The organism is Pseudomonas sp. Y3 TE3536 (genome assembly GCF_053629175.1).
The window spans coordinates 1,373,594-1,429,541 of sequence record NZ_JBRJHU010000001.1 but is presented as its reverse complement, the minus strand read 5'-3'; the positions used below and the strand labels follow the sequence as shown (position 1 = coordinate 1,429,541).

Sequence of the window (55,948 nt, the reverse complement as noted above, 5' to 3'; positions counted from 1 at the left end):
CAGCCGGGCGACAAGATGGCAGGCCGTCACGGTAACAAAGGTGTGGTCTCGGTGATCATGCCGGTCGAAGACATGCCGCACGACGCCAACGGTACTCCGGTCGACGTCGTACTGAACCCACTGGGCGTACCTTCGCGTATGAACGTTGGTCAGATCCTTGAAACCCACCTGGGCCTCGCGGCCAAAGGCCTGGGCGAGAAGATCGACCGGATGCTCGAAGAGCAGCGCAAAGCCGCTGAGCTGCGCGTGTTCCTGACCGAGATCTACAACGAGATCGGTGGTCGTCAGGAAAGCCTGGAAGAGTTCACCGACGCAGAGATCCTTGCCCTGGCGAACAACCTGAAGAAGGGCGTGCCTATGGCTACCCCAGTCTTCGACGGTGCCAAGGAAAGCGAGATCAAGGCCATGCTGAAACTGGCAGACATGCCAGAAAGCGGCCAGATGGTGCTGTTCGATGGCCGTACCGGCAACAAGTTCGAGCGTCCTGTGACCGTTGGTTACATGTACATGCTCAAGCTGAACCACTTGGTGGACGACAAGATGCACGCGCGTTCCACTGGTTCCTATAGCCTGGTTACCCAGCAGCCGCTGGGTGGTAAGGCGCAGTTCGGTGGTCAGCGTTTCGGGGAGATGGAAGTGTGGGCGCTGGAAGCATACGGCGCGGCATACACCCTGCAAGAAATGCTCACAGTGAAGTCGGACGACGTGAACGGCCGTACCAAGATGTACAAGAACATCGTGGATGGCGATCACCGTATGGAGCCGGGCATGCCCGAGTCCTTCAACGTGTTGATCAAAGAGATCCGTTCGCTCGGTATCGATATCGATCTGGAAACCGAATAACACGTGACGCGAAGGGGAGCGGGGCAGGTAATGCCCGCTTCCTGCTCCGCCAGGAGGAAAGGCCTTGAAAGACCTACTGAATTTGCTGAAAAACCAGGGTCAAGTCGAAGAGTTCGACGCCATCCGCATCGGTCTGGCGTCGCCTGAAATGATCCGTTCGTGGTCGTTCGGTGAAGTTAAGAAGCCGGAAACCATCAACTACCGTACGTTCAAACCTGAGCGTGACGGCCTGTTCTGCGCCAAGATCTTTGGCCCAGTCAAGGACTACGAGTGCCTGTGCGGCAAGTACAAGCGCCTCAAGCACCGCGGTGTGATCTGCGAGAAGTGCGGCGTTGAAGTTGCCCTGGCCAAGGTTCGTCGTGAGCGCATGGCGCACATCGAACTGGCCTCGCCGGTTGCCCACATCTGGTTCCTGAAGTCGCTGCCGTCCCGTATCGGCCTGCTGATGGACATGACCCTGCGTGATATCGAGCGCGTTCTCTACTTCGAGAGCTACGTCGTTATCGACCCAGGCATGACCACCCTTGAAAAAGGCCAGCTGCTGAACGACGAGCAGTACTTCGAAGCGCTGGAAGAGTTCGGTGACGACTTCGACGCCCGCATGGGTGCCGAGGCTGTCCGCGAGCTGCTGCACGCTATCGACCTGGAGCACGAGATCGGTCGCCTGCGTGAAGAGATTCCGCAGACCAACTCGGAAACCAAGATCAAGAAGCTGTCCAAGCGCCTGAAGCTGATGGAAGCTTTCCAGGGCTCGGGCAACCTGCCTGAGTGGATGGTCCTGACCGTCCTGCCAGTACTGCCGCCGGACCTGCGTCCGCTGGTACCGCTGGATGGCGGCCGCTTCGCGACCTCCGACCTGAACGACCTGTATCGTCGGGTGATCAACCGTAACAACCGTCTGAAGCGCCTGCTCGATCTGTCGGCGCCGGACATCATCGTGCGCAACGAAAAGCGCATGCTGCAGGAAGCGGTCGACGCCCTGCTGGACAACGGCCGTCGCGGTCGCGCCATCACTGGCTCGAACAAGCGTCCGCTGAAGTCCCTGGCTGACATGATCAAAGGTAAGCAAGGTCGTTTCCGTCAGAACTTGCTCGGTAAGCGCGTGGACTACTCCGGCCGTTCGGTAATTACCGTAGGCCCGACCCTGCGTCTGCACCAGTGCGGTCTGCCGAAGAAAATGGCCCTCGAGCTGTTCAAGCCGTTCATTTTCGGCAAGCTGGAAATGCGTGGTCTGGCGACCACCATCAAGGCTGCCAAGAAGATGGTCGAGCGCGAGCTGCCAGAGGTGTGGGACGTTCTCGCCGAGGTCATCCGCGAACACCCCGTACTGCTTAACCGTGCACCGACCCTTCACCGTCTGGGTATCCAGGCGTTCGAGCCTGTGCTCATCGAAGGTAAGGCGATCCAGCTGCACCCGTTGGTCTGTGCGGCGTACAACGCCGACTTCGACGGTGACCAGATGGCCGTTCACGTGCCGCTGACGCTGGAAGCCCAGCTCGAAGCGCGCGCGCTGATGATGTCGACCAACAACATTCTGTCGCCAGCCAACGGTGAGCCAATCATCGTTCCGTCGCAGGACGTTGTACTGGGTCTGTACTACATGACCCGTGAAGCCATCAACGCCAAGGGCGAAGGTCGCGTATTCGCAGACCTGCAAGAAGTCGACCGCGTATTCCGCGCCGGCGAAGCTGCCCTGCACGCGAAAATCAAGGTCCGTATCAACGAGACCGTGAATGACCGTGATGGCTCCGTCACCAAGAACACCCGCATCGTCGACACCACCGTCGGCCGTGCGCTGTTGTTCCAGGTTGTACCGGCAGGTCTGCCGTACGACGTGGTCAACCAGCCGATGAAGAAGAAAGCGATCTCCAAGCTGATCAACCAGTGCTACCGCGTGGTTGGTCTGAAAGAGACCGTCATCTTCGCTGACCAGCTGATGTACACCGGTTTTGCCTACTCGACCATTTCCGGCGTTTCGATCGGTGTTAACGACTTCGTTATCCCGGACGAAAAAGCCCGCATCATCGGTACTGCTACCGACGAAGTGAAGGAAATCGAGAGCCAGTACGCCTCCGGCCTGGTAACCCAGGGCGAGAAGTACAACAAGGTCATCGACTTGTGGTCGAAGGCGAACGACGAAGTGTCCAAGGCGATGATGGCCAACCTCTCGAAAGAGAAGGTCATCGACCGCGAGGGCAAGGAAGTCGAGCAAGAGTCCTTCAACTCGATGTATATGATGGCTGACTCGGGTGCGCGGGGTTCCGCAGCACAGATCCGTCAGCTGGCCGGTATGCGTGGTCTGATGGCCAAGCCGGACGGCTCGATCATCGAGACGCCGATCACCGCGAACTTCCGTGAAGGTCTGAGCGTACTCCAGTACTTCATCTCGACTCACGGTGCTCGTAAGGGTCTGGCGGATACCGCACTGAAAACTGCGAACTCCGGTTACCTGACGCGTCGTCTGGTAGACGTAGCGCAAGATCTGGTCGTGACCGAGATCGACTGTGGCACCGACCACGGCCTGCTGATGACTCCGCACATCGAAGGCGGTGACGTTGTCGAGCCGCTGGGTGAGCGCGTACTGGGCCGTGTCATTGCCCGTGACGTGTTCAAGCCAGGCACCGAGGACGTCATCGTCCCAGCCGGTACCCTGGTTGACGAGCAGTGGGTCGAGTTCATCGAGCTGAACAGCATCGACGAAGTTATCGTGCGTTCGCCGATCAACTGCGAAACCCGCTACGGTATCTGCGCCAAGTGCTACGGTCGTGACCTGGCTCGTGGTCACCAGGTGAACATCGGTGAAGCTGTCGGCGTTATCGCTGCACAGTCGATCGGTGAGCCGGGTACCCAGCTGACCATGCGTACGTTCCACATCGGTGGTGCTGCAAGCCGGACCTCGGCTGCCGACAGCGTCCAGGTGAAGAACGGCGGTATGGTTCGTCTGCACAACCTGAAGCAGGTCGTGCGCGCCGATGGCAACCTGGTTGCCGTATCGCGTTCCGGCGAGCTGGCCATTGCCGATGAATTCGGTCGTGAGCGTGAGCGTTACAAGCTGCCTTACGGTGCGGTCATTTCGGTCAAGGAAGGTGACAAGGTCGAAGCTGGCGCCATCGTCGCCAAGTGGGACCCGCACACCCACCCGATCGTTACCGAGCTGAAAGGTACCGTGACCTTCGTGGGCATGGAAGAAAACATCACCATCAAGCGTCAGACCGACGAACTGACTGGTTTGACCAACATCGAAGTTCTGGACGTCAAGGATCGCCCTGCCGCAGGCAAGGAAATCCGTCCGGCAATCAAGATGGTCGATGCCAACGGCAAGGACCTGTACCTGCCAGGTACCGACGTACCGGCTCAGTACTTCCTGCCGGCCAACGCCCTTGTCGGTGTGGCTGACGGTGCACAGATTGGTGTTGGTGACGTTATCGCGCGTATCCCGCAAGAAACGTCGAAGACCCGTGACATCACCGGTGGTCTGCCGCGCGTTGCCGACTTGTTCGAAGCGCGTCGTCCGAAAGAAGCCTCGATTCTGGCTGAAGTCAGCGGCACCATCGCGTTCGGTAAAGAGACCAAAGGCAAGCGCCGTCTGGTCATTACGCCGACCGACGGTAGCGATCCGTACGAAGAGCTGATTCCGAAGTGGCGCCACCTGAACGTCTTCGAAGGCGAACAGGTAAACCGCGGCGAAGTTATCTCCGACGGCCCGAGCGATCCGCACGACATCCTGCGTCTGCTGGGTGTGAGCGCGCTGGCCAAGTACATCGTCAACGAGATCCAGGACGTTTACCGCCTGCAAGGCGTTAAGATCAACGACAAGCACATCGAGACCATCCTGCGTCAGATGCTGCGTAAGGTCGAGATCGCCGAGTCGGGTGATTCCAGCTTCATCAAGGGCGACCAGATGGAACTGACTCACGTACTGGTCGAGAACGAGCGTCTCGCTAGCGAAGACAAGTTCATCTCGAAGTTCTCGCGTGTGCTGCTGGGTATCACTAAGGCGTCGCTGTCGACCGAATCGTTCATCTCCGCGGCTTCCTTCCAGGAAACCACCCGCGTACTGACCGAAGCGGCCGTCACCGGCAAGCGCGATTACCTGCGCGGCCTGAAAGAGAACGTGGTCGTGGGTCGTCTGATCCCGGCCGGTACTGGTCTGGCTTACCACAGCGAGCGCAAGCGCCGCCGTGATGCCGACAAACCGCTGCGTGTGAGCGCCAGTGAGGTGGAAGCCGCACTGACCGAAGCGCTGAATTCCAGCGGTAACTAAGTACAGGGCAGGGCCCCGGCAAGCCCCGAACGGCCATCGTCGACATGAATTGTTGCCGATGACCGGGCGGGGAGGGCCGGGGCCTCGTCTTGACTGGGTGCAAGATCCTCCGTAGACTTTTGTACCCTTAAATTTGGTGAGGCTCCGTCTCGCCAATTTTTGGCTTTCTTGCAAGACAATAGAGTCGCAAGACAATCAGTGGAGCTAGTAGATGGCAACTATCAACCAGCTGGTACGTCAGCCGCGTAAGCGTTCGGTCGAGAAGTCCGACGTTCCTGCGCTGCAGAACTGCCCGCAACGTCGTGGCGTGTGCACCCGCGTGTACACCACCACGCCGAAAAAACCTAACTCGGCACTGCGTAAAGTTTGCCGTGTGCGTCTGACCAACGGTTTCGAGGTTTCCTCGTACATCGGCGGTGAAGGCCACAACCTGCAAGAGCACAGCGTCGTCCTGATCCGTGGCGGCCGTGTAAAAGACTTGCCAGGTGTTCGTTACCACACCGTTCGCGGCTCTCTGGATACTTCGGGCGTTAAAGGCCGTAACCAGGGTCGTTCGAAGTACGGTACCAAGCGTCCGAAGTAATCGGTCGTTTGCACCCATCCATTTTTTTGAGTCGATAAGAGTAAGGTCGGGCAGGGGTCGAAGACCCACGTCCCGGGCTAACCTGAAGACCGTTTGAGGGCTTATCATGCCAAGACGTCGTGTAGCAGCAAAACGTGAGATTCTGGACGATCCTAAATACGGATCCCAAATCCTCGCCAAGTTCATGAACCACGTGATGGAAAGCGGCAAGAAGGCCGTGGCCGAGCGCATCGTTTACGGTGCACTGGACAAGGTCAAAGAGCGCAAGAACAGCGACCCCCTGGAAATCTTCGAGAAAGCTCTCGACGCCATCGCTCCGCTGGTCGAAGTAAAGTCCCGTCGTGTCGGCGGTGCCACTTACCAGGTTCCGGTTGAAGTTCGTCCATCCCGTCGTAATGCTCTGGCAATGCGCTGGCTCGTAGACTACGCCCGCAAGCGCGGCGAGAAGTCGATGGCTCTGCGCCTGGCTGGCGAGCTGCTGGATGCTGCTGAAGGCAAGGGTGCTGCAGTCAAGAAGCGTGAAGACGTTCACCGTATGGCTGAAGCCAACAAAGCGTTCTCGCACTACCGCTTCTAATTCAAGCATCAATCATTTTGCGAGGGCTTTATGGCTCGTACTACAGCAATTAACCGCTACCGTAACATTGGTATCTGTGCCCACGTTGACGCGGGCAAGACCACCACTACCGAGCGGATCCTGTTCTACACAGGCCTGAGCCACAAGATGGGCGAGGTGCACGACGGCGCCGCGACCACCGACTGGATGGTTCAGGAGCAGGAGCGGGGTATTACCATTACCTCCGCTGCCGTAACTACCTTCTGGAAGGGCTCTGTTGGTCAGTACGACAACTACCGCGTAAACGTCATCGATACCCCCGGCCACGTTGACTTCACCATTGAAGTAGAGCGTTCGCTGCGCGTACTCGACGGCGCGGTCGTTGTGTTCTGCGGTACCTCCGGCGTTGAGCCTCAGTCCGAAACCGTATGGCGTCAGGCCAACAAATACGGCGTTCCACGTGTTGTTTACGTGAACAAGATGGACCGTGCCGGTGCAAACTTCCTGCGCGTCGTAGGTCAGATCAAGAACCGTCTGGGTCACACCCCGGTTCCTGTTCAGCTGGCCATCGGTTCGGAAGATAACTTCCAGGGTCAGGTCGACCTGATCAAGATGAAGGCTATCTACTGGAACGACGACGACAAAGGCACCACCTATCGCGAGGAAGAAATTCCTGCCGATATGCTGGAGCTGGCTGAAGAGTGGCGCTCCAACATGGTTGAGGCGGCTGCCGAGGCCAGTGAAGAGCTGATGAACAAGTACCTGGAAGGCGAAGAGCTGACCGTCGAAGAGATCAAAGCCGGTCTGCGCGCGCGCACCCTGGCCAGCGAAATCGTACCGGCCGTCTGCGGTTCGTCGTTCAAGAACAAGGGCGTTCCCCTGGTTCTCGACGCCGTCATCGACTACCTGCCTGCTCCGACCGAGATTCCTGCAATCCAGGGTATCAACCCGGATGACAAGGATCTGGACAAAGACGATCCGGCTGTTCGTAAAGACGAGCGTCACGCTGACGACGACGAGCCGTTCTCGGCTCTGGCGTTCAAGATCGCGACTGACCCGTTCGTGGGTACTCTGACCTTCGTTCGCGTCTACTCGGGTGTTCTGACCTCCGGTGACTCCGTCATCAACTCGGTCAAGGGCAAGAAAGAGCGCGTTGGTCGTATGGTGCAGATGCACGCCAACCAGCGTGAAGAGATCAAGGAAGTGCGCGCTGGCGACATCGCGGCCCTGATCGGCATGAAGGACGTGACCACAGGCGAAACCCTGTGCAACGCCGACAAGCCAATCATCCTTGAGCGTATGGACTTCCCTGAGCCGGTTATTTCGCTCTCCGTAGAGCCGAAAACCAAGGCTGACCAGGAGAAGATGGGTATCGCTCTGGGCAAACTGGCCCAGGAAGACCCGTCGTTCCGCGTCAAGACCGACGAAGAGACTGGTCAGACCATCATCTCGGGCATGGGTGAGCTGCACCTGGACATCCTCGTTGACCGCATGAAGCGCGAGTTCAACGTCGAAGCCAACATCGGTAAGCCTCAGGTTTCGTACCGCGAGAAGATCACCAAGTCCAACGTCGAGATCGAAGGCAAGTTCGTTCGTCAGTCGGGCGGTCGTGGTCAGTTCGGTCACTGCTGGATCCGTTTCTCGGAGCCGGACGTCGACGAGAAGGGCAACATCACCGAAGGTCTGGTCTTCACCAACGAAGTCGTTGGTGGTGTGATTCCTAAGGAATTCATCGCCCCGATCCAGAAGGGTATCGAAGAGCAGATGAAAAACGGCGTTGTTGCCGGCTATCCGCTGCTCGGCCTGAAGGCCACGGTATTCGACGGTTCGTACCACGACGTCGACTCCAACGAAATGGCGTTCAAAATCGCTGCTTCGATGGCGACCAAGCAACTGGCCCAGAAGGGCGGTGGCGTGGTGCTTGAGCCGATCATGAAGGTCGAAGTTGTAACCCCGGAAGACTACCTGGGTGACGTGATGGGTGACCTGAGCCGTCGTCGCGGGATGATCCAGGGTAATGAAGACTCGGTGTCCGGCAAGGTAATCACTGCTGAGGTACCGCTCGGAGAAATGTTCGGTTATGCGACCGACGTTCGTTCCATGTCTCAGGGTCGCGCAAGCTACTCCATGGAATTCTCCAAATACGCCGAAGCTCCGTCGAACATCGTCGAAGCACTCGTTAAAAAACAAGGCTAATCCCCTTTAGGCAAGAGGTTCACTGTCGTGGCTAAAGAAAAATTTGATCGTTCCCTTCCCCACGTTAACGTCGGCACCATCGGCCACGTTGACCACGGTAAGACCACTCTGACCGCAGCTCTGACTCGCGTCTGCTCCGAAGTTTTCGGTTCGGCAGTCGTTGAGTTCGACAAGATCGACTCGGCTCCGGAAGAAAAAGCGCGCGGTATCACCATCAACACCGCTCACGTCGAGTACAACTCGAACATTCGTCACTACGCTCACGTCGACTGCCCAGGTCACGCTGACTACGTGAAGAACATGATCACCGGTGCTGCCCAGATGGACGGCGCGATCCTGGTTTGCTCGGCCGCCGATGGTCCGATGCCACAAACCCGTGAGCACATCCTGCTGTCCCGTCAGGTTGGCGTTCCGTACATCGTGGTCTTCCTGAACAAGGCTGACCTGGTAGACGACGCTGAGCTGCTGGAACTGGTCGAGATGGAAGTTCGCGACCTGCTGTCCACCTACGACTTCCCAGGCGACGACACCCCGATCATCATCGGTTCGGCTCGTATGGCGCTGGAAGGCAAAGACGACAACGAAATGGGCACCAGCGCTGTCAAGAAGCTGGTTGAAACTCTGGACAGCTACATCCCAGAGCCAGAGCGTGCTATCGACAAGCCGTTCCTGATGCCAATCGAAGACGTATTCTCGATCTCGGGTCGTGGTACCGTTGTTACCGGTCGTATCGAGCGTGGTATCGTCCGCGTTCAAGATCCGCTGGAAATCGTTGGTCTGCGTGACACCACCACCACCACCTGCACCGGTGTTGAGATGTTCCGCAAGCTGCTGGACGAAGGTCGTGCTGGCGAGAACTGCGGCGTTCTGCTGCGTGGTACCAAGCGTGACGACGTTGAGCGTGGCCAGGTTCTGGTCAAGCCAGGTTCGGTCAAGCCGCACACCAAGTTCACCGCAGAAGTCTACGTCCTGTCGAAGGAAGAAGGCGGCCGTCACACTCCGTTCTTCAAAGGCTACCGTCCTCAGTTCTACTTCCGTACCACTGACGTGACCGGTAACTGCGAACTGCCGGAAGGCGTTGAAATGGTAATGCCAGGTGACAACATTCAGATGACTGTCACTCTGATCAAGACCATCGCAATGGAAGACGGTCTGCGCTTCGCTATCCGTGAAGGCGGTCGTACCGTCGGCGCCGGCGTCGTAGCCAAAATCATCGAGTAATCACTCGACCGATTGAAAAAACCCCCGCTCAGCGGGGGTTTTTTTTATTGGGTTGACACTAAATTGGGGCGTCTATAGAATCACGCCTCCTTTTAGCGGGCGTAGTGCGTCCGTTGGGAACAGCCTGGAGTCTGAAATCCAATGCAAAATCAGCAAATCCGTATCAGGTTGAAGGCTTTCGACCATCGCCTGATCGACCAATCCACCCAGGAAATCGTGGAAACCGCGAAACGTACTGGTGCACAAGTGCGTGGTCCAATTCCACTGCCTACCCGCAAAGAGCGTTTCACCGTTCTGGTCTCCCCGCACGTCAACAAAGACGCGCGTGACCAGTACGAGATTCGCACTCATAAGCGTGTTCTGGACATCGTCCAGCCAACGGATAAAACCGTTGACGCGCTGATGAAGCTTGATCTCGCGGCAGGTGTGGAAGTGCAGATCAGCCTCGGCTAAGACTTCGGTCTTGTCCGTGTAACGCTCTGAAATGGGCGGCCATAGCGGGTGAAAGCCCCGTACACTCATGAGGTTACAACATGACTATTGGTGTAGTCGGTCGTAAATGCGGTATGACCCGCGTTTTCACCGAAGAAGGTGTCTCCATTCCGGTCACGGTCATTGAGATCGAGCCGAATCGCGTCACCCAGTTCAAGACTGAAGAAACCGATGGCTACCGTGCAGTGCAAGTCACTGTCGGCGAGCGTCGTGCTTCGCGTGTGACTGCTGCTCAAGCAGGTCACTTCGCTAAAGCGAACGTTGCCGCTGGTCGCGGTGTCTGGGAGTTCCGCCTTGAAGAAGGCGAGTTCCAGGCTGGCGACTCGATCAAAGCTGAACTCTTCACTGCAGGCCAGCTGGTAGACGTTACTGGTCAGTCCAAAGGTAAAGGCTTCGCCGGTACCATCAAGCGCTGGAACTTCCGTGGTCAGGACAACACCCACGGTAACTCCGTGTCGCACCGCGTCCCAGGCTCCATCGGCCAGTGCCAGACTCCTGGTCGTGTGTTCAAGGGCAAAAAAATGTCCGGTCACATGGGCGCCGAGCGCGTGACTGTTCAGTCCCTGGAAGTAGTACGCGTAGACGCTGAACGCAACCTGCTGCTGATCAAGGGTGCCGTACCTGGCGCTACTGGCGGCGACGTGGTTGTACGTCCGGCTGTCAAGGCTCGCGGTTAAGGGGAAACTGACATGCAACTTAATGTAAATGACGCTCAGGCGATCGAAGTTTCCGAACTGACTTTCGGTGGCGAATTCAACGAGACGCTGGTTCACCAAGCAGTCGTGGCCTACATGGCCGGCGGCCGTCAGGGCACCAAGCAGCAAAAGACCCGTTCCGACGTGGCTGGTGGCGGTAAGCGCCCATGGCGTCAGAAGGGTACTGGCCGTGCTCGTGCTGGTACCACTCGTGGTCCGATCTGGCGTGGCGGTGGTGTTACCTTCGCAGCTCGCCCTCAAGATCACTCGCAAAAGCTCAACAAGAAGATGTACCGCGCAGCTCTGCGCTCCATCCTCGCTGAGCTGGTGCGTAGCGACCGTCTGGTCGTGGTTCAGGACTTCGCTGTTGAAGCACCGAAAACCAAAGATCTGCTGAACAAGCTGAACGGCATGGGTCTGAGCGACGTTCTGATCGTTTCGGACGCTGTTGATCAGAACCTGTACCTGGCTGCTCGCAACCTGCCACACGTCGATGTACGTGACGTGCAAGGTTCCGACCCGGTCAGTCTGATCGCATACGAGAAAGTGTTGATCACTGTCTCGGCCGTGAAGAAATTCGAGGAGCTGCTGGGATGAACCAGGAACGCGTATTCAAAGTCCTCCTTGGCCCGCACGTTTCCGAGAAGGCTACCGTTCTGGCTGAGAAAAAAGGCCAGTTCGTATTCAAGGTTGCTACTGACGCAACCAAGCTGGAAATCAAGAAAGCTGTCGAAGGCCTGTTCAACGTAAAAGTTGAAAACGTGTCGACCGTTAACGTTCTGGGTAAAACCAAGCGTACCGCACGTGGTCTGGGCAAGCGTAATGACTGGAAGAAGGCAATTGTCTCCCTTCAGCCAGGCCAAGATCTCGATTTCAGCAGCAGTGCTGAGTAAGGAAGGGGTGCATCATGGCAATCGTTAAATGCAAACCGACTTCCCCTGGCCGCCGTTTCGTGGTCAAGGTGGTCAACAAGGAGCTCCACAAGGGCGCTCCTCACGCACCGCTGCTCGAGAAGAAATCGAAGTCTGGTGGTCGTAACAACAATGGCCGCATTACCACTCGTCACGTTGGTGGTGGTCATAAGCAGCATTACCGTCTGGTCGACTTCCGTCGCAACGACAAAGATGGCATCCCAGCCACTGTCGAGCGTATCGAATACGATCCAAACCGTACTGCTCACATCGCCCTGCTGTGCTATGCAGACGGTGAGCGTCGCTACATCATCGCCCCTAAAGGCGTGAGCGCTGGCGACCAGCTGATCGCAGGTTCCCTGGCCCCAATCAAGGCCGGTAACTCCCTGCAGCTGCGTAACATCCCAGTAGGTAGCACTATTCACGGCATCGAACTGAAGCCGGGTAAAGGTGCACAGATCGCTCGTTCCGCTGGTGCTTCGGCTCAGCTGATCGCTCGCGAAGGTGTCTACGTGACCCTGCGTCTGCGCTCTGGTGAAATGCGTAAAGTACTGGCTGAGTGCCGTGCGACCCTGGGCGAAGTCTCGAACTCCGAGCACAGCCTGCGTTCGCTGGGTAAAGCAGGTGCCAAACGCTGGCGCGGCGTTCGCCCAACCGTTCGTGGCGTTGCCATGAACCCGGTTGACCACCCGCATGGTGGTGGTGAAGGTCGTACCTCCGGTGGTCGTCATCCGGTATCGCCATGGGGCTTCCCAACCAAGGGTGCTAAAACCCGTGGTAATAAGCGTACCGACAACATGATCGTCCGTCGTCGCAAGTAACTAGAGGGATACGACAGTGCCACGTTCTCTGAAAAAAGGTCCTTTTATCGATCTTCACCTGTTGAAGAAGGTCGAAGTGGCGGTGGAGAAGAACGATCGCAAGCCAGTTAAAACCTGGTCGCGTCGCTCGATGATCCTGCCACAAATGGTCGGTCTGACCATCGCGGTTCACAACGGTCGCCAACATGTCCCAGTTCTCGTGAACGAAGACATGGTCGGCCACAAACTGGGCGAGTTCGCCGGTACCCGCACCTATCGCGGGCACGTGGCTGACAAGAAAGCCAAGCGTTAAGGGGTAAGGAAATGGAAGTAGCCGCTAAGTTGTCGGGCGCTCGCATCTCCGCCCAGAAAGCCCGCTTGGTCGCCGACCAGATCCGCGGGAAGAAGGTGGGCGAAGCGCTCAACCTGTTGGCCTTCAGCAGCAAAAAAGCCGCTGAAATCATGAAGAAAGTCCTCGAGTCGGCCGTTGCCAACGCCGAACACAACGAAGGCGCAGACGTTGATGACCTGAAGGTCTCCACCGTCTTCGTCAACGAAGGGCGTTCGCTGAAGCGCATCATGCCACGTGCCAAAGGCCGTGCTGATCGCATCGTCAAGCGGTCTTGCCATATCACTGTCAAGGTTGCGGACAAGTAACGGAGTCGATCAGATGGGTCAGAAAGTACATCCCACTGGCATTCGCCTGGGAATCGTCAAGGAGCACACCTCCGTCTGGTACGCAGACGGTGCTACTTACGCAGATTACCTGTTGAAGGATCTGAAAACACGTGAGTACCTCCAAGACAAACTAAAAAGCGCGTCCGTAAGCCGTATCGATATTCATCGTCCGGCTCAAACTGCACGCATCACCATCCACACCGCTCGTCCCGGTATCGTTATCGGTAAGAAAGGTGAGGATGTCGAGAAGCTGCGTCAGGACCTGACCAAGCAGATGGGTGTGCCTGTGCACATCAACATCGAAGAGATCCGCAAGCCGGAACTCGACGCTATGCTGGTTGCGCAGAGCGTAGCTCAGCAGCTGGAACGCCGCGTAATGTTCCGTCGCGCCATGAAGCGCGCCGTACAGAACGCCATGCGTATTGGTGCCAAGGGCATCAAGATCCAGGTGAGCGGTCGTCTCGGCGGCGCCGAGATTGCTCGTACCGAGTGGTATCGCGAAGGTCGTGTGCCTCTGCACACCCTGCGTGCCGATATCGACTACAACACCTACGAAGCTCACACCACTTACGGTGTGATCGGTGTGAAGGTTTGGATCTTCAAAGGCGAAGTTATTGGTGGTCGCCAAGAAGAACTGAAACCACAAGCACCAGCGCCTCGTAAAAAAGCTGCTAAGTAAGGGGTACGCCAAATGTTGCAACCAAAGCGTACAAAATTCCGCAAGCAGATGACTGGCCACAACCGTGGTCTGGCACTGCGCGGTAGCAAAGTCAGCTTCGGCGAATTCGCCCTGAAAGCTGTTGCTCGCGGTCGCCTCACCGCTCGCCAGATCGAGTCGGCACGTCGTGCTCTGACTCGTCACGTGAAACGTGGCGGTAAGATCTGGATCCGTGTCTTCCCGGACAAGCCGATCTCCAAGAAACCTCTCGAGGTTCGTATGGGTAAAGGTAAGGGTTCCGTGGAATACTGGGTTGCCCAGATCCAGCCAGGCAAAGTCCTGTACGAGATCGAGGGTGTTTCTGAAGAGCTGGCGCGCGAAGCTTTCGCCCTGGCTGCTGCAAAGCTGCCTCTCGCCACCTCCTTTGTTAAGCGGACGGTGATGTGATGAAAGCGAATGAACTTCGTGAAAAATCGGCACAGCAGCTGAACGAGCAACTGCTCGGCTTGCTGCGCGACCAGTTCAATCTGCGTATGCAGAAAGCAACTGGCCAGTTGGGGCAGTCGCACCTGCTCTCGCAAGTTAAGCGTGACATCGCTCGCGTGAAAACTGTGCTCAACCAGCAGGCAGGTAAGTGATCATGGCTGAAGCTGAAAAAACCGTCCGTACGCTGACTGGCCGTGTCGTCAGCGACAAAATGGACAAGACCATCACCGTTCTGATCGAGCGTCGCGTAAAGCACCCGATCTACGGTAAATACGTTAAGCGTTCGACTAAGCTGCACGCGCACGACGAAGCCAACCAGTGCAAGATCGGCGACAAGGTTTCCATCCGTGAAACCCGTCCGCTGGCCAAGACCAAGTCCTGGGCACTGGTTGAAGTCCTCGAACGCGCTGTTGAAGTCTAAGGGCTAGGGGTCGGAGAAATTTTATGATTCAGACTCAATCCATGCTCGATGTGGCCGATAACAGCGGCGCTCGTCGCGTCATGTGCATCAAGGTACTCGGCGGTTCGCACCGCCGTTACGCCGGCATCGGTGACATCATCAAAGTAACCGTCAAGGAAGCAATTCCGCGCGGTAAGGTCAAAAAAGGCCAAGTGATGACCGCTGTTGTCGTCCGTACCCGTCACGGTGTACGTCGCGCTGACGGTTCCATCATTCGTTTCGACGGCAACGCTGCTGTTCTGCTGAACAACAAGCAAGAGCCGATCGGCACTCGCATCTTCGGGCCAGTGACCCGTGAACTTCGTACTGAGAAGTTCATGAAGATCGTCTCGCTCGCCCCTGAAGTGCTGTAAGGAGATCCGACATGCAAAAGATTCGTCGTGACGACGAGATCATCGTGATCGCCGGCAAAGACAAAGGTAAGCGCGGTAAGGTGCTGAAGGTTCTCGCTGATGACCGTCTGGTCATCGGTGGCGTGAACCTGGTCAAGCGTCATACCAAGCCTAACCCGATGGCGGGCGTTCAGGGCGGTATCGTCGAGAAAGAAGCGCCTCTGCACGCTTCCAACGTTGCCATCTTCAACGGCGAAACCAACAAGGCTGACCGCGTTGGTTTCAAAGTAGAAGACGGTAAGAAAATTCGTGTCTTCAAGTCGACCCAAAAAGCGGTTGATGCTTGAACACTGCTAGGTAGAAGACCATGGCACGACTGAAAGAGATTTACCGGAACGAAATCGCTCCCAAGCTTAAGGAAGAACTTAAGCTGTCGAACGTGATGGAAGTTCCGCGCGTTACCAAAATCACCCTGAACATGGGTCTGGGCGAAGCGATCGGCGACAAAAAAGTCATCGAGCACGCTGTTGCCGACCTGGAAAAGATCACCGGTCAAAAGCCGGTCGTGACTTTCGCTCGTAAATCCATCGCGGGCTTCAAAGTCCGTGAAGGATGGCCGATCGGCGTCAAGGTGACCCTGCGTAGCGACAAGATGTACGAATTCCTGGACCGCCTGCTGGCGATCTCCCTGCCTCGGGTTCGCGACTTCCGCGGCCTGAATGCCAAGTCCTTCGATGGCCGTGGCAACTACAGCATGGGCGTGAAAGAGCAGATCATCTTCCCGGAAATCGATTACGACAAGATCGATGCTCTGCGCGGTTTGGACATCACCCTGACCACCACTGCTCGTTCGGATGACGAAGGCCGCGCTCTGCTGCGTGCTTTCAAATTCCCGTTCCGCAACTGATTGGAGTAGGAAAATGGCCAAGAAGAGCATGAAAAACCGCGAGCTGAAGCGTCAGCTCACGGTAGCCAAGTTCGCCAAAAAGCGTGCTGAGCTGAAAGCGACCATCGTCAACCTGAACGCCTCTCCAGAAGAGCGTTTCGCTGCCGTTGTCGCTCTGCAGAAGCAGCCACGTGATGCCAGCGCTGCGCGTCTGCGCAACCGTTGCCGCCTGACCGGTCGTCCTCACGGTGTATACCGTAAGTTCGGCCTGGGCCGTAACATGCTGCGTCAAGCGGCAATGCGCGGTGACGTACCAGGTCTGGTCAAGGCCTCCTGGTAATCGCTGCAGGTGTGATCCCGGTGGAAGGGGAGTAATCTTCCGACCGCCGGTGACCTCGCCAACAAACAAGCCCCTATATGGGGCTTGTTTCGTTTCTACCTTGTGTCTAGAATGACCGGCTCACCTGAGCCTGGGTTTTTTGCCCAATCCGCTCGGGTGGTTGTGATAGCCGCAAGGCTAATAATTCTTGTATCAGGAGCATCTAGCCCATGAGTATGCAGGACCCGTTAGCGGACATGCTAACTCGCATCCGTAATGCCCAGATGGCTGAAAAGTCCGTCGTAAGCATGCCTTCCTCTACGCTGAAGGTCGCGGTTGCCAAAGTTCTGAAGGATGAAGGTTACATCGCTGGCTACCAAGTCAGTGGCGAAGCCAAGCCCTCCCTGTCGATCGAACTGAAGTACTTCGAAGGCCGTCCGGTCATCGAGGAACTGAAGCGCTCCAGCCGTCCAGGCCTGCGCCAGTACAAGGCCGTTACCGATCTGCCGAAAGTACGTGGCGGTTTGGGCGTGTCTATTGTCTCCACCAACAAAGGTGTGATGACTGATCGCGCTGCGCGCGCTGCCGGTGTCGGCGGCGAAGTTCTCTGCACAGTGTTCTAAGGGGGGATAGACATGTCTCGCGTCGCTAAGAACCCCGTTAAGCTGCCATCTGGTGTCGAAGTCAAATTCGCCGGCCAGCAGCTTTCGGTGAAGGGTGCCAAAGGCACTCTCGAACTGAACGTTCACTCGTCTGTTGAAGTTACCGAAGAGTCTGGTGAGCTGCGTTTCGTCGCTCGCAATGGTGACCAGCAAGCTCGCGCCATGGCCGGTACTACCCGCGCTCTGGTCAACAACATGGTCCAGGGCGTAAGCCAAGGCTTCGAGCGCAAGCTCCAGCTGGTCGGTGTTGGTTACAAGGCACAGGCCAAGGGCACTATCCTGAACCTGGCCCTGGGCTTCTCGCACCCAGTGGACTACGAACTGCCAGCCGGTATCACCGCTGAAACGCCTAGCCAGACCGACATCCTGATCAAGGGTATCGACAAGCAGCTGGTAGGTCAGGTGGCCGCTGAAATCCGCGACTTCCGTCCACCAGAGCCTTACAAAGGTAAAGGTGTGCGTTACGCGGACGAAGTAGTCCGTCGTAAAGAAGCCAAGAAGAAGTAGGGCCTAGCAAATGACCGACAAAAAAGTTACTCGACTGCGTCGCGCTCGCAAAGCACGCCTCAAGATGCACGAACTCGAAGTCGTGCGCCTGTGCGTGTTCCGCTCCTCGCAGCACATCTACGCCCAGGTCATTTCGGCCGACGGCAGCAAGGTTCTGGCAAGCGCCTCGACCTTGGACAAAGACCTGCGTGATGGCGCCACTGGCAACATCGACGCGGCCACTAAGGTTGGCAAGCTGGTAGCTGAGCGTGCGAAAGCCGCCGGTGTATCTCAAGTTGCCTTTGACCGTTCCGGCTTCAAGTACCATGGCCGCGTCAAAGCGCTGGCTGATGCTGCTCGTGAAGGCGGGCTGGAGTTCTAAGTTATGGCAAATAACGATCAAAAGCGCGACGAAGGCTACATCGAGAAGCTGGTTCAAGTTAACCGCGTTGCCAAGACCGTAAAAGGCGGCCGTATCTTCACCTTCACCGCGTTGACCGTGGTTGGTGATGGTAAAGGTCGTGTCGGCTTCGGCCGTGGCAAATCGCGCGAAGTACCTGCTGCGATCCAGAAAGCCATGGAAGCTGCTCGTCGCAACATGATCCAGGTTGACCTGAAGGGCACCACCCTGCAGTACGCCACCAAGGCTGCCCACGGCGCCTCGAAGGTTTACATGCAGCCTGCCTCGGAAGGTACCGGTATCATCGCCGGCGGTGCAATGCGTGCTGTCCTGGAAGTTGCTGGCGTTCAGAACGTTCTGGCCAAGTGCTACGGTTCGACCAACCCAGTGAACGTGGTTTACGCCACCTTCAAGGGTCTGAAAGCCATGCAATCTCCTGAATCCATTGCTGCCAAGCGCGGCAAGAGCGTCGAGGAGATCTTCTGATCATGGCAACCGTTAAAGTAACGCTGATCAAGAGCGTCTCGGGCCGTATCCCTAACCACAAACTGTGCGTTAAGGGTCTGGGTCTGCGTCGCATCGGTCACACTGTAGAAGTCCAGGATACTCCCGAGAATCGCGGGATGATCAACAAGGCTTACTACATGCTGCGCGTCGAGGGTTAATCGATGAAACTCAATGATCTGAGTCCAGCGCCGGGTTCCCGTCGCGAAAAGCATCGTCCGGGTCGTGGTATCGGTAGCGGTCTGGGTAAGACCGGCGGCCGTGGCCACAAAGGTCAGACCTCCCGTTCGGGTGGTTCGATCGCTCCGGGCTTCGAAGGCGGTCAACAGCCGCTGCACCGTCGTCTGCCGAAATTCGGCTTCGTTTCCCTGAAAGCCATGGACCGCGCAGAAGTGCGTCTGTCCGAGCTGGCCAAAGTGGAAGGCGACGTGATCTCCGTGCAATCCCTGAAGGATGCCAACGTGATCAACCAGCACATTCAGCGTGTGAAAATCATGCTGTCTGGCGAAGTTACTCGCGCAGTCACCATCAAGGGCATCGCAGCCACCAAGGGTGCGCGTGCGGCTATCGAAGCAGCTGGCGGCAAATTCGAGGAATAAATGGCTAAGCAAGGTGCTCTCTCTTCGCTCGGTAAGGGCGGGATGTCGGAACTCTGGGCTCGTCTGCGCTTTCTGTTCATGGCGATCATCGTCTATCGGATAGGTGCGCATATCCCGGTTCCAGGCATCAATCCGGACCGTCTGGCGGATCTGTTTCGGCAGAATGAGGGGACCATTCTTAGCTTGTTCAACATGTTTTCCGGTGGCGCGCTTGAGCGCATGAGCATCTTTGCACTGGGGATCATGCCGTATATTTCGGCATCGATCATCATGCAGCTGATGACGGCGGTCAGCCCGCAACTGGAGCAGTTGAAGAAGGAAGGTGAAGCTGGCCGTCGCAAGATCAGCCAGTACACCCGCTACGGCACCGTTATCCTGGCGCTGGTCCAAGCCATTGGCATGTCCATTGGCCTGGCCAACCAGGGCGTGGCGTTTTCTGCAGGTCTTGGCTTCCATGTGGTCGCCGTCTCCACGTTCGTGGCAGGCGCGATGTTCATGATGTGGCTGGGCGAGCAGATCACCGAGCGCGGTGTGGGCAACGGTATCTCGATGTTGATCTTCGCAGGTATCGTTGCCGGTCTTCCGAGAGCAATCGGGCAGTCTTTCGAGTCTGCGCGCACAGGCGATATCAACATTTTCGCCCTGGTCGCTATCGGTTTGCTGGCAGTAGCGATTATCGGTTTCGTGGTGTTCATTGAGCGTGGTCAGCGTCGTATCGCCGTTCACTACGCCAAGCGTCAGCAGGGCCGCAAGGTCTTCGCTGCGCAGACCAGCCACTTGCCGCTGAAGGTGAACATGGCGGGGGTTATCCCGGCCATTTTCGCGAGCAGCATTCTGCTGTTCCCGGCTTCGTTGGGTGCCTGGTTCGGTCAGTCCGAAGGTATGGGCTGGCTGCAGGACATCTCGCAGTCGATCGCTCCTGGTCAGCCGTTGAACATTCTGCTGTTTAGTGCAGGGATCATTTTCTTCTGCTTCTTCTACACAGCGTTGATGTTCAACCCGAAAGACGTAGCGGAAAACCTGAAGAAGTCCGGTGCCTTTATTCCGGGTATCCGTCCTGGTGAGCAGTCGGCACGCTACATTGATGGCGTTCTGACCCGTTTGACCATGTTCGGTGCTCTATACATGATGGCCGTCTGCCTTCTGCCCCAGTTCCTGGTGGTGGCAGCAAATGTGCCGTTCTACCTTGGCGGGACCTCGTTGCTGATTGTGGTAGTGGTTGTGATGGACTTCATGTCCCAAGTACAATCGCACCTCGTTTCGCACCAGTACGAATCCCTGATGAAGAAAGCCAACCTGAAAGGCTACGGCGGCAGCGGTCTGCTGCGCTGATACGCCCCTAAGGTTCGAGGAGTCGGTAATGAAAGTTCGTGCATCGGTGAAAAAGCTGTGCCGTAACTGCAAGATCATCCGTCGCGAAGGCGTCGTACGAGTGATCTGCAGCGCAGAACCGCGTCACAAACAGCGCCAAGGCTGAGTGTGATCGTTGCTTCAAACCCAGCAGCTAGTGTGCTGCTGGGTTGATTATTCGTTTCTACAGCGATATTATCTCGCGCCCTATTTCTTGGCTTCCGGGGCGTAGGTAGCTGTCAATTGGAGTCCCACTGAATGGCCCGTATTGCAGGCGTCAACATTCCAGATAACAAGCATACTGTTATCTCGCTGACCTACATCTATGGTGTCGGTCGCACAACTGCGCAGAAGATCTGTGCAGACGCTGGTGTAAACCCAGCCGCTAAGATCAAGGATCTGAGCGACGAGCAAATCGAAACCCTGCGTGGCGAAGTCGCGAAGTTCACCACCGAAGGTGACCTGCGTCGTGACATCAACATGAAGATCAAGCGCTTGATGGACCTGGGTTGCTACCGCGGCCTGCGTCATCGTAAAGGTCTGCCGGTTCGCGGTCAGCGCACCAAGACCAACGCACGCACCCGTAAGGGCCCGCGTAAGCCGATCCGCAAGTAACCGCCCAGGAATATAGACATGGCAAAACCTGCTGCTCGTCCTCGTAAGAAAGTCAAAAAGACAGTGGTTGATGGCATCGCCCACATCCATGCGTCTTTCAACAACACCATCGTGACCATCACCGACCGTCAGGGCAATGCTTTGTCCTGGGCGACCTCCGGTGGTTCGGGTTTCCGTGGTTCGCGCAAATCCACCCCGTTCGCAGCACAGATCGCTGCTGAGCGTGCTGGTCAAGCTGCGCTGGAATACGGTCTGAAGAACCTCGACGTTAACGTCAAGGGTCCAGGTCCAGGTCGTGAGTCCGCCGTTCGTGCATTGAACAGCTGCGGCTACAAGATCGCCAGCATCACCGACGTGACGCCAATCCCGCACAACGGGTGCCGTCCGCCGAAGAAGCGTCGCGTGTAATCAGGAGACAGAAGAATGGCACGTTACATTGGTCCAAAATGCAAACTGTCTCGTCGTGAAGGCACCGATCTGTTCCTGAAGAGCGGCGTTCGCGCTCTGGAATCGAAGTGCAACATCGAAGCAGCCCCAGGTATCCACGGCCAGCGCCGTGGCCGTCAGTCCGACTACGGTACCCAGCTGCGCGAGAAACAAAAAGTCCGTCGTATCTACGGTGTTCTGGAGCGTCAGTTCCGCGGTTACTACCAAGCTGCTGCCTCGAAAAAAGGCGCAACCGGTGAGAACCTGCTGCAACTGCTCGAGTGCCGTCTGGATAACGTCGTCTACCGTATGGGCTTCGGCTCGACTCGTTCCGAGTCCCGTCAGCTGGTTTCGCACAAAGCGATCAGCGTCAACGGTAAGACTGTAAACATTCCATCCTACCAAGTTCGTCCGGGTGACGTGGTCGCGGTTCGCGAGAAGTCGCTGAGCCAGCTGCGCATTGTTCAAGCCCTTGAACTGTGCGCCCAGCGTGGCCGCGTTGAGTGGGTTGACGTGGATGCTGCTAAAAAGTCGGGCGTTTTCAAGAACGTTCCTGCTCGCAGCGACCTGTCTGCCGACATCAACGAGAACCTGATTGTCGAGCTCTACTCCAAGTAAGGGCTAGAAAATAGGTGCATCCATGCAGATTTCGGTAAATGAGTTCCTGACTCCCCGCCACATTGATGTGCAGGTAGTCAGTCCGACCCGCGCCAAGATCACGCTCGAGCCTCTCGAGCGTGGCTTCGGCCATACCCTGGGCAACGCGCTGCGCCGCATCCTGTTGTCCTCCATGCCTGGCTGTGCAGTAGTCGAGGCCGAGATCGATGGCGTACTCCATGAGTACTCCGCGATCGAAGGTGTTCAGGAAGACGTAATTGAAATCCTGTTGAACCTGAAAGGCCTGGCTATCAAACTGCACGGTCGTGACGAAGTTACGCTGACCTTGTCGAAAAAGGGTTCGGGGGTGGTTACCGCTGCCGATATTCAGCTGGATCACGATGTCGAGATCGTCAACCCCGATCACGTAATCGCGAACCTGGCGTCGAACGGCGCCCTGAACATGAAGCTCACCGTAGCTCGTGGTCGTGGTTACGAGCCGGCCGACTCCCGTCAAACCGACGAAGACGAAAGCCGTAGCATTGGCCGTCTGCAGTTGGACGCTTCGTTCAGCCCGGTGCGTCGTATCGCCTATGTGGTCGAAAACGCCCGTGTTGAACAGCGTACCAACTTGGACAAGCTGGTCATTGATCTGGAAACCAACGGCACCCTGGATCCTGAAGAGGCAATCCGCCGCGCTGCGACCATCCTGCAACAGCAGCTGGCCGCGTTCGTCGACCTCAAAGGTGACAGTGAGCCTGTCGTAGTCGAGCAGGAAGACGAGATCGATCCGATCCTGCTGCGTCCGGTTGACGACCTGGAACTGACTGTGCGTTCGGCCAACTGCCTCAAGGCGGAGAACATCTACTACATCGGCGACCTGATTCAGCGTACCGAAGTAGAGCTGTTGAAGACTCCTAACCTGGGCAAGAAGTCCCTGACTGAAATCAAGGACGTCCTGGCCTCTCGTGGTCTGTCTCTCGGCATGCGCCTCGACAACTGGCCGCCTGCAAGTCTTAAGAAAGACGACAAGGCGACCGCCTGATCGTCGTAATCACCGAACGTAGTGTTTGGTAAGGAATGAATCATGCGTCATCGTAAAAGTGGACGTCACCTGAGCCGTACCAGCTCTCACCGCAAAGCTATGTTCCAGAACATGGCTGTGTCGCTGATCGAGCACGAGCTGATCAAAACCACCCTGCCGAAAGCCAAGGAACTGCGCCGCGTTGCCGAGCCGCTGATCACCCTGGCCAAGGAAGACAGCGTTGCTAACCGTCGTCTGGCCTTCGACCGTACCCGTTCGAAGTCCGCTGTTGGCAAACTGTTCAACGATCTGGGCAAGCGTTACGCCACCCGTCAGGGCGGCTACCTGCGCATCCTGAAGTGCGGTTTCCGCGCTGGCGACAACGCGCCTATGGCGTACGTCGAGCTGGTTGATCGTCCAGTCGGTGGTGCTGTAGAAGCTGCCGAGTAAGACGTTCTGTCTGCTACAAAGAACCGGGCCTTGTGCCCGGTTTTTTGTGCCTGCAAGTATTGTTAATTTCTATTGATACAAGTCATGTAATGAATTTGTCCTGAAGCGACCGCTCGTCAATACTCCTATCCAAGCCGATTAGCCGGCAGTTCTAGACCGATAAGGAGAGCCCATGAGCAAGATTCTCACCACCGCCAGCGGTGCACCCGTAGCTGACAACCAGAATTCCCGCTCTGCCGGCCCTCGCGGCCCGCTGCTGCTCGACGATTTCCACCTGATCGAGAAGCTCGCCCACTTCAACCGCGAGAACATCCCAGAACGTCGTGTTCACGCCAAGGGTTCGGGGGCGTACGGCACCTTTACCGTTACCCGCGACATCACCGGCTACACCAGCGCCAAGCTGTTCGAACAGATCGGCAAGCTGACCGAAACCTTCCTGCGCTTCTCCACGGTAGGTGGCGAACGTGGTTCGGCTGACACCGAGCGTGATCCGCGTGGTTTCGCCGTCAAGTTCTATACAGAGGAAGGCAACTGGGACATCGTGGGCAACAACACCCCGGTGTTCTTCATCCGTGACCCGCTTAAGTTCCCGGACTTTATCCACACCCAGAAGCGCCACCCGCAGTCCAACCTGAAGAACGCGCAAATGATGTGGGACTTCTGGTCACACTCGCCCGAGGCGCTGCACCAGGTCACCATCCTGTTCTCTGACCGCGGCATCCCGGACGGCTACCGTCACATGCACGGCTTTGGCAGCCACACCTATAGCCTGATCAGCGCCGCCGGTGAACGTACCTGGGTGAAGTGGCACTTCAAGACCCAGCAAGGCATCAAAAACCTCGCCCCTGCCGACGCTGCACGCTTGGCCGGTACAGACCCGGACTACGCCCAGCGCGACCTGTTCGAGGCCATCGAGCGCGGCGACTACCCGCGCTGGACCGTCTGCATCCAGGTGATGACTGAGGCCGAGGCCGCCAGCCGTGACGAGAACCCGTTCGATGTGACCAAGACCTGGTCGCAGAAGGACTATCCGCTGATTGAGGTGGGCGTACTGGAGCTCAACCGTAACCCGCTCAATTACTTCGCTGAGGTCGAGCAAGCGGCGTTTGGCCCGAGCAACATGGTCCCAGGTGTCGGGCTGTCGCCTGACCGTATGCTGCAGGGCCGGGTGTTCGCCTACGCCGATGCGCACCGCTACCGCGTGGGGACCAACCACCAGCAGTTGCCGGTCAACGCGCCGCGCTCTGCGGTCAACAGCTACCAGCGTGATGGTTCGATGGCTATTGGAAGCTACGGCAGCGCGCCGAACTACGAGCCCAATAGCTATGGCGATGCACCCAAGCAGTCGCCACGCCATGCTGAGCCTGCCCTGGCCCTGAATGGCTCGGCTGATCGCTACGATCACCGTGAGGACAATGACTACTACAGCCACGCCGGTGCACTGTTCCGCTTGATGAACGAACAGCAGAAGGCCCTGCTGATCAGCAACATCGCGGGCGCCATGGCAGGCGTGAGCGACGATGTCATCCAACGCCAGTTGCAGTACTTCTTCAAGGCCGACCCGGCCTACGGTGAGGGCATTGCCAAGGCGCTGGGTGTGAATCTCGCCTAAGTCGAAGTGATAAGAAGAACCGCCCTCATTTGGGCGGTTTTTCAATGAATATCACTACTGTTTAACCGATTTTTTGCATCTAATTGCGCGTTTTTCAGTGACCGCGAGCAAAACGTGGTTCACACTATGTCCATTGATGTTTTCACATGGAGAAGCAGGGCGATGCAAGGTCACCCGGACGTAATCAACTACCTCGTCACGTTGCTGAAGGGCGAACTGGCAGCACGCGACCAGTACTTCATTCACTCGCGTATGTATGAAGACTGGGGCCTGTCCAAGCTCTACGAGCGCATCAACCACGAGATGGAAGAAGAAACGCAGCACGCCGACGCGCTGATGCGCCGCATCCTCATGCTCGAAGGCACCCCCGACATGCGCGCGGATGACCTCGAAGTGGGCAGCACTGTGCCGGAGATGATCGAAGCCGACCTTAAGCTGGAATACAAGGTCCGCGCCGCGCTGTGCAAAGGCATCGAGCTGTGCGAGCTGCACAAGGACTACATCAGCCGCGACATCTTGCGCGCGCAGTTGGCTGATACCGAAGAAGATCACACCTACTGGCTGGAGAAGCAGCAGGGCCTGATCAAGGTTATCGGCCTGGAGAACTACCTGCAGTCGCAGATGTAAGTTATCCACAGTCAATAAAAAGCCCCTGGCACTTACGGTGCCAGGGGCTTTTTTATGCACAGGCGGATCAGGCCCGGTCACGCTCCAACAGCGGCTTGAGGTAATGCCCGGTGTAGGACTGCTTCATCTTGGCCAGTTCTTCCGGTGTACCGCTGGCAATGATCTGCCCACCTTTGGAGCCACCTTCCGGCCCCAAGTCCACCAGCCAGTCGGCGGTCTTGATCACGTCCAGGTTGTGCTCGATCACCACCACGGTGTTGCCGTGGTCGCGCAGGCGGTGCAGCACATCGAGCAATTGCTGGATATCGGCAAAGTGCAGGCCCGTGGTTGGCTCGTCGAGGATATACAGGGTCTTGCCGGTATCGCGCTTGGACAGCTCGCGGGACAGCTTCACCCGTTGAGCCTCACCGCCCGACAAGGTAGTCGCCGACTGGCCCAGCTTGATGTAGGACAGGCCTACGTCCATCAGGGTTTGCAGCTTGCGCGCTAACGCCGGGACCGCGTCGAAGAACTCGCGGGCGTCCTCGATGGTCATTTCCAGCACCTCGTGGATGTTCTTGCCCTTGTACTTGATCTCCAGGGTTTCGCGGTTGTAGCGCTTGCTCTTGCACACGTCGCACGGCACGTAGATGTCGGGCAGGAAGTGCATCTCAACCTTGATCAGGCCATCGCCCTGGCAGGCCTCGCAACGGCCGCCCTTGACGTTGAACGAGAAGCGCCCTGGGCCGTAGCCGCGTGAGCGCGATTCTGGAACACCCGAGAACAGCTCGCGGATCGGCGTGAAAATACCGGTGTAGGTTGCCGGGTTCGAACGCGGTGTGCGACCAATCGGGCTCTGGTCGATATCCACCACTTTGTCCAGGTGCTGCATGCCATCCATGCTGCTGTGCGGCGCGGCTTCCAGGCTGCTCGCGCCGTTGAGCGCGGTAGCAGCGAGCGGGTACAGGGTGTTGTTGATCAGGGTCGATTTGCCCGAACCCGACACGCCCGTTACGCAGGTCAGCAGGCCGATCGGGATTTCCAAGTCGACGTTCTGCAGGTTGTTACCGCGCGCGCCCTTGAGCTTCAGCGAGAGTTTTTTGTCGCGTGGCGTGCGTTTGGCTGGGACGACGATTTTCTTGCGCCCGGACAGGTATTTTCCAGTCAGCGAGTCAGGATGCGCCATGACCTCCTCGGGCGTGCCCTCGGCGACGATCTGGCCGCCATGCACCCCGGCACCCGGGCCGATGTCCACCACATAGTCGGCTAAACGAATAGCGTCTTCGTCGTGTTCCACCACGATGACCGTATTGCCCAGGTCGCGCAGGTGGTTGAGGGTGGCCAGCAAGCGATCGTTGTCGCGTTGATGAAGACCGATGGACGGTTCATCGAGGATGTACATCACCCCGACCAGGCCCGCACCGATCTGGCTGGCCAGGCGGATGCGCTGGGCCTCACCACCCGACAGTGTGTCGGCGCTGCGGTCCAGGGTGAGGTAGTCCAGGCCGACGTTGACCAGAAACTGCAGGCGCTCGCAGATTTCCTTGAGAATTTTCGCTGCAATTTCGCCACGGCGCCCGGTCAGGGTCAGCTCGCCGAAGTAGCTGCTGGCTTCACCGATCGGCAGGTTGGTGACGGCCGGTAGGGTTTTTTCGCCCACCCACACGTGCCGAGCTTCGCGCCGCAGACGGGTGCCGCGGCAGTCAGGGCAGGGTTGGGTGCCGAGCAGTTTGGCCAGCTCTTCACGCACGGTGGCCGACTCGGTCTCGCGGTAGCGCCGCTCCAGGTTCGGCACGATGCCTTCGAACGGGTGCGAGCGTTTGACGATGTCGCCGCGGTCATTGAGGTATTTGAAGTCGACGCTCTGCTTGCCGCTGCCTTGCAGGATCACCTTCTGGTGCTCGGCCGACAGCTCGCCGAACGGCGCCTCAAGGCTGAACCCGTAGTGCGCGGCCAGCGAGCCAAGCATCTGGAAGTAATAGACGTTGCGCCGGTCCCAGCCGCGTATAGCGCCCTCGGCCAGGGTCAGCTCGGTGTTGACCAGGCGTTTGGTGTCGAAGAACTGCTTGACCCCCAGGCCGTCACAGGTCGGGCAAGCACCGGCCGGGTTGTTGAAGGAGAACAGCTTGGGCTCCAGCTCACTGATCGCATGGCCACAGACCGGGCAGGCGAAGCGGGCGGAGAAGATCATCTCTTCGCCTTCTTCGTCGTCCATCGGCGCCACCAAGGCGATACCGTCGGCCAATTTGAGTGCCGTCTCGAACGACTCGGCCAGACGCTGCTGCAGGTCGGTGCGGACCTTGAAGCGGTCTACCACCACATCGATGCTGTGCTTCTTCTGTTTATCCAGCTTGGGCAGCTCATCCAGCTCGTAGAGCTTGCCGTTGACGCGCGCGCGGACGAAGCCCTGGGCGCGCAGCTCGTCGAACACTGCCAGGTGCTCGCCCTTGCGCTCGCGTATCACCGGTGCCAGCAGCATCAGCTTGCTGCCTTCGGGGCGCTCCAGTACCAGGTCGACCATCTGGCTGACGGTCTGCGCCTCCAGCGGGATGTCGTGGTCCGGGCAGCGCGGCGTGCCAACGCGGGCGTAAAGCAAGCGCAGGTAGTCGTAGATCTCGGTGATGGTGCCCACGGTGGAGCGGGGGTTGTGCGAGGTCGACTTCTGCTCGATGGAAATGGCCGGGGAGAGGCCTTCGATGGTGTCGACGTCGGGCTTTTCCATCATCGACAGGAACTGCCGGGCATAGGCCGACAGGGATTCGACATAACGGCGCTGGCCTTCGGCGTACAGTGTGTCGAACGCCAGGGAGGACTTGCCGGACCCGGACAGGCCGGTGATGACGATCAGCTTGTCCCGCGGCAGGGTCAGGTCGATGTTCTTCAGGTTGTGGGTACGTGCCCCACGAATCAGGATCTTGTCCACTGCGGCCTCGCTCGGCGGGCATAAACAAAGAAGTATACGGCGCGCTGCCAGTACGCGGCAAAGCGTCGCGTATATGCCGTCAAGCTGTCGGACTGATAGAATCGCCGCCGGTTCACACGAGGTTAATCCATGCACGACACCCACAACGAGCGCATGAGTGGCAGCGAAACCCGCGCCGCAGGCGGCCTGGCCCTGGTCTTTGCCTTTCGTATGCTGGGCATGTTCATGGTCTTGCCGGTGCTGGCCACCTACGGCATGGACCTGGCCGGTGCCACACCCGCGCTGATTGGCCTGGCCATTGGCGCCTACGGCCTGACCCAGGCGGTCCTGCAGATCCCGTTCGGCATGGTGTCCGACCGCATCGGCCGGCGCCCGGTAATTTACCTGGGGCTGGTGATCTTCGCCCTGGGCAGCGTGCTAGCGGCCCAGGCCGACTCTATCTGGGGGGTCATCGCCGGGCGCATTCTGCAGGGCGCGGGGGCGATTTCCGCCGCCGTCATGGCACTGCTGTCCGACCTGACCCGGGAACAGCATCGCACCAAGGCCATGGCCATGATCGGCATGAGCATCGGCCTGTCGTTCGCCGTCGCCATGGTCGTCGGCCCGCTGTTGACCCGTGCCTACGGGCTGTCAGGATTGTTCTTGTCCACGGCAGGGCTTGCGCTGGTGGGCACCCTGCTGATCGCCTTCGTCGTGCCTAGCACTCACAGCACCTTGCAGCACCGTGAGTCGGGCGTTGCCCGCCAGGCACTGGGCCCGACCCTGCGCCATCCGGACCTTCTGCGCCTGGACATCAGTATCTTCATCCTCCACGCCATCCTCATGGCCAGCTTCGTCGCACTGCCCTTGGCCTTCGTCGAGCGTGGCGGCCTGCCCAAGGAAGAGCACTGGTGGGTCTACCTGACCGCGCTGTTCATCTCATTTTTTGCAATGATCCCGTTCATCATCTACGGCGAAAAAAAGCGCAAGATGAAACGCGTACTGGCCGGAGCGGTCAGTGTGTTGCTGCTGGTCGAGGTGTTCTTCTGGCAGTGGGCTGACAACTTGCGCGGACTGGTGATTGGCACCGTGGTATTCTTTACCGCATTCAACCTGCTGGAAGCCTCGCTGCCTTCGTTGGTGAGCAAGGTGTCGCCTGCGGGTGGCAAGGGAACGGCGATGGGGGTGTACTCCACCAGCCAGTTCCTGGGCGCCGCCCTGGGGGGCATCCTCGGTGGCTGGTTGTTCCAGCACGGTGGGCTGAACATGGTGTTCCTCGGTTGCGCGCTGCTGTGTGCCGTATGGTTGGTCGTCGCATTGCGCATGAACGAGCCGCCGTATGTGACCAGCCTGCGCATGCCGCTGACGCCCGAGGCAGTCCGGGAAGCCGGGTTGACCGAACGCCTGATGGCCGTGCCGGGTGTGACCGACGCCGTTGTGGTGGCAGAAGAAGCCGCCATCTATATCAAACTGGATACGAAAATTTTGGACCGTACGACCCTCGAGCGTCTGGTGAACCCAGCCTCTTCGGCGTGCGAAGCCTAGGAGAACGTTATGGCCCGTGGGGTTAACAAAGTCATTCTGGTCGGCACCTGTGGCCAGGATCCCGAAGTCCGCTACCTGCCCAACGGTAACGCCGTGACCAACCTGAGCCTGGCTACCAGCGAGCAGTGGACCGACAAGCAGTCGGGCCAGAAGGTCGAGCGTACCGAGTGGCACCGTGTGTCGCTGTTCGGCAAGGTTGCCGAAATCGCCGGCGAATACCTGCGCAAGGGTTCGCAGGTGTACATCGAAGGCAAGCTGCAGACCCGCGAGTGGGAAAAAGACGGCATCAAGCGCTACACCACCGAGATCATCGTCGACATCAACGGCACCATGCAGCTGCTGGGCGGCCGTCCGCAGAACCAGCAAGGTGGCGGCGACCAGTACAACCAGGGTGGTGGCAACAACTACAACCAGGGTGGCCAGCAGCAACAATACAACCAGGCGCCACCACGTCAGCAGGCCCAGCGCCCGCAACAGGCTCCTCAGCGCCCAGCGCCGCAGCAGCCAGCGCCGCAGCCGGCGGCTGACTTTGACAGCTTTGATGACGATATTCCGTTCTAAGCAACGATAAAGACGAGTTTGTACAACAGTCTTTGAAAGGCCCCGCGCTAGCGGGGCCTTTCGTTTCTGCAGTGTGTCGACAGAAGTTATACATCACAGTAAGCACTTACGCCGTCTATCATGACGTGCTCAGCGGTAATCTCCAGTTTTAGAGCCCCGTTATCAGCATTCAGACGAATAATACCGTTTTCTTTCGTAATGTTTAGGTCAAGCATGCAGTTTGATTGCATGCCAGAAATTTGCAGTTCTCTGACGCCTACGGCTAGCAGTCTTAACTGGATGCGGTTGAATCCTGCGGTTTTCCACTTTGTGGGTGGGTGATTGGGGAATTCCCTCAGGTCAAACCTTAGGAGGACTTTTGGGCCATCACGCTGAATTTCAATGCCATGCAAATTGACACCTTTTAGTAAGGGCGTGTCCTCCCCGTATAGGGACTTAAGTGCTGTCGGGTCGACAAGGTGTTCAGTCCAATTAATCATTTTGCCTCGCTAAGAATCCCATTAGTATTCAGTCCGCCGGATAAGCCAATAGGATCACTTTCGACATACCGCCAAGTCTGCGGGTCATGACCACGGAAGTAATTGTAGTGCAGCCCGCTCTCAGCGTCGTAGTACTGCCCAGGAAAGCACAGGTTGAGCAACGTCTGTTGTCCTGAACCCTGCGGATCCTGATTCAAGCCATACAAGTAAGTGGTAAAGCCTTGGCTGGTAATTTTGGCGACGCGCTGGCCAAGGCTGTTGTACCGGTATTGCGCCGCCACTTGGTCGTTGATCTGTACATAGGCCAAGCGATTTACGCGTCATAATCTTTCCCGTAATTCGCGTATTTCATCAGGTAATATCTTTATTGTGCTAATTTCTGGTGTGCACTCAGCTATCTTTTTCCATTTTGTTCCTGATTAGCACGTAGGAATCTTTGGTGTTTGGTAGCCGAACATGATGGGTTCGCTTCACATGCTTCCTCAAAACCAGATGCGTAATGATTAGGTGAATTGTCTCGAGTATTTCATCAAGATCCTTGGGGGCTTATCTTGTAGGCCGCTCCCCGATTTACTGGCCTTGTTGATTGTGATTTCGTTGATCTAATACCTGAACATTGAATAACTCACGATCTACTGGGTCAAATATATTCACACTTGGATTCTCCTTGGTGGAAATAAATCCAAGGCCCACATCGTCATGCGGGTATATAAACAATCCAAGCCTCTCAAGATAGATGAAAATATGTCCGCAAAGCCCGCCTAGTGTCATTTGGATATAATAGGCTTTATAGAGAAGATTTATATTGTCCTCTGTAATTGGTACATTCCTGAATCCATTGCCGTCAACAATGCTATAGGGTGAGCTTAATAGCGGCTCGATAAATTCCTTCACATCTGAATCGCTGTATTCATACAGGGGTTCCAGGTCGCTTATATCACAACCTAGAGTCAGGCTTGATATTGCGGAAACTCCAAACTCAATCTCTTTCCTAACTAGGTTGTCAAGTATGGGTATTGCAGTCTCACCCCCGTGCCTTATCTTTTCGCCAATGTAATAAAAATACCCATAATATCCGGGTGAGCTAGTGTAGCTTTCAAGGCATATACTGTTTTTAAAATTTTCTATGATCATACATTAATCAACCTTAATTGCAGTGCCATTAGCTGCTGCCTGCGGGGAGGTAGGACAGGATTGATACAGTTTTGATACTGATTTAGGGCAGATGTGGGACAAGAATAGGACAAATTCCGCCATCACCGATGGAAGAGGTAATTGAGAGACTGCGAGATGTGACTGAAGGACGGGAGATTGGGGGGAGCGCTACACCGGGGGGCAAGTCGTAGCGCTCTTTTTCTCGCGGATAAATAACCCACCCTACAAGACTGAGATTAGATGGTCCGACTGTAGGAATTAGCTTTCGTCTGAACATGGATAGCCTGTCATGTCGAGTGGAAGAGATAGTTCTGAAATCAACTTAATCAAAGACTTAGAAAACTTTAATGGAAGTACTACGGTTTCATAAAGGCTGTAATAAATAGCAATCCTAAAAACTGAATCCTCTAGCGCCAATCTTTCTCCAAGAACCTTCAATCCTTCGATAAAATTGCATGCAATTTTATCGAACACCAGCCAGTCATTAAAATCGAAATCATTTATCGATATGGATAGATGACCCGTTTTTGAACTTACGCTACTCATATATTTATTGGGTAGTTTCATCGCCAATGCAGCAAGCTCTGAACAGTCAGTATTTTTTATTACAATCTCAAGGCTGCATTCAAAAACCATCTTAGGCACCTTGTAAAATTAGCACATTGGAAGTTTAGGCTTTGGGCAGCCGAACATTGTAGGATGCACCTCGCAGGCCTCTTCAAAGCCAGGAGGAAGTATTAGCGGAGGTACTAAGTTTAGAATATCGTCAATTCCCCCGCCCCCGCCCCCGCCCTTGTTATCTAGCTTAGGCTTACCTTTTTCCAACCACTCCTTGTGGTACTCATCGGCTACATCTTTCGAAACCTGCCCATTAGGCCCCTTCAGATCATTCATGTCACCTTGTTTGTGGAACCACTTCCAAAAGGCCCTCGGTAAACCGAACAGCTTATCTCCTGGATGCAGCCCTAAAGGGTCACTAAACGAAAGAAGATTACCACCTACATATCCGTAGGTGTTCAGCCCACCCGCCAATCCAATCGGATCACTCTCAACATACCGCCCAGTCTGAGGATCATAATCACGGAAGTAATTATAGTGCAGGCCGCTCTCAATGTCGTAGTACTGCCCAGGAAAGCGCAGGTTGAGCACCGTCTGTTGTCCTGAACCCTGCGGATCCTGATTAGGTTTGCCCTCGCCAAAGGCATCCGACTGCCACTGCCAGACGATCTGCTGCTTGGCCGAAGTGGCCAGGCGTGGCGTGTCGAGGTGGTCGCTGTGCAGATAAAGCAGCTGCGCAGCGCCCGTGCCGCGCACATTCACGCTGGCCAGTGGCAGCGAATCCAGCCACAGGTAGGACTGCGTGCGCTGCATGGCCCCGGTAGGGCGCGCGTAGCGAATAAGAAAACACCGGCACAAGGCCAGTGTCATAAACATTCTTATAACCCATATATTACTGAAGCTTAACTAATATTTTTTCGAGTATCGGTGCATAAATCAGTCAATGCATAATTATCAGCGACGAAGATTTTCAGCAGCCGATTTGAGTTGCTCAATAAATCCCTCTAATGGGATGCGCGAACCTAATTTTCCGTCTTTACCAGGTAAAGCAATACAAACCTTTTCACGCCCATCTTCCCGGTCAAGCAACAGTAAAAACTGATCACCGAAATGCAGCTCTGCTACTAAATGCTCATATTTCGGTTCGCTTAAAACAATCGTGTGCCAATCAGATTTTTTCATTATTACCTCAGTTCAAGAAAGCCCGTAAATTTCCCATTCTGATCAAACCTTGCTCCTCTACCATCTGGACTTTCATGCACATCGGTCCCGCCATGTCGCGACTCAGCAGCACCTATAATGGCATCGTGTCAGCTCCATTATTTACTAGGAATTTTATCCACTCTGGTACCTGACGGAGCCAGAGTGGATTTTTAGGTAATCAATAGAGGTTGTTGTTTTATCGCTAATCGATCATGACAATTAGGTCGGCAGAACCTTCCTCAAATGCTTTGAATGAATCTCGGAAGTGTAAGTGGTCTGAAGGGCTAATAGATCCATTATTTTTTCGGCGTACAGCCTCTTGGAGCAAACGCACAAGCTCGTTGAGTTCGGCTGCGCTTGCAACTATAGACGCTTCAGATAGCTCTATTAATTCGCTCGAATTTTTACCATACCCATATATCTTCATTGTATTTCCTCGCAGTCTGAAGGTCTGGTCATGCATTGGCCGTCATATGGGTTTTGTACGCAATATTCATTCATGATTTGCCCCATGAGCGCGAGGGCGCCCCGCAACTCAGAGCGTCGTTGATTCGGCCTTTCTGGATTGAGAGGCTGAGTTGGTCGGGGTCTTTGGGAGGCTCGACGGGCTCTGGTTTGGCTTTTTCGCAGAGCCCGCTGGCATTATTGAAAATCTGGCCCGTTGGGCAATACTCACCTGTCAAGCTCATCAGAATGGATTGGTTGCATTCTTCTGCAGTACAGTTGGCGAAGCGGAATAAACATTTCGCCATGTAGAGGTCGACTTTTGGCTCTGGCCGGCTTACCGGGCCAATGCCGAGATAGTCATATTCGTATTTCGTACTAAACGCCTGGCAAAGTGCAGTGGCAGATGCATTGGGTGGCACAATATTCCCAATACTCCATTCCCTATCACCCGCAACCGCAAGAACACTACAGCTGACCAATAGAGCGGCCAGTATTGCTTTCATCCATGTAAATCGCACTGTTTCCATCCTTGGTGTGTATTGCAACAAGGATTATATACAGGTTGAGTTGCTTCAGCGGGAGAGTGCCTGGCGGGATTTTACGTGATCTGTGGCGGTGTTCACTGCTTGCAAGTATGCAATGTGGCAACCGACCCAGCGTCAAAGTCGCCGCGAATTCAGGCTTTGCTGCCGCGTTGCAGCAGATCGCGGGGCAAGCCCGCTCCCACAACAATGGATGACCATACTTTTCGTACAAAAACCTAGTAAAAAAGCCGCGGCTCCGGCGAATCCAGCAAGCTGACCAGCTTGGTCAGGGCAAAGCCCAACTCCGCGCGGCTTGGCGTCATCAGTGCGATACGCACGCCGCAGGTGGCAGCGCTGCGCTCCGGCAGGAACTGACTGCCACTGACCACGGTGACGCCATTGTTGCGCGCCAGGTTGGCAAATTCGTCGCTGGTCCACGGCTCGGGCAGCTCCAGCCAAAGATGGAAACTGTTGGGCTGGCTGCGGACCTTGTAGTTACCCAGGATCTCGCGGGCCATGTGCTGGCGCGCGGCCGCTTCGTCCTGCTGCACCTGCACCAGTTGGTCGGCCATGCCGCTGTTGATCAGGTTGCTGGCCAGTTGCGCCATCAACGGCGAGGGCATCCAGACGCTGCTGCGCACCATCGACGAGAGCCGCGAAAGGGTTTGGGGCGGGGCATAGAGGTAACCGATCCGCAGCGCGGGGAGCACGCTTTTGGACAAACTGGTCAGGTACACCGAGCGCTCTGGGGCATAGGCCGCCAACGGTTTGTAATCAGGGGCCGGTTCAAGGAAGCCATAGATATCGTCATCGACGATGAACAGGTCGAACTCGCGGGCGATCTCGGCGATGGCTTCACGGCGCGCGTGGGGCATGATCGAGTTGGTGGGGTTCTGGTGGGTGGTCACGCACACCAGCAGGGAAGGGCGGTGTTCCAGGCACGCCGCGCGCAAGGCCTCGGGAATTAAACCGTGCTCGTCCATGGCCACGCCGCGCAGGCGGCGCCCCATGCTGTGCGCCAGGGAAATGATGCCCGGGTAGCAGAATGACTCGCACAGGATGACGTCATCGTTCTTGGACAAACTGCTGATGGCCACCAGCAGCCCGTGTTGGGCGCCCGAGGTCAGCACCACCTGCTGCCAGTTCGCTTCGGGTAGCCAGCGTTGAATCCAGGCCGCACCGGCCTGCTTGTGCGTCGCGTGGCCACCCTCGGTGACGTAATCGAGCACCTGGGCCAGGTCGGGAGATGCTGCCAGTTCGTTTATTGCCCCGCGCAACCAGTCGGTCATGTGCGCGTCATTGGGTTTGATGATCGAAAGGTCGATCTGGCCACTCTCGCGCTCGGCTGGCGCAGGCATGGGGCGTGCTGCCGAGGCTGGCGCATGCGCCGGGCGTTGCTGCAACACAAAGGTGCCGCGGCCGACCTCGCCCACCACCAGGCCTCGTTTGGCGGCTTCGTCATAGGCGCGCCCAATGGTGCCAGGCGTCACGTTCAATGATTCGGCCAAGTCCTTGAGGGTCGGCAGGCGATCGCCAGCGGTCAGTCGGCCGCTGCCGATGTCCTCTTCAAGGGCGTCGGCGATCATCAGATAGACCGGCTGCGCCAGGTCGCTGTAGTGAGGAACCCACATAGAAATGGCACCAAAGGCTGCAAGAACGCGGAAGCCTAGCACGAAAGGTCTGATAGGAGTAATTGTGTTTTCTTGTAGGCAAATTACATCGATTGAGCTGGCTTTTGCCGGCCAGATGAGCGACTGAAGGTCCTTCAGCTTCGGCAGCGCTCGGCGAGCTGCTTCAGGGATTACAGTGTTTTTTCCAGAAATCTTTTGAAATCAATAAGTTGATTGAATCGATGCAATCGATGTGCTCGCGCTATGCTGAAATAAATTGAGTCGATTCTATTTTTGTAATTACAATGATTGAGTCGATGCAATTTGCGGGGTGCCGCCCTGGCTCCACTTATCTCATCGCACAGCTGTGAACGGCTTCAAAAAAAGACAACGTCTGCCGCCTCTGCCCGGCTTAGCACGACACCGAATGGCCTCAAGCTAGCTCAATGGAATATCACTCGAAATGGAAAGCGCACACCTGCAACAAGGAGCCGAGCCTCAGACTTCACTGGAGATCCGCCTGCCTTGGGTAACCTCAAGTGCCTGGCAAATCTTGCTGAACAATACCCCCCTCGATTTTGAAACCAGCAAAGAGCTCTACCCTCAGCTCAAGGATCAGGCGCAGGAGGTGCTGGGCAACGCACTGTGCCAGCAGATTCGTGGTTTCGTTGAAGACCCGCAACTGACCAGCATGATCGTGCGCAATTGCCCACGCGACCGTGACGTACCTCCTACGCCGTACTCGGGTGTGCTCAGCCCGCGCAGCACGCCGATTGCCTGCTTGGTCAGCCTGACCATGCAGAGCCTGATGGGCATCAACCCGATCGTTTATGAGGGGGAGAACGACGGCCGGCTGTTCCGCCATGTCATTCCGGCACGCACTTCATCCAGCCACAAGAGCTCCCACGGTTCGCGGCTGCGTTTTTCCTACCACGTCGACAACCCCGACCTGCCGCTGTCATCCGAACCACTCGGCACGGCCTCCTGCTGCCCGGAATACCTGTCGTTCTTTGGCATGCGCTGCGACCCGCGCATCAGCACAACGCTGGTCAACCTCGATGCGGTAGTGGCGGCGCTGCCGTCGGCCACCGTGCGTGAGCTTTGCCTGCCACAGTTCGAAATCCGCCGCCCCGACTCGTTTACCGCCAATCGGCGATGCACCGCCGAGTTGCCCGTGCTGGCGCATGGCAATGCCGGCGAGTGGTTGTGCCGTTTCGACAGCGAGAACACCCACGGCCTGAACCTGCGTGCCGAGCAAGCCCTGGCCAGCTTGCGCGGTGTGCTGGAGACCCGCCGCTTCGACGAGCCACACCTGCTGCTGCCGGGCGACTTCATGATTTTCAAGAATCAGCGTGTGTTGCATGCCCGTGATGGCTTCGAGCCGCAGAACGACGGTGCCGACCGCTGGCTGTTGCGCCTGTTCGCGGTCAACGACCTGAACCGAGTGCATTTCGCCCGTGCGGACCACCTCTACGAAGTGCGCTCCTGATCTTTCTCAATGACTCGATGGAAGTAACGATATGGAACTGTTAGGCGCTTTCTGGGCGGAACACTGGCTGCTGGCGATCCTGATGCTGGGGGCGATCGCGTTCATTGCAGGCTTCGTCGACAGCATTGCCGGTGGCGGCGGGTTGTTCCTGGTCCCTGGGTTTCTGTTAGTGGGCATGCCGCCTCAGGTGGCTCTCGGGCAAGAAAAACTGGTGAGCACACTCGGCACGCTGGCCGCCATCCGCAACTTTCTGGCCAACAGCAAGATGGTTTGGAAGGTGGCGCTGGTCGGGGTGCCGTTCTCGTTGCTCGGTGCTTATCTGGGGGCGCACCTGATCGTGTCGATCTCCCAGGAGACCGTGGGCAAGATCATCCTGGCTTTGATCCCGTTCGGCATCCTGATCTTCCTCACCCCCAAAGACCGCCCGGTCGAGGAGCGCGAACTGTCCCCGCGCACGCTCTACACCGTGGTGCCGTTGACCTGCCTGACCATCGGCTTCTATGACGGCTTCTTCGGCCCAGGCACCGGCAGCATGTTCATCATCGCTTTCCATTACCTGCTGCGCATGGACCTGGTCTCCAGCTCGGCCAACTCCAAGACCTTCAACTTCGCCTCCAACATCGGCGCGCTGGTGGCGTTCATCATGGCCGGCAAGGTTGTGTACCTGCTGGCCCTGCCACTGGTGGCCTGCAACATTCTCGGCAACCACATGGGCAGTGCCCTGGCCTTGCGCAAAGGCAACGACGTGGTGCGCAAAGTGTTGGTGTTCTCGATGCTGTGCCTGTTCACCAGCCTGGGCGTGAAGTACCTGGTTTGACCTACCTACTCGGAGATAACTGATGAAAACCGCATTCGTAACCGGCGCCTCCTCGGGGTTTGGCCGAGCCATCTGCCGTACGTTGATTGCCAAGGGCTACCGCGTGATCGGTGGCGCCCGGCGCATGGACAAACTGCAGGCGCTGGAGGGTGAGCTGGGGGTCAACTTCATCCCCTTGGCGCTGGATGTCACCGACCCTGCGTCGCTTGAAACGGCTGTCGAGCAGATTCGTGATGCCTCGCTGCAAATCGATCTGTTGGTCAACAACGCCGGGCTGGCGCTTGGGGTCGATCGCGCCCAGGCCAGCAGCGCCGAGAACTGGCAGCGGATGATCGATACAAACATCACCGGGCTGGCCATGGTCACCCACAAGATCCTGCCGCAGATGGTGGAAGCAGACAGCGGGATGATCATCAACATCGGCTCGATTGCCGGCACCTATCCCTATCCAGGCGGCAACGTGTATGGCGCCAGCAAGGCATTCGTGCGCCAGTTCAGCCTCAACTTGCGTGCCGACCTGGCCGGTACCCGCGTGCGGGTGAGCAATATCGAGCCGGGCCTGTGCTCGGGCACCGACTTTTCGGTGGTGCGCCTGAAGGGCGACCTGGACGCGGTGGAGGCGCTGTACCGCGACGTGGAAGCCATCCTGCCGGAGGATATCGCGGCTACGGTGGCGTGGATCGCCGAGCAGCCCGCGCATGTGAATATCAACACCCTCGAAATCATGCCGGTGGCGCAGAGCAGTGCGGCGCTGAATGTGGTGCGTAATCTGCCCAGGCCGTCGTTGGGCGCTGCTTGATAGAGGGGCGCGCGCAGGGTGTTCGCCGTAACATTTTCGGCGCTTATGAGATCGAGCGCCGCCCGCGCGGCGCTTCGCAGCACAAGGCTGCTCCTACATCTGTTTCGGGCCAATGAGGCCTGTGGCATTTGCGCGCGACCGCCTTGTTTGTCCGACGCGATATCGAGGCGGGCGCCAAGGGGCCGCGCGCCAATGCCTCAGGAATAATTGGCCCGAAACAGATGTGGGAGCGGGCTTGCCCCGCGAAGCGCCGCGCGGGCGGCGCTCGATCTCACAGCCGCTGGAGATGTTATGGCGAGCACCTGTCAGCCTCCACACCGATCCCCCCCTGACCCCTGTCATAGCACCTTCCCGATTCTTGACTAGTCTTACCTATCGGCGGCCATCAAAAACCCGCCACCGTGACTACCAAGAGGCGCCGGCCATGTTCCGCGCGTCCACCACCTGATCAGGAGTGCACGATGGACCTCAACCGTCGGCAGTTCTTCAAGGTCGCCGCTGTCGGCCTTGGAGGCTCGAGCCTGGCGGCGTTGGGCATGGCCCCGACGCCGGCCTTCGCCGAGCAGGTGCGTCACTTCAAGCTGGCGCACACCAAAGAGACCCGCAACACCTGCCCCTACTGCTCGGTCGGCTGCGGCCTGATCATGTACAGCCAGGGTGATGCGGGCAAGAACGTCAAACAGAACATCATCCATATCGAAGGCGACGCCGACCACCCGGTCAACCGCGGCACCCTGTGCCCGAAAGGCGCGGGCCTTCTGGACTTTATCCACAGCCCAAGCCGCCTGCAGTACCCCGAGGTGCGCAAGCCGGGCAGCAAGGAGTGGGTGCGGGTGGAGTGGGACGAGGCGCTCGACCGCGTCGCCGACCTGATGAAGCAGGACCGCGATGCCAACTTCATCGAGAAGAACGCTCAGGGGCAAACCGTCAACCGCTGGCTTACCACCGGTTTTCTCGCCGCCTCCGCCGCCTCCAGCGAGGCCGGCTACCTGACCCACAAGGTTGTTCGTGCAACAGGCATGCTGGGGTTCGATAACCAAGCACGTGTCTGACATGGCCCGACGGTGGCAAGTCTTGCCCCGACGTACGGCCGTGGTGCCATGACCAACCATTGGTCCGATATCGCCAACGCGAATCTGGTCCTGGTGATGGGGGGCAACGCAGCAGAAGCGCATCCGTGCGGCTTCAAGTGGGTGACCGAAGCCAAGGCGCACAACAAGGCGCGGCTGATTGTGGTCGACCCGCGGTTTACCCGTACCGCCTCGGTGGCGGACTACTACGCGCCCATCCGCACCGGCAGCGACATCGCCTTCATGGGCGGGCTGATCAATTACCTGCTGAGCACCGACAAGATCCAGCACGAGTACGTGCGCAACTACACCGACGTGTCGTTCATCGTCAAAGAAGGCTATGGCTTTGAGGACGGGCTGTTCAGCGGCTACGACGCGGCCAAGCGCGTGTACGCCGACAAGTCCGGTTGGGGCTACGAGCTGGGTGAGGACGGCTTTGCCAATGTCGACCCGACCTTGCAGCACCCGCGTTGCGTGTTCCAGCTGATGAAACAGCACTACAGCCGCTACACCCCGGAGCTGGCCAGCATGACCTGTGGCATGCCGCAGGACGCCATGATGAAAATCTGGGAAGAGATCGCCACCTGCTCGGTACCGGGCAAGACCATGACGATTCTCTACGCACTGGGCTGGACCCAGCACTCGATCGGCGCGCAGATCATCCGCAGTGCGGCGATGGTGCAGCTGTTGCTAGGTAACGTCGGCATGCCGGGTGGTGGGGTCAACGCCTTGCGTGGGCACTCCAATATCCAAGGCCTGACCGACCTCGGCCTGCTGTCCAACTCGCTGCCGGGTTACCTGACCCTGGCCGGTGATGCCGAGCAAGACTACGCCGCGTTCATCGACAAGCGTGCCTCCAAGCCGCTGCGCCCTGGGCAGCTGTCCTACTGGCAGAATTACGGCAAGTTCCATGTCAGCCTGATGAAGGCCTGGTATGGCGCCAATGCCACGGCGGAAAACAACTGGGGCTACGACTGGCTACCCAAGCTCGATGTGCCGGCCTACGACGTGCTGCGCATGTTCGAGATGATGGGCCAGGGCAAGGTCAACGGCTACATCTGCCAAGGCTTCAACCCGATTGCCGCGCTGCCAGACAAGAACCGTGTCACCGCCGCGCTAGGCAAGCTCAAGTGGCTGGTGATCATGGACCCGCTGGCCACCGAAACCTCGGAGTTCTGGCGCAATGCCGGGCCGTTCAACGACGTCGACACGGCCAATATCCAGACCGAAGTGATCCGCCTGCCGACCACTTGTTTTGCCGAGGAGGACGGCTCGCTGGTCAACAGCAGCCGCTGGCTGCAATGGCACTGGAAAGGTGCCGACGGCCCGGGCCAGACCCGTACCGACGTGCACATCATGAGCGAGCTGTTCTTGCGCCTGCGCCAACGCTACCAGGCTGAGGGCGGCGCTTACCCCGATGCGCTGATGAACATCAGCTGGCCGTACAAGGTCCCTGAAGAGCCGTCCCCGGAGGAGCTGGCCAAGGAAATGAACGGCTGGGCGGTAACCGACGTCACCGACCCGACCGGCGCGGTGCTCAAGGGTGGGCAACAGTTGTCGGGCTTCGGCCAGCTCAAGGACGACGGCAGTACCGCTTCGGGTTGCTGGATTTTCGCCGGCTGCTGGACCGAGCAAGGCAACCAGATGGCACGCCGCGACAACAGCGACCCGTACGGCATGCACCAGGTGCAGAACTGGGCCTGGGCCTGGCCGGCCAACCGCCGCATCCTCTACAACCGTGCCTCCAGCGACCCGCAAGGCAAGCCATGGGACCCAGAGAAAAAACGCCTGGTGTGGTGGAACGGCAAAGCCTGGACCGGTACCGATGTGCCCGACTTCAAGGTCGACTCGCCACCGGAAGCCGGGATGAACCCGTTCATCATGAACCCCGAGGGCGTGGCGCGGTTCTTTGCCATCGACAAGATGGCCGAAGGCCCGTTCCCCGAGCACTACGAGCCGTTCGAAACGCCGATCGGCATCAACCCACTGCACCCGCAGAACAAGAAGGCCACCAGCAACCCGGCCGGGCGCATCTTCGATTCGGTGTGGGACAGCCTCGGCACCCATGATGAATTCCCTTACGCGGCGACCACCTACCGGCTGACCGAGCATTTCCACTTCTGGAGCAAGCATTGCCGGCTCAACGCGATCGCCCAGCCCGAGCAGTTCGTCGAGATCGGCGAGGTGCTGGCGAACGAGAAGGGCATCAAGGCAGGTGACCGGGTGCGGGTGTCGAGCAAGCGCGGGCATATCGACGCGGTGGCGGTGGTGACCAAGCGGATTCGCCCGCTGCAGGTCAACAACCAGACCGTGCACCAGATCGGCATCCCGTTGCACTGGGGCTTCACCGGGGCGACCCGGCACGGCTACCTGACCAACACCCTGGTGCCGTTCCTGGGTGATGGCAACACCCAGACGCCGGAGTCCAAGTCGTTCCTCGTCAAAGTGGAGAAACTCTGATGGCCAGCCAAGACATCATCGCCCGCTCGGCCACCACCACCGTGCCGCCTTCGGTACGTCAGCAGGAGGAAGTCGCCAAGCTGATCGACACCACCAAATGCATCGGCTGCAAGGCCTGCCAAGTAGCCTGTTCGGAGTGGAACGAGCTGCGTGACGAGGTTGGCCACAACCACGGCACCTACGACAACCCCCAGGACCTCACGGCCGAGACCTGGACCCTGATGCGCTTCACCGAGCACGAGCGCGACGACGGCAACCTGGAATGGCTGATCCGCAAGGATGGCTGCATGCACTGCGCCGACCCCGGTTGCCTGAAGGCCTGCCCGAGCCCGGGGGCAATCATCAAGCACGCCAACGGTATCGTCGATTTCAACCAGGACCACTGCATCGGTTGCGGCTACTGCATCACCGGCTGCCCGTTCAACATCCCGCGCATTTCGCAGAAGGACCACAAGGCGTACAAGTGCACGCTGTGTTCCGACCGGGTGAGCGTGGGGCTGGAGCCGGCCTGCGTGAAAACCTGCCCGACCGGGGCGATCGTTTTCGGCAGCAAGGACGAGATGAAGGTGCATGCCGCCGAGCGCATCGTCGACCTCAAGTCACGTGGCTACGACAACGCCGGGCTGTACGACCCGGACGGAGTCGGCGGCACCCACGTGATGTACGTGCTGCACCATGCCGACACCCCTCGGCTGTACGCCGGCCTGCCGGACCAGCCGGTGATCAGCCCGCTGGTAGGTTTGTGGAAGGGCTTCACCAAGCCGCTGGCGCTGCTGGCCATGGGCGCGGCGGTGCTGGCAGGGTTCTTCCACTATGTGCGGGTTGGCCCGCAGCGGGTCGAAGAGGACGAGCACCCCACGCCGCCTGATGACAGCGTGCACCAGGTGGACCCTGCGGTGCATGTGTACGATCCGAAGCAGCCCGGTGGGCAAGGGGAGCAACGGCCATGAACCACAACAAGCCTATCCTGCGTTACAACGCCAACGAGCGGACCAACCACTGGATTGTCGCCATTCTGTTTTTCATGGCCGGGCTGTCTGGGCTGGCGCTGTTCCATCCGGCCCTGTTCTGGCTAAGCCACCTGTTCGGCGGTGGGCCGTGGACACGCATCCTGCACCCGTTCATGGGCGTTGCCATGTTCGTGTTCTTCCTCGGCCTGGTGGTGCGTTTCTGGCGCGCCAACTTCATCACCGCCAACGACCGCCTGTGGCTGCGCCGCATCGACCGGGTGATGGTCAACCGTGAAGACGGCGTGCCGCCCATTGGCAAGTACAACGCCGGGCAGAAGCTGCTGTTCTGGACGCTGCTGCTGTGCATGCTGGTGCTGTTGCTGAGCGGTGTGGTCATCTGGCGCGCGTACTTCAGCCATTTCTTCGATATCGGCTCCATTCGCCTGGCTACCTTGCTGCATGCGCTGGCGGGTTTTGTGCTCATCCTTAGCATCATTGTGCACATCTACGCCGGTATCTGGATCAAGGGCTCCATTGGCGCCATGCTGCATGGCTGGGTCAGCCGCGCCTGGGCCCGCAAACATCATGAGCTGTGGTACCGCGAGGTGACCGGCGACAAGCCCCCGGGTGATCACGGACGTAAAGAAGGATGAGTACATGAGTACGATACTCGTACCCGGGCAGATCGAGGCCTCGGCGGTGGCGCCTCCCTTTTTGCACCTGCCACCCAAGGGCTTGTTCGCCCTGCGTGCCGAGCGGCTGGAGCTACTCGCTGAGGGTAATGCCCTTGGCGATTACCTGTGGCTGATCGCGCGGCTGTGCCACATCCAGCAGTGGCTTGTGGATAACCCGCCTGGTGCTTTGCCTGTGGCCGAAGACCGCCAGCGCCTGTGCATAAGTCATGGGCTGCCGCCGCTGGCAGCCGACAGCCTGGTGCGCGAAGGGCCGTGGCTGGTCTGGCTGCAGGCGTTGCTCGATCAGTTCGGTGAAGCGGCCAAAGGGCCGTTGGCCGAAGCGCTGCAGGCACTGCGCAACAGTGACGACGGCCAGCGCAAGGGTTGGGGTATCGCGTTGCTAGCAGGGCAGTTCGATGCCGTGCCGGCCGCGTTTGTGCCGTTTCTGGGCGCGGCGCTGCAAGCCGCCTGGTCCTATTGGCTGCTGGCGCTGCCGGCCTGCGAACTCAAGCCGGCGGGCAGCCTGGCCCAGTGCCCGGCCTGCGGGTCGCCGGCGTTGGCCGGTGTGGTGCGTAACCGTGGCAAGCATAACGGCCTGCGTTACCTGGCCTGCTCGTTGTGTGCCTGCGAGTGGCATGTGGTGCGGGTCAAGTGCGTGTACTGCGAGTCGAGCAAGGACCTGCGCTATACCAGCCTCGAGGATGATCGCCATGCGCCGGGCAAGGCGCCGTTGCAGGCTGAGTGTTGTCCGGGGTGCAACACCTACCTGAAGCAGCATTATCTGGAGAACGATGCCGCTGCCGAGCCGCTGGCCGATGACCTGGCCAGCCTGGCGCTGGATATCCGGCTGGATGAGGAAGGGTTTCATCGCCTGGCGCCAAACCTGCTGCTGGCGCCGGGTGGCGGGTGAATGTCTACACTGCAAGATCGAGTCGCGCCCTTCGCGGGGCAAGCCCGCTCCCACAGGTACTTCGCTGTATTCGGAACCAGCAAGTTCTCTGTGGGAGCGGGCTTGCCCCGCGAAAGGGCCAGAACAGACAACGGATCAGCTGAAGGTAGTACCTGATGTCTTCAAGCCTCGCCAACGACACCCCACGCCTGCCTTCCATCGACACCCTCCTGCGTCACCAGGCCTGCCTCCCGCTGATCGACCGCCACGGCCGCGACGCTGTACTCGCCACCCTGCGCCAACTGCTCGATGACCTGCGCGAGCCCGCCCATCTGGGCCAACTCAGCGCTGCCGAGTTGGCCGCAGAGGTACTGCTCGGCCGCACTGGCGAGCGCCTGGCTACCCAGCAACGCAGCCAGGTCCGCCGAGTGTTCAACCTCACCGGCACCGTATTGCACACTAACCTCGGCCGCGCCCTGTTGCCGGAAGAGGCCATCGACGCCATGCAGACCGCCGCCCGTTACCCGCTCAACCTGGAGTTCGACCTGGCCACCGGCAAGCGCGGCGACCGTGACGACCTGATCGAAGGCCTGATCCGCGAATTGACCGGTGCCGAAGCCGTCACCGTGGTCAACAACAATGCCGCAGCCGTGCTGCTGGCGCTGAACAGCCTGGGGGCGCGCAAGGAGGGCATTATCTCCCGAGGCGAGCTGATCGAGATCGGCGGGGCCTTTCGTATCCCCGACATCATGGCCCGTGCAGGCGTACGGCTGCACGAGATCGGGACCACCAACCGCACCCATGCGCGCGACTACGAGGCCGCCATCGGCCCGCGCACCGGCCTGCTGATGCGCGTGCACTGCAGCAACTACAGCATCCAGGGCTTCACGACCCAGGTGCCTACCGCCGAGCTGGCGCGCATTGCCCATCACCATGAACTGCCGCTGCTCGAAGACCTGGGCAGCGGCAGTTTGCTTGACCTTACCCGCTGGGGCCTGCCCGCCGAACCGACCGTGCGCCAGGCACTGGCAGATGGCGCCGATATCGTCACCTTCAGCGGCGACAAGCTGCTTGGCGGGCCACAAGCCGGGATCATCGTCGGGCGCAAGGACCTGATCGCCAAGATCAAGAAGAACCCCCTCAAACGTGCGCTGCGCGTCGACAAGATCACCCTCGCCGCCCTTGAAGCGGTGCTGGCGCTGTACCGCAACCCGGACCGGCTGGCCGAGCGCCTGCCCAGCCTGCGCCTGCTGACCCGCAGCCAGGCCGAGATCCAGGCCCAGGCCGAGCGCCTGGCGCCCGAACTCAAAGCCCGCCTCGATGGGCAATGGGCGGTCAGTGTGGAACCGGCACTGGGCATGATTGGCAGCGGCAGCCAGCCGGTGGCGCGCCTGCCCAGCGCCGCGTTGTGCCTGCGCCCGCAGGTGTCGAAGAAGCTGCGCGGGCGCAGCCTGCATGTGCTGGAGCGCGCCTTGCGCGAGTTACCGGTGCCGGTGCTGGGGCGTATCGACGACGATGCGCTGTGGCTCGACCTGCGCCAGTTGGACGATGAAGCCCAGTGGCTGGCGCAGCTGCCTGCCCTGCAACTGGGGCCGGTGCAGTGATCGTCGGTACCGCTGGCCATATCGACCACGGCAAGACGGCGCTGCTGCAGGCCTTGACCGGGCAGGCTGGCGACCACCGTCAGGAAGAACGCGAGCGCGGCATGACCATCGACCTCGGCTATCGCTATGCCGCACTGGCCGAAGGTGCGCCACTGACCGGTTTCATCGATGTGCCGGGCCATGAGCGCTTTATCCACAACATGCTGGCAGGGGCGCACGGCATCGACCTGGTGTTGCTGGTGGTGGCTGCGGACGACGGCGTCATGCCGCAAACCCGCGAGCACCTGGCGATCATCGAGTTGCTGGGCATTCCTCAGGCGTTAGTGGCGGTCAGCAAATGCGACCGGGTAGCGCCGGCGCGCCTGGCCGTAGTGCACGCGCAGATCGCCGCGCTGCTGGCGCCGGGGCCGTATGTGGGGGCCTCGCAGTTTGCACTGTCGAGCATCACAGGCGAGGGTGTGGAGGCATTGCGCCAAGCACTGCTGCAGGCGCAAGGGCGGGTGCGGCAGCGCAGTGTGCGCGGCGGTTTTCGCCTGGCCATCGACCGCGCCTTCGCGGTGTCTGGCGCCGGCGTGGTGGTCACCGGCACGGCATTGGCCGGCCAGGTCAGTGCGGGTGACACCCTGTTGTTGGGCAAGGCTGGCAAACCCGTGCGGGTGCGCGGCCTGCATGCCCAGAGCCAGGCCGCGCTGATGGCCGAAGCGGGCCAGCGGGTGGCGCTGAACATCGCTGCCGAACGGTTGGCCGTCGAACAGGTGCACCGGGGTGACTGGCTGGTGCCCGAATGGCTGCACGCACCCAGCGTTCGGATCGATATCGAGCTGACGTTGCTGGCGGGAGAAACCCGCCCGTTCGAGCACTTCAGCGCTGTGCACGTCCACCTCGGCACTCAGGATGTGACCGCCCGCGTGGCGCTGCTCGAAGGTGAGGTACTGCTGGCCGGCCAGCGCATGTTTGCCCAGTTGCTACTCAACGCGCCGCTGCAGGCCGTGCATGGCGACCGGCTGGTGCTGCGCGACCAGCGCGCCCAGCGCACGCTGGGGGGCGGGTGGGTGCTTGACCCGTTTGCGCCCAGTCGGCAGCGTCGCAGCGAGGCGCGGCTGCGCCAGTTGCAGGTGCTGCGTGATGCCGAGGGCCTGGAGCAAGCGTTACCCGCCTTGCTGGATGCCGCGCCCGCAGGGCTCGACCCACAGCGGCTGGAGCGGCAGTTCAACCGCCTGCGTGCGAGCTGGCAGTTGCCCGCGAATGTTCTGGTGATTGCCACGCGCCAGGGGCCGCTGCTATTTGCCCGTGCGACGTGGGGGGTGTTGAAGCAGCAGGTGCTGGAGCAACTGGCACTGTTTCATCAGCAGGAGCCCGACCAGCTCGGCCCGGACCGCGACCGTTTACGGCGCTTTGCTGCCTTGCCGCTGGAGCGTCCGGCGTTTGTCAGCCTGCTGGATGAATTGCTTGATGAGGGGCAGGTTGCCAGCAGCGGCCCGTGGTTGCACCTGCCCGATCACAAGGTGCAATTGAGTGAGGCCGATAACGCGCTATGGGCGCGGTTGGAACCCCGCTTGCTGGAAGGGCAGTACGACCCGCCGTGGGTGCGGACGCTGGCCAGTGAATTGGGCTGCGCCGAAACGGATGTGCGCTTGCTGATGCGCAAGCTGGCCAGGCTGGGCCTGGTGCACCAGGTGGTGCGGGACCTGTTCTACCCGGCAGCGACGGTACAGCGCATGGCTGCGCTGCTGCTTGGCCAGGTGAGTGAAGCGCCGGTAGTGCAGGTGGCTGCGTTTCGCGATATGTTGGGCATTGGTCGCAAGCGCAGTGTGCAGGTTCTTGAGTATTTCGACCGCATCGGTCTGACCCGCCGGGTGGCCGACCAGCGTTACATCCGCGCCGACAGCGCCCTGGCCCAACAGCAGGCCAGGCACTGAGTTCAAGGAAGGCAATCGCGCCCGGTGGCGCGGCCGGGCTTCAAACCCGGTTGGGGACGGCAGCCGTTCCCGGGCAGGTTCGACTCCCGCTGCCTTCCGCCATTAACGTCTCCCTTTAGGGCCTCTTCGCGGGTAAACCCGCTCCCACAGGGGCTTTACAGTTCTTGAGACGTGTGCAGTACCTGTGGGAGCGGGTTTACCCGCGAAGAGGCCCGAAAGCGCGACGCTTAAGCCCGCTCTCCACACAGATCCAGCGCAAACCACTGCTCTGCAGCTTCTGCACCCAACCCAGCCCCCAGCAGCGCAAACAGTTTGCCCAACGCTGCCTCACGGGTCATGCCGCCGCCACTGACCAGGCCAGCGCCACGCAGGCGGTTACCCGCCGCATAGGTATCGAACACCACCGACCCTTCCGGGCATTGGCTGATCGCAACCAGCACAACACCCCGCTGACGCGCCGCTTGCAGTACGTCCAGCAATGCCTGGTCATCCGAGGGCCCTGTGCCGCTGCCGTAGCACTCCAGCAGCAAACCTTGCACGCCGCTGTCGAGCACTGCCCGCAGATGCCCGGCCTGCAAGCCAGGGAACACCGGCATCACCGCCAGGTTGACCGGCTGGCGCGGGTGCTGGTAGCCAAGCTCGGCGGGCAGGGTGGTGGCACGCTCACCGTCGCGATGGCGCGGCAGCGCGGCAAAGGCATCGAAGGCCTCGCTGCGCAGTTTCGAGGCCCGGCAGCCGTGCAGCAACTGCCCGTGGAAGTACAGCTGCACGCCGTCTTCCAGGCCTTGCTCGAACTGGCGCAGCGCGCCGCACAGGTTGTCCCAGGCATCGCTGCCCGGTGCACCGGCCGGCAACATCGAGCCGGTCAACAGCACCGGCACCGGCAAGCCAAGCAGCAGGAACGACAACGCCGCGGCGCTGTGAGCCAGGGTGTCGGTGCCATGCAGGACCAGCACCGCATCATGGCCGGCAACGTCCACCGCCTCGACGATGGCATCGCGCATGGCCAGCCAGTTGTGCTGCTGCATGTTGGCGCTGTCGAGCAGCGGGTTCATTTCCTGCAGTGTCCAGTGCAGTTGGGGTGCATCGGCCATCTGGGCGAAATGCTCGCGCATCCGCGCCTCGAAACCACCCGCTGGCGCCAGGCCTTCTGGGGTTTCGAGCATGCCGATGGTGCCGCCGGTGTAGAGGACGAGAAGATTCTTTACTGCGCGCATGGAGATCATCCGAGGCGGTAAGCGGAGAAAGAAAAGCCGCCCGCAGGTGGGGCGGCTGGGCAGGGCAGGATATCAGCGCTGAAGCTGGGCTTGGCCCACGGCTTTGTCAGCGGCTGTTTCGGCCTGCGTATTGGCAGGCCAGGCATTGCGGTCCAGGTCCAGGTCGGCAAACTTGGCCGAATCGAACACTGGCTGCTTGATGCCAGCCTTGCGCTGATCATCGTAGTCGCGCATCACCCGCAGGCCGACCTTGAACAGCAGGGCCAGGGCGATCAGGTTGACGAAGGCCAGGCAGGTCATGGTGATGTCGGCGAAGGCGAACACGGTCGACAGGTCCTGCATCGAACCCCACACCACCAGCGCCAGCACCAGGCCGCGGAACAGCATCAGCACGGCACGGTTGCGGGTCAGGAACTGCAGGCTGTTTTCGCCCAAGTAGTAGTTGTAGAGGATGCAGGTGAAGACGAACAGCGACAGCGCGACGCTGACGAACAGGCGCCCCCAGTCACCGACCACGGCGGCCAGCGAGTTTTGGGTCAGGACGATGCCGTCACCTTCGAAGCCTGGGGTGTAGAAGCCCGACAGCAGGATCAGCAGCGCGGTGCAGGTACAGATCACGAAGGTGTCGAGGAATACGCTGAACGCCTGGACCACGCCTTGCGCGCCCGGGTGCTTCACGGCCGCCACGGCAGCGACGTTGGGCGCACTGCCCAGGCCCGCTTCGTTGGCGAATACGCCACGCTTCACGCCCATGACGATGGCACTGCCCAGCAGGCCGCCGAACGCGGGGTCGAGGCCGAAGGCGCTCTTGAAGATGGTTTCCAGCATGGCTGGCACGTGCTCGATCTGGGTGCCGATCACGTACAGCGTCACGCCGATGTAGGCCAGCGTCTTGACCGGTACCAACAGGTCAGACACGGCGGCGATGCGCTTGATGCCACCGAGGAAGGTGATGGCCAGCAGCACGGCCAGGACGATACCCGTGTGCTTAGGGTCGAAGGCAAAGGCGTTCTGCAGCGAGTGGGTCACGGTGTACGACTGCAGGCCAATGAAGGCGAAGCCGTAGGTGACCAGCAGCAGGATCGAGAACACGATGGCCATGTTCTTGCGCTTCAGGCCGTGCTGGATGTAGTAGGCCGGGCCACCACGGTACAGGCCGTCACCGTCTGCGCGTTTGTAGACCTGGGCCAGCGTGCATTCGAAGAAGCTGCTGGACATGCCCACCAGCGCGGTGACCCACATCCAGAAGACCGCGCCTGGGCCGCCGAGGGTCACGGCAATGCCAACACCGGCGATGTTACCGGCGCCAACGCGGCCGGCGAGGCTCAGCATCAGGGCCTGGAAGGAGCTCAGCTGGCCTGCCTGGCCACGCAGCGATTCCTTGAACACACCGAACATGTGGGCAAAATGGCGGAACTGGACGAACCGCGAGCGGATGGTGAAGTAACCGCCGAGACCGACGATCAACACGATGAGGAGTTTCCCTGAAAGGAAATCGTTGAGTACTTCGAGCATTAAAATGACCTCGATTCTTATTCTTCGTGTGGAATGACCAGCGGACGGCAGGCGCACCGCTATCGTTGGGGCGCATGTTTGGCTATGACAAGAGTGGTTACAATTTCGCGGGTTGCTCTGACTTGATGCGACTTGATGCTACACTTGCGCCATTCGCGTCACCTGGATTCTGAACATGAGCGATCATTTCGCTACCAACCTCAAACTGGCCTGCAGCCACTACCGCTCTATCTCGGAAGTTTGCCGACAGCTGTCGATCAACCGCGCGCAGTTCAACAAGTACCTCAGCGGCCAGAGCCGTCCGACGGCTTTCAACCTCAAACGCATCGGCGATTTCTTCGGTGTCGAGGATTACGAGCTGAACCAGCCGCCCGAGCAGTTCGCTCGGCTGATCGGCGCCCGTGTGTCGGCGGTGGCTGAACAGCCAAGCGACCCGATCAGCGAGTTGTTCCGCCCCTTGCACGAGCACGCGGGCAACCTGTCGCGCTACTGCGGCTATTACTTCGAGTACTCCAACTGCATGTCGGTACCGGGGTCGATCCTGCTATCGCTGGTGCACCTGCGTGAAGAGCGCGGCCGCTTCCTGTTCGAGCGCCAAGAGCGTCAGGAGCGCAGCAGTGCCACCGACCTGCATGCCGAGGTGCGTTGCCGCTACTTGGGCGCGGCGTTCCAGTTACAGGACCGGATGTTCCTGATCGACTACGAGTCGCTGACCCTTAACGAGATGAGCCAGACCATCCTCATCCCCAGCTTCAAGAGCCGCATCACCCGCCTGAACGGCCTGAAGACCGGCGTTTCCAGCGGCGACCGCCGCAACCCGGCCTGCACCCGTGTGGTGTGGGAGTACCTGGGCGAAGAGATCAACCGCATCAATGCCTATCGCCAGGTCAAGCTGTACCGGCCGGATGACCCGCGTATCGATGACGACGTGCGCGAGCGGTTGAGTGTGGGGCCGTTGAGTAATGGCTTGTTCGAGATCGAGTAACCTCTCGCTCGCTACTTAAAGCAGCATTTAATACACCTGCCCTGGACTGATGAGCTGTATCCAGCATTGCCTGACCCATTCTCCGATTGGGTTGTTATCGCTGAGCAGGAGCTTGGTTGCCATCAGGCAGCACACTGTAATCAGCAAGGGTTTGATCAGGCGTGGCCCGAAGTGCAGCGCGCAGCGCGCGCCTGCTTGTGCACCGATGATGGCGCATGCTGCCATTGTCAGTGCCAAGTGCCAGATGATCGAGTCACTCAGCACGAACACCGATAGTGCTCCCAGGTTGCAGGATGCGTTGAGCAACTTGCTGTTGCATACCGCCTGCAAGATGTTCTGCCCGAGCAATACAGTGAACGCAACCATGAAGAATGAGCCGGTGCCTGGGCCAAAGATCCCATCATAGAAACCGATCAGCGGCACAATCGTTGCCGCGAAGCAGGCTGTCGATACTCTACGTTTGCGTTCTTGCTCGTTGAGCTTGGGGCTGAGTGCGAAGTAGCCAGCGACTGCGATCAACAAGACAGGTACGCATGCTTGCAGAAATGCTCTGTCGAGCAGGCTGATCGATAATGCGCCCGCCGCACCGCCTGCAAATGACAGAATGGCCATTGGCAAGCCAGCTCGCCAATCAATCATGCGCTTGCGTGCAAATGCCCACACTGCAGAAACGCTTGCCGACGACGCTTGCAGTTTGTTGGTGGCCATTGCAGCCAGTGGGTCAATGCCTGCGATGAACAGCGCGGGCAGCGTTAGCATTCCCCCGCCCCCTGCAATGGCATCAAAAAAACCAGCGAGCAATGCGACAACCGCGAGAATTATCAGTGTAGAAACTTCAACTTCCACTCGGTGCCTCCTTTTTAGCCGCGAACGACAAGAGGGTCTTCTTGAAGAATCAAAGGCTGAGCCTCGGGCGAGTATGCAAACAAGCGTACCAATAGGCGCCGGTTATCTTGGATAATTTCACGTGCGTGGAGCGTCTGGCTGTTGTTGATCAGCAGCGCCGAGTCAGAATGTAATGAGAAAAAATGGGGCGTGGCGCTCTCAACAAGTCGCTTGAATGATCGATAGGCACGCTGCGCAGGCTCACAGGCCTCATGATGCAGGGAATAACGATAACTGCTATAACGCAAGGTGAAATCACTCTGCTGATCGAATTGCAGAATAGAATTGGCAGCAGCGGAATAGTTTTCATCTTTTTCAAAACAGTCGCTACGTGTAAAGCAAAATGATTCTGATGTGAGGGCCAGAGCGTCTAGGCTGTTGAGTTTTTCGACGATATTTCGAACGGGCGTGAGGCGTGTCGGCTCGTCCTTTGGATTCCATCTGGCGGTCAGAATCAATGCGCTCGGAGCAGGGGAGTGGGCGGCTTGAGATAAGACCGAGCAGTAGTAGGGCGGCTCAGTATGTAAACCTAAGCCAACACCTGCATGAGAACTCAACTCTGCATCCTGACTTTCATCTTCATCTACTAGGGCAATTTGGCCCCCTCCTTTGAAATTACCCACTAGCCGCACTTGCATCCCGCCATTGTCAATGTCGAAAGCGAATGAGCGGAAGCCAACAAGGCCGAGAAGAATCTGGTTGCGTGAAGCGAGGTACAGAACGATGGGGTCTTTAAGCATTTTGCTCATCGCTGGAAGTGAGTCAGGTATTGGATCAGGTAGTGGAGATTGCATGCAGGAAAACTCGATCGCACAGATTTTCCCGCCTGCGAAAGCGCTGATTAAATTTCGCTGGCCCGTGTGCAGCGTATGTTCCAAGCGCTTTGCGTAGTCTTTGGATACTGCTGCCACACCCTTAGCGTCCGGGCCTCCCAGTGCTGACAGCTTCAGTGATAACTTGCTCAGCAATCGCGCCTGCTTTTTCTGAAAGCGCAAATGCAGGATTTCAGGTAAAGGTTGGTAATAACTTCCTGTCATTGTTTTTTTCCTTGTATGTAGGGATAGTCGGTATGTTTGTTGGGCTGTGGGTTATTGAGCCAGGCTTTTTTCATTTGTGATGCAGGACCAGGCTCATGCGCTGTGTAGGGCATTTCTCATGCAGTGGTAGGAATGGGCTGTGCAAGTTCATCCCAGCCTAGGGTTGGACTTCCCCGCCCGGAAACCGCAAAATGACCCCTTTCCCTCAATCAACCTCTCCGGATCTGCTGACTCTATGCGTATGCGCCTAATGCTGTTGGGTGGTGGCAATGCCCTCGGGCAAGCGCTGATTCGTCTCGGGGCTGAAGAGGACATTGCATTCCTGGCACCGCGCCCGCCGGAGAACGGCTGGGACCCGGCCAGCCTCACTCAGCTGCTCGACGATCACCGCCCCAATGCCTTGGTCAACCTGGCCTATTACTTCGACTGGTTCCAGGCCGAGTCGGTCAGCGAACAACGCCTGGCTCAGCAAGAGCGGGCGGTGGAGCGGCTGGCAGAGTTGTGCCAGCACCACCAGATCACCTTGGTGCAGCCTTCGAGCTACCGGGTTTTCGACGGGTCGCGGGCCACGGCCTACAGCGAGAAAGACGAGCCGGTGCCGCTCGGCCTGCGTGGCCAGGCCCTGTGGCGCATTGAGCAGAGCGTGCGGGCGGCGTGCCCGCAACATGTGCTGCTGCGCTTTGGCTGGCTGCTCGACGAAAGCGTCGACGGTGCACTGGGCCGTTTCCTGACCCGCGCCGAACAACCCCAGGAATTGCTGCTGGCAGATGACCGCCGCGGCAACCCGACGCCGGTCGATGACGCTGCCCGGGTGATCCTGTCGGTGCTCAAGCAGCTCGATTGCAGCGCGCCGCTGTGGGGCACCTACCATTACGCCGGCAACGAAGCGACCACGCCACTGGCGCTGGGGCAGGCGATTTTGACCGAGGCTGGCCAGTACCGT

60 protein-coding genes, 1 tRNA gene and 2 pseudogenes (2 of these 63 cut by a window edge) are annotated in these 55,948 nt (G+C 58.8%); 50 read left to right on the top strand and 13 right to left on the bottom strand.

What is annotated here, in order from left to right:
* From rpoB to bfr, 36 genes are all read left to right on the top strand, one after another.
* Nucleotides 1-843 carry the final stretch of a DNA-directed RNA polymerase subunit beta gene (gene rpoB / locus AB7M33_RS06545; protein WP_027595469.1) on the top strand. Its footprint begins 3,231 nt before the window's first position, so only the last 843 of its 4,074 coding nucleotides appear in the window; the start codon falls outside the window, past its left edge; the stop codon is at nucleotides 841-843.
* 64 nt (nucleotides 844-907) lie between these two features.
* The gene (gene rpoC, locus AB7M33_RS06540) at nucleotides 908-5,107 is read left to right on the top strand and encodes a DNA-directed RNA polymerase subunit beta' (RefSeq protein ID WP_027595470.1); all 4,200 of its coding nucleotides are present in this window, start codon (nucleotides 908-910) and stop codon (nucleotides 5,105-5,107) included.
* A 211-nt stretch (nucleotides 5,108-5,318) separates the two neighbouring features.
* A complete protein-coding gene (gene rpsL, locus AB7M33_RS06535) occupies nucleotides 5,319-5,690 on the top strand; it encodes a 30S ribosomal protein S12 (RefSeq protein ID WP_003255492.1) in 372 nt (123 codons plus the stop codon).
* 106 nt (nucleotides 5,691-5,796) lie between these two features.
* Nucleotides 5,797-6,267: a 30S ribosomal protein S7 gene (gene rpsG, locus AB7M33_RS06530; RefSeq protein ID WP_008089143.1), complete on the top strand. Its 471-nt coding sequence runs from the start codon at nucleotides 5,797-5,799 to the stop codon at nucleotides 6,265-6,267.
* Nucleotides 6,268-6,297: 30 nt separating this feature from the next.
* On the top strand, nucleotides 6,298-8,442 hold the full coding sequence (gene fusA / locus AB7M33_RS06525; protein WP_027595471.1) for an elongation factor G: 2,145 nt from the start codon (nucleotides 6,298-6,300) through the stop codon (nucleotides 8,440-8,442).
* Nucleotides 8,443-8,469: 27 nt separating this feature from the next.
* Nucleotides 8,470-9,663, top strand: a complete 1,194-nt coding sequence (tuf, locus tag AB7M33_RS06520; protein WP_016484647.1) for an elongation factor Tu — start codon at nucleotides 8,470-8,472, stop codon at nucleotides 9,661-9,663.
* 141 nt (nucleotides 9,664-9,804) lie between these two features.
* Entirely contained in the window at nucleotides 9,805-10,116 is a 312-nt protein-coding gene (gene rpsJ / locus AB7M33_RS06515) for a 30S ribosomal protein S10 (RefSeq protein ID WP_003186070.1), read from the top strand.
* Nucleotides 10,117-10,196: 80 nt separating this feature from the next.
* Nucleotides 10,197-10,832, top strand: a complete 636-nt coding sequence (gene rplC / locus AB7M33_RS06510) for a 50S ribosomal protein L3 (protein WP_027594871.1) — start codon at nucleotides 10,197-10,199, stop codon at nucleotides 10,830-10,832.
* Nucleotides 10,833-10,844: 12 nt separating this feature from the next.
* A complete protein-coding gene (gene rplD / locus AB7M33_RS06505) occupies nucleotides 10,845-11,447 on the top strand; it encodes a 50S ribosomal protein L4 (RefSeq protein WP_003255485.1) in 603 nt (200 codons plus the stop codon).
* Nucleotides 11,444-11,743: a 50S ribosomal protein L23 gene (gene rplW, locus AB7M33_RS06500; protein WP_003255484.1), complete on the top strand. Its 300-nt coding sequence runs from the start codon at nucleotides 11,444-11,446 to the stop codon at nucleotides 11,741-11,743. The genes rplD and rplW overlap by 4 nt, the downstream gene beginning before the upstream one ends.
* 14 nt (nucleotides 11,744-11,757) lie before the next feature.
* Complete coding sequence (rplB, locus tag AB7M33_RS06495) at nucleotides 11,758-12,582, top strand: 50S ribosomal protein L2 (protein ID WP_027594872.1); 825 nt, start codon at nucleotides 11,758-11,760, stop codon at nucleotides 12,580-12,582.
* A gap of 16 nt (nucleotides 12,583-12,598) precedes the next feature.
* A complete protein-coding gene (gene rpsS / locus AB7M33_RS06490; RefSeq protein WP_003255482.1) occupies nucleotides 12,599-12,874 on the top strand; it encodes a 30S ribosomal protein S19 in 276 nt (91 codons plus the stop codon).
* Nucleotides 12,875-12,885: 11 nt separating this feature from the next.
* Entirely contained in the window at nucleotides 12,886-13,218 is a 333-nt protein-coding gene (gene rplV / locus AB7M33_RS06485) for a 50S ribosomal protein L22 (protein WP_003103908.1), read from the top strand.
* Nucleotides 13,219-13,231: 13 nt separating this feature from the next.
* Nucleotides 13,232-13,918, top strand: a complete 687-nt coding sequence (gene rpsC, locus AB7M33_RS06480; RefSeq protein ID WP_003255481.1) for a 30S ribosomal protein S3 — start codon at nucleotides 13,232-13,234, stop codon at nucleotides 13,916-13,918.
* A gap of 12 nt (nucleotides 13,919-13,930) precedes the next feature.
* Nucleotides 13,931-14,344 carry a 50S ribosomal protein L16 gene (rplP, locus tag AB7M33_RS06475; RefSeq protein ID WP_003255479.1) on the top strand — a complete coding sequence of 138 codons (414 nt, stop codon included), beginning with the start codon at nucleotides 13,931-13,933 and terminating at the stop codon, nucleotides 14,342-14,344.
* A complete protein-coding gene (gene rpmC / locus AB7M33_RS06470) occupies nucleotides 14,344-14,535 on the top strand; it encodes a 50S ribosomal protein L29 (protein ID WP_002555481.1) in 192 nt (63 codons plus the stop codon). The genes rplP and rpmC overlap by 1 nt, the downstream gene beginning before the upstream one ends.
* A gap of 2 nt (nucleotides 14,536-14,537) precedes the next feature.
* Nucleotides 14,538-14,804 carry a 30S ribosomal protein S17 gene (gene rpsQ / locus AB7M33_RS06465; protein ID WP_003255478.1) on the top strand — a complete coding sequence of 89 codons (267 nt, stop codon included), beginning with the start codon at nucleotides 14,538-14,540 and terminating at the stop codon, nucleotides 14,802-14,804.
* Nucleotides 14,805-14,827: 23 nt separating this feature from the next.
* Entirely contained in the window at nucleotides 14,828-15,196 is a 369-nt protein-coding gene (rplN, locus tag AB7M33_RS06460) for a 50S ribosomal protein L14 (RefSeq protein WP_002555479.1), read from the top strand.
* 11 nt (nucleotides 15,197-15,207) lie between these two features.
* Complete coding sequence (gene rplX / locus AB7M33_RS06455; protein WP_003255476.1) at nucleotides 15,208-15,522, top strand: 50S ribosomal protein L24; 315 nt, start codon at nucleotides 15,208-15,210, stop codon at nucleotides 15,520-15,522.
* A gap of 20 nt (nucleotides 15,523-15,542) precedes the next feature.
* Entirely contained in the window at nucleotides 15,543-16,082 is a 540-nt protein-coding gene (gene rplE, locus AB7M33_RS06450) for a 50S ribosomal protein L5 (RefSeq protein ID WP_003255474.1), read from the top strand.
* A gap of 13 nt (nucleotides 16,083-16,095) precedes the next feature.
* Nucleotides 16,096-16,401: a 30S ribosomal protein S14 gene (rpsN, locus tag AB7M33_RS06445; protein ID WP_012316516.1), complete on the top strand. Its 306-nt coding sequence runs from the start codon at nucleotides 16,096-16,098 to the stop codon at nucleotides 16,399-16,401.
* A 209-nt stretch (nucleotides 16,402-16,610) separates the two neighbouring features.
* The gene (gene rpsH, locus AB7M33_RS06440) at nucleotides 16,611-17,003 is read left to right on the top strand and encodes a 30S ribosomal protein S8 (RefSeq protein WP_027594873.1); all 393 of its coding nucleotides are present in this window, start codon (nucleotides 16,611-16,613) and stop codon (nucleotides 17,001-17,003) included.
* Nucleotides 17,004-17,015: 12 nt separating this feature from the next.
* Entirely contained in the window at nucleotides 17,016-17,549 is a 534-nt protein-coding gene (gene rplF, locus AB7M33_RS06435; RefSeq protein WP_027594874.1) for a 50S ribosomal protein L6, read from the top strand.
* Nucleotides 17,550-17,559: 10 nt separating this feature from the next.
* Nucleotides 17,560-17,910, top strand: a complete 351-nt coding sequence (rplR, locus tag AB7M33_RS06430; RefSeq protein ID WP_008089801.1) for a 50S ribosomal protein L18 — start codon at nucleotides 17,560-17,562, stop codon at nucleotides 17,908-17,910.
* 3 nt (nucleotides 17,911-17,913) lie between these two features.
* Entirely contained in the window at nucleotides 17,914-18,414 is a 501-nt protein-coding gene (gene rpsE, locus AB7M33_RS06425) for a 30S ribosomal protein S5 (protein ID WP_003255465.1), read from the top strand.
* Between the two features lie 2 nt (nucleotides 18,415-18,416).
* Nucleotides 18,417-18,593, top strand: a complete 177-nt coding sequence (gene rpmD / locus AB7M33_RS06420) for a 50S ribosomal protein L30 (protein WP_008089798.1) — start codon at nucleotides 18,417-18,419, stop codon at nucleotides 18,591-18,593.
* A 3-nt stretch (nucleotides 18,594-18,596) separates the two neighbouring features.
* Nucleotides 18,597-19,031, top strand: a complete 435-nt coding sequence (rplO, locus tag AB7M33_RS06415; RefSeq protein ID WP_003255461.1) for a 50S ribosomal protein L15 — start codon at nucleotides 18,597-18,599, stop codon at nucleotides 19,029-19,031.
* Nucleotides 19,032-20,363: a preprotein translocase subunit SecY gene (secY, locus tag AB7M33_RS06410; RefSeq protein ID WP_003255459.1), complete on the top strand. Its 1,332-nt coding sequence runs from the start codon at nucleotides 19,032-19,034 to the stop codon at nucleotides 20,361-20,363.
* A gap of 28 nt (nucleotides 20,364-20,391) precedes the next feature.
* Entirely contained in the window at nucleotides 20,392-20,508 is a 117-nt protein-coding gene (gene rpmJ / locus AB7M33_RS06405; RefSeq protein WP_002555468.1) for a 50S ribosomal protein L36, read from the top strand.
* A gap of 131 nt (nucleotides 20,509-20,639) precedes the next feature.
* Complete coding sequence (rpsM, locus tag AB7M33_RS06400) at nucleotides 20,640-20,996, top strand: 30S ribosomal protein S13 (RefSeq protein WP_003255457.1); 357 nt, start codon at nucleotides 20,640-20,642, stop codon at nucleotides 20,994-20,996.
* Nucleotides 20,997-21,014: 18 nt separating this feature from the next.
* The gene (gene rpsK, locus AB7M33_RS06395; protein WP_003255454.1) at nucleotides 21,015-21,404 is read left to right on the top strand and encodes a 30S ribosomal protein S11; all 390 of its coding nucleotides are present in this window, start codon (nucleotides 21,015-21,017) and stop codon (nucleotides 21,402-21,404) included.
* Between the two features lie 15 nt (nucleotides 21,405-21,419).
* Complete coding sequence (gene rpsD / locus AB7M33_RS06390; protein ID WP_009681977.1) at nucleotides 21,420-22,040, top strand: 30S ribosomal protein S4; 621 nt, start codon at nucleotides 21,420-21,422, stop codon at nucleotides 22,038-22,040.
* 22 nt (nucleotides 22,041-22,062) lie between these two features.
* Nucleotides 22,063-23,064, top strand: coding sequence for a DNA-directed RNA polymerase subunit alpha (locus AB7M33_RS06385; protein WP_003255452.1), 1,002 nt, complete (start codon nucleotides 22,063-22,065; stop codon nucleotides 23,062-23,064).
* Between the two features lie 42 nt (nucleotides 23,065-23,106).
* Nucleotides 23,107-23,493 (top strand): 50S ribosomal protein L17, encoded by a 387-nt coding sequence (gene rplQ, locus AB7M33_RS06380; RefSeq protein WP_003255451.1) that lies wholly within the window; start codon nucleotides 23,107-23,109, stop codon nucleotides 23,491-23,493.
* A gap of 172 nt (nucleotides 23,494-23,665) precedes the next feature.
* On the top strand, nucleotides 23,666-25,105 hold the full coding sequence (locus AB7M33_RS06375) for a catalase (protein WP_454242601.1): 1,440 nt from the start codon (nucleotides 23,666-23,668) through the stop codon (nucleotides 25,103-25,105).
* 162 nt (nucleotides 25,106-25,267) lie between these two features.
* Entirely contained in the window at nucleotides 25,268-25,732 is a 465-nt protein-coding gene (gene bfr, locus AB7M33_RS06370) for a bacterioferritin (RefSeq protein ID WP_008089766.1), read from the top strand.
* Between the two features lie 67 nt (nucleotides 25,733-25,799).
* Here the strand turns inward: bfr and uvrA are convergent, their stop codons facing one another.
* Entirely contained in the window at nucleotides 25,800-28,634 is a 2,835-nt protein-coding gene (gene uvrA, locus AB7M33_RS06365; protein WP_027594876.1) for an excinuclease ABC subunit UvrA, read from the bottom strand.
* Between the two features lie 129 nt (nucleotides 28,635-28,763).
* On the opposite strand from uvrA, the gene AB7M33_RS06360 reads away from it, so the two are divergent.
* On the top strand, nucleotides 28,764-30,158 hold the full coding sequence (locus tag AB7M33_RS06360; RefSeq protein ID WP_085274033.1) for an MFS transporter: 1,395 nt from the start codon (nucleotides 28,764-28,766) through the stop codon (nucleotides 30,156-30,158).
* Nucleotides 30,159-30,167: 9 nt separating this feature from the next.
* Entirely contained in the window at nucleotides 30,168-30,719 is a 552-nt protein-coding gene (locus AB7M33_RS06355; protein ID WP_027594878.1) for a single-stranded DNA-binding protein, read from the top strand.
* Between the two features lie 86 nt (nucleotides 30,720-30,805).
* Here AB7M33_RS06355 and AB7M33_RS06350 read toward each other — a convergent pair whose 3' ends face one another.
* The 8 genes and pseudogenes from AB7M33_RS06350 to AB7M33_RS06315 form a co-directional block, all read right to left on the bottom strand.
* The gene (locus AB7M33_RS06350; RefSeq protein WP_454242600.1) at nucleotides 30,806-31,198 is read right to left on the bottom strand and encodes an Imm50 family immunity protein; all 393 of its coding nucleotides are present in this window, start codon (nucleotides 31,196-31,198) and stop codon (nucleotides 30,806-30,808) included.
* 17 nt (nucleotides 31,199-31,215) lie between these two features.
* Nucleotides 31,216-31,380, bottom strand: a pseudogene (locus tag AB7M33_RS06345) (RHS repeat-associated core domain-containing protein); the annotation flags it as partial.
* A 388-nt stretch (nucleotides 31,381-31,768) separates the two neighbouring features.
* A complete protein-coding gene (locus AB7M33_RS06340; protein ID WP_454242599.1) occupies nucleotides 31,769-32,332 on the bottom strand; it encodes a hypothetical protein in 564 nt (187 codons plus the stop codon).
* Nucleotides 32,333-32,611: 279 nt separating this feature from the next.
* Nucleotides 32,612-32,989, bottom strand: coding sequence for a hypothetical protein (locus AB7M33_RS06335; protein WP_454242598.1), 378 nt, complete (start codon nucleotides 32,987-32,989; stop codon nucleotides 32,612-32,614).
* A 318-nt stretch (nucleotides 32,990-33,307) separates the two neighbouring features.
* Nucleotides 33,308-33,733 (bottom strand): annotated as a pseudogene (locus AB7M33_RS06330) (RHS repeat-associated core domain-containing protein); the annotation flags it as partial.
* A 132-nt stretch (nucleotides 33,734-33,865) separates the two neighbouring features.
* Entirely contained in the window at nucleotides 33,866-34,093 is a 228-nt protein-coding gene (locus AB7M33_RS06325) for a hypothetical protein (protein WP_454242597.1), read from the bottom strand.
* Between the two features lie 518 nt (nucleotides 34,094-34,611).
* On the bottom strand, nucleotides 34,612-35,064 hold the full coding sequence (locus AB7M33_RS06320) for a hypothetical protein (RefSeq protein WP_454242596.1): 453 nt from the start codon (nucleotides 35,062-35,064) through the stop codon (nucleotides 34,612-34,614).
* A 257-nt stretch (nucleotides 35,065-35,321) separates the two neighbouring features.
* A complete protein-coding gene (locus tag AB7M33_RS06315; RefSeq protein ID WP_454242595.1) occupies nucleotides 35,322-36,716 on the bottom strand; it encodes an aminotransferase-like domain-containing protein in 1,395 nt (464 codons plus the stop codon).
* Between the two features lie 442 nt (nucleotides 36,717-37,158).
* Between AB7M33_RS06315 and AB7M33_RS06310 the strand changes: the two genes are divergently transcribed.
* The 10 genes from AB7M33_RS06310 (at nucleotide 37,159) to AB7M33_RS06265 (ending at nucleotide 49,468) form a co-directional block, all read left to right on the top strand.
* Nucleotides 37,159-38,184: a TauD/TfdA family dioxygenase gene (locus AB7M33_RS06310; RefSeq protein ID WP_027594880.1), complete on the top strand. Its 1,026-nt coding sequence runs from the start codon at nucleotides 37,159-37,161 to the stop codon at nucleotides 38,182-38,184.
* 31 nt (nucleotides 38,185-38,215) lie between these two features.
* Entirely contained in the window at nucleotides 38,216-39,001 is a 786-nt protein-coding gene (locus tag AB7M33_RS06305) for a sulfite exporter TauE/SafE family protein (protein ID WP_027594881.1), read from the top strand.
* A gap of 22 nt (nucleotides 39,002-39,023) precedes the next feature.
* Nucleotides 39,024-39,800, top strand: a complete 777-nt coding sequence (locus tag AB7M33_RS06300) for an SDR family NAD(P)-dependent oxidoreductase (RefSeq protein ID WP_454242594.1) — start codon at nucleotides 39,024-39,026, stop codon at nucleotides 39,798-39,800.
* A gap of 461 nt (nucleotides 39,801-40,261) precedes the next feature.
* Entirely contained in the window at nucleotides 40,262-43,330 is a 3,069-nt protein-coding gene (gene fdnG / locus AB7M33_RS06295) for a formate dehydrogenase-N subunit alpha (RefSeq protein ID WP_155951438.1), read from the top strand.
* Nucleotides 43,330-44,280, top strand: coding sequence for a formate dehydrogenase subunit beta (gene fdxH / locus AB7M33_RS06290; RefSeq protein ID WP_027594885.1), 951 nt, complete (start codon nucleotides 43,330-43,332; stop codon nucleotides 44,278-44,280). The genes fdnG and fdxH overlap by 1 nt, the downstream gene beginning before the upstream one ends.
* Entirely contained in the window at nucleotides 44,277-44,933 is a 657-nt protein-coding gene (locus AB7M33_RS06285) for a formate dehydrogenase subunit gamma (RefSeq protein ID WP_099428202.1), read from the top strand. The genes fdxH and AB7M33_RS06285 overlap by 4 nt, the downstream gene beginning before the upstream one ends.
* Before the next feature lie 4 nt (nucleotides 44,934-44,937).
* Entirely contained in the window at nucleotides 44,938-45,864 is a 927-nt protein-coding gene (gene fdhE, locus AB7M33_RS06280) for a formate dehydrogenase accessory protein FdhE (RefSeq protein WP_454242593.1), read from the top strand.
* A 155-nt stretch (nucleotides 45,865-46,019) separates the two neighbouring features.
* Nucleotides 46,020-47,447 carry an L-seryl-tRNA(Sec) selenium transferase gene (selA, locus tag AB7M33_RS06275; protein ID WP_454242592.1) on the top strand — a complete coding sequence of 476 codons (1,428 nt, stop codon included), beginning with the start codon at nucleotides 46,020-46,022 and terminating at the stop codon, nucleotides 47,445-47,447.
* Nucleotides 47,444-49,366, top strand: coding sequence for a selenocysteine-specific translation elongation factor (selB, locus tag AB7M33_RS06270; protein WP_454242591.1), 1,923 nt, complete (start codon nucleotides 47,444-47,446; stop codon nucleotides 49,364-49,366). Before selA ends, selB begins: the two co-directional genes overlap by 4 nt.
* A gap of 6 nt (nucleotides 49,367-49,372) precedes the next feature.
* Nucleotides 49,373-49,468: transfer RNA gene (locus AB7M33_RS06265), tRNA-Sec, on the top strand.
* Between the two features lie 125 nt (nucleotides 49,469-49,593).
* Here the strand turns inward: AB7M33_RS06265 and AB7M33_RS06260 are convergent.
* Both AB7M33_RS06260 and AB7M33_RS06255 read right to left on the bottom strand, forming a co-directional pair.
* Nucleotides 49,594-50,583 carry an asparaginase gene (locus AB7M33_RS06260; protein ID WP_099428205.1) on the bottom strand — a complete coding sequence of 330 codons (990 nt, stop codon included), beginning with the start codon at nucleotides 50,581-50,583 and terminating at the stop codon, nucleotides 49,594-49,596.
* A 72-nt stretch (nucleotides 50,584-50,655) separates the two neighbouring features.
* Nucleotides 50,656-52,098 carry an alanine/glycine:cation symporter family protein gene (locus AB7M33_RS06255; RefSeq protein WP_186682811.1) on the bottom strand — a complete coding sequence of 481 codons (1,443 nt, stop codon included), beginning with the start codon at nucleotides 52,096-52,098 and terminating at the stop codon, nucleotides 50,656-50,658.
* 175 nt (nucleotides 52,099-52,273) lie between these two features.
* Here AB7M33_RS06255 and AB7M33_RS06250 point away from each other — a divergent pair, with 175 nt between their 5' ends.
* A complete protein-coding gene (locus AB7M33_RS06250) occupies nucleotides 52,274-53,083 on the top strand; it encodes a helix-turn-helix domain-containing protein (RefSeq protein ID WP_027594892.1) in 810 nt (269 codons plus the stop codon).
* A gap of 27 nt (nucleotides 53,084-53,110) precedes the next feature.
* Here the strand turns inward: AB7M33_RS06250 and AB7M33_RS06245 are convergent, their stop codons facing one another.
* Both AB7M33_RS06245 and AB7M33_RS06240 read right to left on the bottom strand, forming a co-directional pair.
* On the bottom strand, nucleotides 53,111-53,929 hold the full coding sequence (locus tag AB7M33_RS06245; protein ID WP_099428206.1) for a TSUP family transporter: 819 nt from the start codon (nucleotides 53,927-53,929) through the stop codon (nucleotides 53,111-53,113).
* A gap of 14 nt (nucleotides 53,930-53,943) precedes the next feature.
* Complete coding sequence (locus tag AB7M33_RS06240; protein WP_454242590.1) at nucleotides 53,944-55,005, bottom strand: hypothetical protein; 1,062 nt, start codon at nucleotides 55,003-55,005, stop codon at nucleotides 53,944-53,946.
* 235 nt (nucleotides 55,006-55,240) lie between these two features.
* Between AB7M33_RS06240 and AB7M33_RS06235 the strand changes: the two genes are divergently transcribed.
* Nucleotides 55,241-55,948, top strand: the 5' portion of a protein-coding gene (locus AB7M33_RS06235; RefSeq protein ID WP_033694227.1) for a sugar nucleotide-binding protein. Its footprint extends 177 nt past the window's final position; only the first 708 of its 885 coding nucleotides appear in the window; the start codon lies at nucleotides 55,241-55,243; the stop codon falls past the right edge of the window.

Coding starts and splice junctions, on each gene's coding strand:
- secY (WP_003255459.1), top strand. CDS start 19,032: ATGGCTAAGCAAGGTGCTCTCTCTTCGCTCGGTAAGGGCGGGATGTCG.
- AB7M33_RS06315 (WP_454242595.1), bottom strand. CDS start 36,716: ATGTGGGTTCCTCACTACAGCGACCTGGCGCAGCCGGTCTATCTGATG.
- AB7M33_RS06250 (WP_027594892.1), top strand. CDS start 52,274: ATGAGCGATCATTTCGCTACCAACCTCAAACTGGCCTGCAGCCACTAC.
- AB7M33_RS06355 (WP_027594878.1), top strand. CDS start 30,168: ATGGCCCGTGGGGTTAACAAAGTCATTCTGGTCGGCACCTGTGGCCAG.
- fusA (WP_027595471.1), top strand. CDS start 6,298: ATGGCTCGTACTACAGCAATTAACCGCTACCGTAACATTGGTATCTGT.
- rpsG (WP_008089143.1), top strand. CDS start 5,797: ATGCCAAGACGTCGTGTAGCAGCAAAACGTGAGATTCTGGACGATCCT.
- rplW (WP_003255484.1), top strand. CDS start 11,444: ATGAACCAGGAACGCGTATTCAAAGTCCTCCTTGGCCCGCACGTTTCC.
- rpsJ (WP_003186070.1), top strand. CDS start 9,805: ATGCAAAATCAGCAAATCCGTATCAGGTTGAAGGCTTTCGACCATCGC.
- AB7M33_RS06360 (WP_085274033.1), top strand. CDS start 28,764: ATGCACGACACCCACAACGAGCGCATGAGTGGCAGCGAAACCCGCGCC.
- rpsQ (WP_003255478.1), top strand. CDS start 14,538: ATGGCTGAAGCTGAAAAAACCGTCCGTACGCTGACTGGCCGTGTCGTC.
- rpmJ (WP_002555468.1), top strand. CDS start 20,392: ATGAAAGTTCGTGCATCGGTGAAAAAGCTGTGCCGTAACTGCAAGATC.
- rplP (WP_003255479.1), top strand. CDS start 13,931: ATGTTGCAACCAAAGCGTACAAAATTCCGCAAGCAGATGACTGGCCAC.
- rpsN (WP_012316516.1), top strand. CDS start 16,096: ATGGCCAAGAAGAGCATGAAAAACCGCGAGCTGAAGCGTCAGCTCACG.
- rpsE (WP_003255465.1), top strand. CDS start 17,914: ATGGCAAATAACGATCAAAAGCGCGACGAAGGCTACATCGAGAAGCTG.
- AB7M33_RS06300 (WP_454242594.1), top strand. CDS start 39,024: ATGAAAACCGCATTCGTAACCGGCGCCTCCTCGGGGTTTGGCCGAGCC.
- bfr (WP_008089766.1), top strand. CDS start 25,268: ATGCAAGGTCACCCGGACGTAATCAACTACCTCGTCACGTTGCTGAAG.
- rpmC (WP_002555481.1), top strand. CDS start 14,344: ATGAAAGCGAATGAACTTCGTGAAAAATCGGCACAGCAGCTGAACGAG.
- AB7M33_RS06285 (WP_099428202.1), top strand. CDS start 44,277: ATGAACCACAACAAGCCTATCCTGCGTTACAACGCCAACGAGCGGACC.
- AB7M33_RS06260 (WP_099428205.1), bottom strand. CDS start 50,583: ATGCGCGCAGTAAAGAATCTTCTCGTCCTCTACACCGGCGGCACCATC.
- rplQ (WP_003255451.1), top strand. CDS start 23,107: ATGCGTCATCGTAAAAGTGGACGTCACCTGAGCCGTACCAGCTCTCAC.
- rplR (WP_008089801.1), top strand. CDS start 17,560: ATGACCGACAAAAAAGTTACTCGACTGCGTCGCGCTCGCAAAGCACGC.
- AB7M33_RS06320 (WP_454242596.1), bottom strand. CDS start 35,064: ATGAAAGCAATACTGGCCGCTCTATTGGTCAGCTGTAGTGTTCTTGCG.
- selA (WP_454242592.1), top strand. CDS start 46,020: ATGTCTTCAAGCCTCGCCAACGACACCCCACGCCTGCCTTCCATCGAC.
- rpsH (WP_027594873.1), top strand. CDS start 16,611: ATGAGTATGCAGGACCCGTTAGCGGACATGCTAACTCGCATCCGTAAT.
- rplO (WP_003255461.1), top strand. CDS start 18,597: ATGAAACTCAATGATCTGAGTCCAGCGCCGGGTTCCCGTCGCGAAAAG.
- AB7M33_RS06375 (WP_454242601.1), top strand. CDS start 23,666: ATGAGCAAGATTCTCACCACCGCCAGCGGTGCACCCGTAGCTGACAAC.
- rpmD (WP_008089798.1), top strand. CDS start 18,417: ATGGCAACCGTTAAAGTAACGCTGATCAAGAGCGTCTCGGGCCGTATC.
- AB7M33_RS06310 (WP_027594880.1), top strand. CDS start 37,159: ATGGAAAGCGCACACCTGCAACAAGGAGCCGAGCCTCAGACTTCACTG.
- rplX (WP_003255476.1), top strand. CDS start 15,208: ATGCAAAAGATTCGTCGTGACGACGAGATCATCGTGATCGCCGGCAAA.
- fdhE (WP_454242593.1), top strand. CDS start 44,938: ATGAGTACGATACTCGTACCCGGGCAGATCGAGGCCTCGGCGGTGGCG.
- rpsM (WP_003255457.1), top strand. CDS start 20,640: ATGGCCCGTATTGCAGGCGTCAACATTCCAGATAACAAGCATACTGTT.
- AB7M33_RS06325 (WP_454242597.1), bottom strand. CDS start 34,093: ATGAAAAAATCTGATTGGCACACGATTGTTTTAAGCGAACCGAAATAT.
- AB7M33_RS06340 (WP_454242599.1), bottom strand. CDS start 32,332: ATGATCATAGAAAATTTTAAAAACAGTATATGCCTTGAAAGCTACACT.
- rpsK (WP_003255454.1), top strand. CDS start 21,015: ATGGCAAAACCTGCTGCTCGTCCTCGTAAGAAAGTCAAAAAGACAGTG.
- AB7M33_RS06240 (WP_454242590.1), bottom strand. CDS start 55,005: ATGACAGGAAGTTATTACCAACCTTTACCTGAAATCCTGCATTTGCGC.
- AB7M33_RS06350 (WP_454242600.1), bottom strand. CDS start 31,198: ATGATTAATTGGACTGAACACCTTGTCGACCCGACAGCACTTAAGTCC.
- rplV (WP_003103908.1), top strand. CDS start 12,886: ATGGAAGTAGCCGCTAAGTTGTCGGGCGCTCGCATCTCCGCCCAGAAA.
- fdxH (WP_027594885.1), top strand. CDS start 43,330: ATGGCCAGCCAAGACATCATCGCCCGCTCGGCCACCACCACCGTGCCG.
- AB7M33_RS06305 (WP_027594881.1), top strand. CDS start 38,216: ATGGAACTGTTAGGCGCTTTCTGGGCGGAACACTGGCTGCTGGCGATC.
- rplE (WP_003255474.1), top strand. CDS start 15,543: ATGGCACGACTGAAAGAGATTTACCGGAACGAAATCGCTCCCAAGCTT.
- AB7M33_RS06335 (WP_454242598.1), bottom strand. CDS start 32,989: ATGGTTTTTGAATGCAGCCTTGAGATTGTAATAAAAAATACTGACTGT.
- rplB (WP_027594872.1), top strand. CDS start 11,758: ATGGCAATCGTTAAATGCAAACCGACTTCCCCTGGCCGCCGTTTCGTG.
- rplF (WP_027594874.1), top strand. CDS start 17,016: ATGTCTCGCGTCGCTAAGAACCCCGTTAAGCTGCCATCTGGTGTCGAA.
- AB7M33_RS06255 (WP_186682811.1), bottom strand. CDS start 52,098: ATGCTCGAAGTACTCAACGATTTCCTTTCAGGGAAACTCCTCATCGTG.
- rpsD (WP_009681977.1), top strand. CDS start 21,420: ATGGCACGTTACATTGGTCCAAAATGCAAACTGTCTCGTCGTGAAGGC.
- rpsL (WP_003255492.1), top strand. CDS start 5,319: ATGGCAACTATCAACCAGCTGGTACGTCAGCCGCGTAAGCGTTCGGTC.
- rplC (WP_027594871.1), top strand. CDS start 10,197: ATGACTATTGGTGTAGTCGGTCGTAAATGCGGTATGACCCGCGTTTTC.
- rplN (WP_002555479.1), top strand. CDS start 14,828: ATGATTCAGACTCAATCCATGCTCGATGTGGCCGATAACAGCGGCGCT.
- AB7M33_RS06385 (WP_003255452.1), top strand. CDS start 22,063: ATGCAGATTTCGGTAAATGAGTTCCTGACTCCCCGCCACATTGATGTG.
- rpsC (WP_003255481.1), top strand. CDS start 13,232: ATGGGTCAGAAAGTACATCCCACTGGCATTCGCCTGGGAATCGTCAAG.
- rplD (WP_003255485.1), top strand. CDS start 10,845: ATGCAACTTAATGTAAATGACGCTCAGGCGATCGAAGTTTCCGAACTG.